Consider the following 57671-nt stretch of genomic DNA (forward strand, 5'->3'; position numbering starts at 1 on the left):
CAAGATGATTCTACTGCCACATCATTACCCGCTGCATCGGTCACCTTAATGCTGGTAGGCTTACCTGGTAGAAGCACACGCATTACGTTGGTAGTGTTCAAAGGACTCTTAGCTGTAAATGCATAAGCATTTTCCTCGAACTTCTCTTCGTATACTCTGGCCGCAGTAGCCAGAACCTGAGGTTTATCCGGGTTCTTTACGCTGCCAATATTGAATAGCAACGATTGCTCACCAGGCAGTACTTTTTTCTGATCTAGAACGGGTATCTCAGGATCAAAAAGATCTATTAGCTTACCAGAAATAGTATACGGCGTTTGATCCTTATTCTCATCCAGCACAGATATAATCTCATAAGGACCTCTTGTTAAGGCAAAATTGTTTTTAAATTCTAATGCCTTGCCGGTTTCGTCCTTGTACAGTTTTTCAATGGTAGATACATATTGAGCATCATTATTTTCATTTAAAACGAACTCCTTAGGGTCATTGCGAATAATTTGAATCTTTCCTTTTCCATAGCTATATTCTCCTGCTGCGTATTGCGCTTCGAGACCTAACTTCTGGAATAAATGCTCTGATGGAGCTTTAAAGCTGTTTCCATCCTGATTCCACCAGTCTTGTACTCCCTGGAAAGCATCATCATCACGCCCACTGTACACTAATACTCCACCTTTTTTCACCCAATCAGCTATGTAATCATGGGCTGTTTTATCCAGAGGTTTCATATTAGAATATGACATCACCAAAATTTTAACATCCTTCCAGGTATTGGCAACAGGCGCATTTTCGATATGTACAGTTTTCACCGGTACACCGCGCTTCAATAAAGGCAGAGCCTGCCCATAAAAGTTAGATAACTGAGGGTCTTCATAGCCTTCGTGAGTTGGGAAGCGCTGAAACATTAAAGAGTTAGACATTAATATACCAATACCCTCAGATCCATTTACCTTATTATCAGATAAAGGCATATTATTCAGAGTGTTAATCATCACCTGCATTTGAGTAGAATAGAAGCGTGGAATATGCTTTTTCTCCTCACTATCAGCGCTGGTTCTGTATAAACCTTGATAAATACGGTTAGGCCAAGGCATTACTTCATAGTCTGCAATCATTGGGTACAGCAGCTGTGCTGTGAAAGTAGCCTGATAATTCTTTTTGTAATCCGCCCAATCACGTGGCCAATCTTCAATTGGGTCGGTAAGGAAGTATACTTTTCTGCCGGTAGGGGCTGTCATAGACTCCATAGAGCCATACTCCAAAAAGGCCGTTTCGAATACTCTTTCCTTTTTGTTTCCATTATAAAAATTCGGCTCTCTGGAAGTTCCGGTCCAAACCTGAGCGATATATCCATCTACGCAAGGCAATGAAGCCAGGCTAGCTTCAGGACTTACTATTTTCCACTGCGAATAGTTGACTAATGAATGGGTGGGAACGTAACACCTGATGTTCATTCCTTTACTTTTACCATATTCTTTGGCGTAAGTAAAACATTCATTTAATGCTCTATAATAGAGATGATATTTTAATTTACTAGAGAGGTAAGTGTTTTCTGCTGACTCATGCTGGGGTCTCCACTCGAAGCCATAGTATTTCTCCCACTCCTTTTTAAAGGCCGTACTATATCCAGATCTGGCCCAAAATTCAGGTTCTTCAAGGTAGATAGCGTCTATTCCTGCATCTATCACTCTTTTAATAACTTTCTCCTTCATGTACCTGATAAAATTCAGTGAAGGAACAATGTAAGGCACCATATGACCGTGCCATATGGTATCTCCTTTTTGAGTTACCTGGCCTTCATCTAAATGCCATTCTCCATCCCACTCGCCAGTGAAGTAGTCCTGATATTCTCCCCAGGCTATTCCAGTCATAAAATGAGTGGTGTATCCTTTGTCTCTCCAGGTCTGTACGCGCTCCTCGAAGCTCATACCTCCTTTTTCATGATGATCTTTTACACTGTAAACTATGGCTACATCAGCCCTCACATCTATTACCGGCTTCCATGGATTTGACGTTTGAAAGGCAGTTTTTTCTCTTGGCTGGTCATCTTGTTTATCACTCTTATCCTGCTGAGGTACTGAACAAGCCTGAAAAATAAATGCCGAAACCAAACTGAATAGTATTGTTCTTTTCATTGGTCTAGGTTATGGAGTAATGAAATGACATCCATTACTCAGAAATGATAAAATCGTAAGTTTTAAAAAATAAAAGAGGTTATACCAAAAGTAGCTGCAAGCCTCATTAAGCCCCTGAAAGATTCCATGATTTAACAGGGAATACATTTCAAGTATCTCAATATGACATTAGCCGGTGAAATCACCAATTTTGATATAACCTCCAATAATTTAATATTAAGGCACCATTACCTGGGCTGCCTCATTGTAGTTCCATCTTCTTACACCGCTACCTCTTGGCGTATCATAGTTGATACGAGCAGCAGCTCTAATAAATACTACTCTACCAGAAGGTATAGTACCTGTAGACTCAATCTCTACCTCTTCTCCAAGCATGGATTCAAATCCTGAACCAGAGAACTCCATGGCGCTAGACCAACGAGTATCTCTTGCTCTGTAACCTACAGATGAAGAGTAGCTCACAAATAGCTGAATATCAGTTACATTCAAGAAACTATCGCTGTAACCGCCCATAGGCTCAATTTTACTGCGAAATTCATCCTCAGAAACACCTCTGGTTACTCTAACTTTTGCTCTGATTTTACCATTAACCACTGTTGGTTCACCTACCCATTCGATGTTTAGAAAAGGCTCTACTTCAAATTTCATCTCGGTAGTACCATCTATCTCAGTAGTTTGGCTATTATCAGCCAAAGGAACACCACGGTCATCTTCTCTCACCAAAGGAATAAAAGGCCCATCAACCCTTACATTATACGTGCCTTTAAATACCTTGGTGTTCTGAAATTTTCCATCTGGCATGCAGTAGAAATCAGGATTATGCTGAACGTTATCACCCCAGCTTAGCTCCGTTAATCTAACACGAATACCCTCACTACCCTGATCAGTAAGTATAGGTGCTCCTGTTTCTGCATCTACCACCTCACCCTTAATTGTTTCCGACGGCGCTTCATAATTGTCCATTTCGAACATGTTACATGAAGAGAGTGAAAACAACGAGAACGATAAAATATAAAATGCTATTTTTTTCATGTTCTTTATATTCTTAATTAATGTCTTATCTGTTTGGTTGCTGATCGATCACTGAGCTCTTAGCCACCTCATTACCCGGTATAGCGAAATAGTAATCCACTACGTTATACTCAAAAGTTTTTAAGCTAACCCACTGGAAACGAGCATCGAAGAAGTATTTTCCGCTTTCGGTAGATAAGAATGGGTATAAACCTCTGAATCTATATCTAGAGTTACTACTGAAGTTATCAGCATCTCTGGTTTCACCCCAGAAACCATCTCTACCTTCATAATGGTTAACTCTCCATCTTCTAAGATCCCACTTGGTTTTACGCTCAAAAGCAAGTTCTTTACGACGTTCTTTACGAACTAAATTTCGACTCACTTCATCAGCTGCAAGGTTGCCAATTAATTGACTAGCTCCAGCTCTTTCGCGAATATCGTTGATTGCAGTGGTAGCCACCTGAAGCATGTTAGAACCATCAGGTGAAGGCTCACCTGCTAATGAAAGTTCTACTGCAGCTTCGGCTGCATTTAACAACACTTCAGCATATCTCATTAAAATAAAAGGTTGATCAGATCTTCCTTCACCTGCATCAAAAGATGGATCATCATTTAACCACTTTCTTCCATAAAGACCTGTTAAACAGCTCTCTCCATTATCGAAGAAAGGTCCGTTAGCACCTGCTGCATTTATCTCTGATCCATTGTAGTCAAGAGTTTCCTGACCATTTCCCTCTCTTGGGCTAAGGTATAATGATTTAGGCTCCTGAGTATATTCAGCCAGTTGCTGATAACGAGTTTCAGCGCTAGAGAATGAATAATCGTTAAAGAAAGGATCTATTGGCTCAGCTCCAGTATATACACCGCCTCTGATCTCAATATTCTTACCTTTAAAGACATCACCAGGAAAAATTACGTATGCTCTTAGCCTAGGCTCTGCATTTTCGAAAAAGTCCATTGGTGAATCATACATTAAATAATCTCCTTGAGAGTTAGTAGAACCGTTGGTTACTCTAATAGATCCATCAGGATAACGATCGAAACCTTCATACATTTCAAGAAAATCTAATGTAGGGCATGTACCTGATGCCAATGGTGCTTTAAAGATAAATGGAGCACTGTAAGCATCATAACCATGTGTGGAAGTAGGGTAGGTATATTCTTTAACAAAAATATTCTCCATACTAGCAGGGTCAGTAAACATGTCTACCATATTTCTGTATTGCGCATCAGGATCATTGGCAGCCCATTTATTCATATAAAGAGCATATGGACCTTCATTAATTACTTCCTGAGCAGCCAGATAAGCTTCTTTGAAATATTTTTTAGAAGCTGCCTGCCATGAATCTTCAGCAAAACCTATTACACGAACGCCTGTTTTTTGACCAAATCCAGTTAAACGTCCTGACACGGTTTCATTATATTTAGCAACACTACCTGCATAGAGCATTGCCTCCGATTTGTAGGATAGCGCAACATATTTATTGGAAAGACCTCTTTCAGGACTAGTAGGCTGCAACAAGTCAGCTGCCATGTCAAAATCAGCTAAAACCTGATCCCATGTTTCCTCTTCAGAAGATCTTGGCACCTCCATGTCATCACTTGGATAATTAATCACTCTAGTTACCAAAGGAATACCTCCAAATCTTTTCGCCATAGCCGAGAAAACCATAGCTCTTGCAAAATATGCCTCACCCAGATAATGGTTATAAGTAATATCTGCAAAGGAGCCCTGATACTCAGGCAATGTTTCTATGAGGTAGTTAGCATCTCTTAATAATGTAAATGCCTGTCCCCAATATGGTGTATCCTCACCTGTAAAAGCTCTACAGATTCCGTCTCTGTTTAGAGCCTCACCTGTACCAGAAATACCTGTTGCATTTAACCATCCATTGTAGTTAAAACCCCACTGAGCCGTATATTTAAAATCCTCCAGGGGCATTCGGCTATACATTCTAGCCAAATAGATTTTCATTCCAGATTCACTTGTCAAAAGCGTTTCATCACCTACTACGTTTGGTGGTGGAACGTCCAACTCTGCACATGAAGAGAGGGCAAGTAAACCGACAAGAAATAATATATATATCTTTTTCATACTATCTTTCATTTTTGATTGTGTGATCCTCAGAGTTAGAATGTGGCTGATACACCTAGAGTATATGTTTTACTTAGAGGATATAGTCTTCCCTGGTCACTATCAGGATGTTCCGGATCTACGAATTTTACTCCTGTGATTGTGAAAACATTGTAAGCATTGGCAAAAACTCTAAACTTCATAGAAGCTGATTTTTTTGGCACAATGTTATATCCTAACTCTACACTTTTAAGACGTAAGTACGCAGTACTCACTCTATTAAATTCTGAATTACCGAAAGGATAATTGCCTGTATATCCGTAATAACCTTCCACCCATTCTGTTTCTGGGTTATATGGATCTGCTTGCGGATCTACCGGATGCCAACGATCAAGATACTGCTCTAGAGTACCACCACCATTGGTTCCCCAAATTCCGTAAAGTGGCTCCTGATACTGCATCGACCCCATGGCAGTTCCCTGGAAAAGAATGCTCAAATCGAAGTTTTTATAAGAAGCATCATATGCTAAACTGAAGTTTAACCACGGTGTCTGATCAAAAGCATAAGGGTGCTCATCTTGACCATTGATTTCGCCATCACCATTCCAGTCAACATATTTGTAGTCACCAGGAAGAATTGTTCTCTCTTTGTAAATAGGGTAATTCCAGATATCTTCCCAATCCTGGTAGCGACCAGCGCTTTCATAACCAAACTGAATTCCCTGATAACGGTTGTTCAGATTGTCAGATCTCCACCTGTCATATGAATTGGAGTATGGACCATTCTGTATTCCCACTTGCCATTCTCTTCTTGTAATGGTACCAATAGCTTTAACACTATAATTAAGGTCTCCAATTTTATTACGATGAGAAAGTTGTAGGTCAATACCGAATTGTCTATCACTGTTAGCATTCTCTAAAGGCGCCCCTGTACCTACTACAGTAGGAACTTCACCCTGTCTTCTGGCAAACAATCCTGTTCTTCTTCTATCAAAATAGTCTACAGAGAATCCGAATAATCCATTCCAACCTTCGAAATCAACACCAAAGTTGAACATGTGAGCTTCCCACCAGGTAAGGTTTTCGTTAGGTACGTTTCTATCAACACCGTTTACAAACTCACCACCAATCACATACCCTGGTGCATATTGATTGTAGTATCCATTTTCTGCATTACCTCCAGAGGCCGGATACTGATATCCTGCATACCATTCGTATTGCAAAGTGGCGTCATTTGCTGTTGTTCCATAACTTGCTCTGAATTTCAATTGATCTACAAATGATAGAGCCGAGATTGATTTAAAGAAAGATTCTTCAGATAGTCTCCAGCCTATTGATCCTGAAGGGAAAAACCCCCACTGATTATCTTCAACAAACTTTGAAGATCCATCATATCTAAACTGAAATTCTGCGATATACTTATCAGCATAATTATAATTTAACCTACCTAGCGCAGCTGAATTGGCTATGGTATAAAGGTTATCAGTATCATAAGCCATACCTGTAACCTGGTTAGCATTTGTGCCTGCTAACAAGTAATCCATAGCGAAGGCCAAGTCATTTTGCGCGTAGAAATTATCACCTTCTTTCTTCTGGCTTTCCCAACCTAATAGCGCTGATACATTATGATTAGATGCAAAAGTTCGTTTATAGTTTAATAAGAACTGTCCTAAAATCTGGTTTCTGCTACGTACGGATCTTTGCAATCTATTAGGTGAGCTAGGGTTGTACAGTTTAGATATATAAGAGTCTGATGTTTCATCATACATGTATTGATAATACTCTCTTCTAAAAACTGTATTATCATTATTTCGATAATCATAACTCAACATTGCTTTGGCAGATAGGCCTTTCAATGCAGATGATATCGTTCCTAAATCATAATCCAATGAAAAAGATGATTGAAAAGTTTTCTCATTGTATTGTCTATAACCAGAAACATCAGAAGTCATCATAGCTACTGTATTCTGCTCTAAATCAAGGCCTTGATAATTTAACATGGTGCCCTCAGGGTCTGCATAAGCAGGAAATAAAACCCCTTGTCTCCAATAATTTCTAATAATATCTACAGGACTTGAGTAGGGTGAGTTACGCTGATCCGACATACCTGCCAGATTTAAATTAAATTTTAATCCTTCAGTTAACTCAGTAGTAATATTACTTCTCAGGTTGAATTTATCGTAATTCAAATCTCCTGACTTGAAAAATCCTTCCTGATAAAGGTATCCTCCACCAATAAAATACTGTGTTTTTTCTGAACCTCCGGTTATACTCAGGTTGTGCTGTGTTTGAGGTGAGTAGTCAGCAAAGATTAAAGAGTTCCAATCTGCTGCTCTACGATCTCCATTACGGAAATCCTCAAAAGCCTGCTCATCATATATAATGCTTCCTCCATTGATATTATTCATGGATTTTTCATTATAAATAGTCATAGTTTGGTAAGGATCAGCTAGCATCGGCATCTTAGAAGGACGCTGCATGGTATAAGATCCACTATAAGATATTTGGGTTTTTCCTGCTTTACCTTTTTTAGTGGTTACAAGTAAAACTCCACTGGCTGCTCTTACACCGTAGATAGCTGCTGCTGCATCTTTAAGTACTGATACATCATCGATATCGTTAGGGTTAAGTCTCTGGAAATCTTCCATAGTACGTGGCACACCATCGATAACTACTAATGGTGTTCCTTCAAAACCTCTAATATCGAAACTGTTACTATAAGTACCAGGCTCAGCACTTCTCTGCCAAACTCTAACCCCAGCCACTCTACCTGTAAGCATGTTTTGAGGGTTTTCATTTCTGGTTTGAAGCATAGTTTCACCCTTAAGGCTGGCTACAGAACCAGTAACAGTAACTTTTTCCTGAGTACCATAACCCACTACTACAACTTCGCTAAGCTGCTGTGTATCAGGGATCATGCTAACATTTATCACTGATCTGGCACCTACAGTTATCTCTTGTGCGGAATAGCCAATAAAAGTAAAAACCAATACTGCACTTTCATCTGGCACCTCAAGAGTGAAGTTACCGTCCAGGTCCGTGGTGGTTCCTTTATTAGTTCCCTTTAGTATAATATTTACACCTGGTAAAGCTGCCCCATCTTCAGAGGTCACTGTACCTTTTACCGTAATAGCTTGCTTGTATAGCTCTACGGTAGTTACGTTCTTTTCAATGTTTGCTTCCGAAGCAAAAGCGGAGGCAAAGACAGCAGATTGAGCAAGTACGCCACATAAGGAGTACTTGATCAGTCTTTTTGACAATTGCTTGTATTTATTCTGCATATGCTAAGTAATTTCTTTATTTCTCCAGTTCGTATTTGGCTAATACTGCGTACTCAGCTGCAAAAGCAAAATTGAACATACCTTCAGTATTATTATTGGCAGTGGTTCTACTCCACCCTACTAGTAAATTAGTAGGTAAAAATCCTTCGTAAAGGAAGTTTTCATAACCGAAATCCAGGTTTTGTTGGAAAGAATCTATGTAATCTGCATTAGCAGCATATGAAGGATATACATCTACATACCCTCTCATCATCACGCCATTAAACCAGTTATTGAAACCACTGATATCATAGGTATAATACCCCTCTTTGGTTTGTCCCAAATCAGCAAAGTATTCAAAGCTGGCATCAGATAATGAGCTGGCATCCGTTAAATACATACCTTCGCCAGTAGACTCATATAAATCGGCAGCAGCAGATAGCATACTTCCGCTGTTATAACTTATAGATGGGCCTACTCTGTCTCTACAAGCTATTCCCTTACGGTAAGTTTGTCCATCTACTGTGATAGTTTCAGGATTACCAGGAGAACAGCCACCCATTAAGTCATCATAAACTCCATTAGGACGAATTAGACTGGCTTTTTGCCATGCATAAATCTTCTTAGCAAAGTCTAGATAGTAATCGGCTTTCTTTACTTGCTCTGTTTTTCTTGTTTCTTTATCAGCAGCATCTATGAATCTATGAGTGATTTCATCATTCTTATCTTTATAGATTTCGTGCAACCATACTAATGGGCTGATCAGAGGACCGTTACTACAAGAGTGCTTGGTTACATAACCAGGACCCCACGTGATACCACCAATTTCATTACCGTTAGCATCTCTGGAACAATCCCAACCATCTAATACATACTCAGTTAGGTATTCTGCTTTTTCAAGATAGCTATCATTACCTGTAAGCTTGTAGCTTTCTATAAGCTCACGGATAAACCACATTTGGTCATCATACACATTCATAATTCCGGCTACGCTAGCGCTACCTTTTCCGGCACCTCTATTTACACCGTAGATAGACCACTCATGAGTCTGAGTATAAGAAACCAATTCAAATGTACCTTTGTAGAAATCTGCATTATCATACAGCTTAGCAAGCGTTTCAGTGTACTTGCTAAAGTTTTCATCATAAAGCTTGGAGTTACCGTGCTCTTTCTGAGCCTGCAGTCCGTGAAGGATAGCATTTACAGCCTCAACAGCACTGGTGTACATCCATATACTTCCTGTTTCATCAGAGCGAACATCAGTATAAGGATTATAATACCTGGCCATTTTCATACCTGCTCCGTCAAAGTGAGCTTCTATAGCATGGTCTGCCAGGTTCATGGCGCGAAGAAGGTTTTGCTCTGAAAGACTAACCTCCTCTTCCGGTGGATTATCCGGTCCCGGGTCAGAACCCGAGTCACCACATGCAACCAGTGACATAAGGAACACGAAGCTGCATGTAGTAAATAGTTTACTAAATTTTATCATAGGGTTATTCATGTAATTAATTCAAGTCGATTGTGTGGAAAACAAGCTTGTTCTCTCCAGAATTGGCCACACCGTTATACACACCAAATACTAGCGTTACTTCCTCACCGTTAAACTGAGACAGGTCATAGTTAAATAGTGCATAACCTTCAGGGTTTCCTGCTCCACCATCACCATGCTTAAACTTCCAACAACCATCTTCTGCTGCACTTGCCTCTTGAGCAGTGTTAGAAGAAGGCTCTATGTGAGTTACAGTACCATCATTTTGGATAGCGGTAAGTTTGAAGTAGGTTAAATTATCTCCGAAATTACGAGTGCTTAGTGTTAACTGGTTAGTACCAGCAGCAATAGGGAATTTCGCATATATATAAGCCTCAGGAACTACCGTGTTCACTTCAGGAGTACCTCTGGTTTTAAGAATAAAGCCCTCAGTTTTATCTACTTCCGGATCTTTCTTTAATGGTGCAAAGAACCATTCTGCACCTATGTGACTATCTTCCTTCCATGCCTGGTAAGCAGCAGGATAACCATCAGTCATACTTACATTTCTAGAAGGCGTGATAGAGTTCATGCCTGTAAATGAAGTCTTAGTCTGAGCCATGGTAGATCTCACTGTCTCTTGGGTAAGCTTCCAACCGCTAACCACCTCTGTGCCAGGTAGCCAATCCCAGTTTCTTACTTCCTGATCAGCAAACCTCATAGCTCTTAGCACTAGCTGTTTCCAATAGTCACCAGTACTCTGACGGTAAATACCCACCGCTATAATCACTTCTTTGCCTACATAATCGCTTAGATCGAAAAAGAAATCAGTGTAATCACCTGATCCGTAAGTTTGGTTTTCTCCAATTTTAACAGCTTGTGGTTCAGCCTCAGAAAGATCTACCACCTGAACTCCAAATACTGCAGGAGCACCAGCATCTGCATTGTGAGTACGTAGTCTAATAGAGAAGATTTTATTGTCCTCGGTTATTTTCTTGCTTCCATAAGTATATGAATCAAATACATTCAGGTCAGCTGGATTACTTCTATCGCCTTCATCATTACGGATACGTAGTGTGGTACCTTCCCACTGTTCTTCCCAGTTACCCCAGAAAGTAAGTGTACTCATATAATCACATGCCCAGTCCCAATGTGGGTAAGCATCTGCATTACCACCACCTCTGTATTCATTATAATACCATTTGTCAGCATCCTGAAGATCTTCAGCAGTAAGACCACGAAGAATTTCTGAAGCACCCATTTGAATTGATATAGTAGCTACACCATCAATAAATGATGCCGATGTTACAGACTTAGTAACAGATACATAATTAGCTTTACTAAATTGAAGGCTATAATCTCCTTCCACTAAGTTTTCAATAAGGAATTTACCATCAGCGTCTGTGGTAAGTGTCTCCATATCAGCTATGCCAGTGTTAATAGTTACTCCAGCAAGTGGGGCTCCACCGTTTTTAGCATCTATTACGGTACCCATAATTTTAGCAGAGGCGTTAATCATACTCACATCCGCTATGGCTACTCCTTCAGCACTGAATTTATCAGCATTTACAGTAACACTAATGGTTAACCAGCCTTCTTTCGCGAATTTAACCGCGTGAGTTTTCATAGAAACTCCGTCCACACTATACTTTCCATTAGCATCAGTGGTAGTCATGATATCATCTTCATTGATACCAGTAATAGTTACTTCCACATCAGAGATGCCAGCACCTTCCTCATCAGAAACAGTACCGGTAACAGTTCCGAACTGTGTGTTCTCAGGAGCATCGTCATCTCCACATGAACTTAAAAACATAGTACATACACCAAGTAGTGTGGCGTACATAAAACATCGTAGAATTTTACTCATTTTATAATAGCGTTTAAGTTTGAATATTACCGACCCGGCTTTTCCTTTTTAGATTGATAAGTGTTGCTGATGAAAGCATAAAACTCAATCGTTTGCGGTTGTTATCATGTCGATTTTAGAAAGTCGAACTTCAAACGATTGATTCTAAAAAATTCATGAGAGCCAAATCGATTTAGCAATTTTAAAATCGATTGCAGAGAGTACAATATTATGTGCAGGTGATTAAATTTTGGGTTAAAACAGGGTTAATAACCCGAAAAAATGACTAATCTTTTACTGTAAAATGCTCCTTCTTCACTCGATTTTATACTAAAAGCATAATTTTTATAATTATCTATTCCTCTGGCATTTACAGATATTTTTATGATTTCATTTAGAAGTGCTACTAATTAACCCCCCATTTTCGGTCCATCATTGATGATGATTAACATCAAAATTTGGGGCGAAAAAAAATTTAAAGATTTTTTCCTGTAGTCAGATTTCTATACAAAATCAGATGTAAGAATAATTTTCAAAAAACTTAAGACTAATTAGAAATCCATAAGTCTTAATAAAGGTATAGGTAGGTGGTTCAGAAGAACAGTGCGATAATTAAATACTTATTCTCCAAAAAGCAAAAAAGCCTTTCAGATCGGTCTGAAAGGCTTTTTTAAGGTAGTGATCCCGCTGGGGCTCGAACCCAGGACCCTCTCCTTAAAAGGGAGATGCTCTACCAACTGAGCTACGGAATCTTATGTTTTTTCCATCGTTTTGGTAACTTTCTGTTACCCTTTTCGTTAATGGAGATGCAAAAGTAATGTATCAGATTTAAAATGCAAAACTTGGAGCAAAAAAAAACTTAAAAAATTTTCACCCACCTCTGAAATCTGCCTTTAATGTAATCTTAGGCTAATTATCTCGTTAAAAATTTTTGTTCCCTTATATTTGCTGCCGTGAAGAACAACAGAAGTATGCGCATAATATTAGTCATTGTATTCTCATTTATAGGTTCACATTTATTAATAGCCCAAAGTCAGGTAGAACAAGCACTTGTAGATGCCGACTCTTTGTTTCAGGCGCAGAAGTTCACTGAGTCTTTTAAGCTATATGATCATCTACTTCATACTGAAAAGAAGAGTAGCCCATCTATGCTTCTGAGAATGGCTTATATAAAAGAAGGCTTAGGAGATTATAGCCTGGCTTTATATTATCTTAACCTATATTACTTACAGACATCCGATAAGAGTGCTTTGAGAAAAATGGAAGAACTGGCTGAAAAGAAAAACCTTGAAGGCTACACTTTCAATGACTTTGAATTTATTAAATCAGTTTTCTTTAAGTATTTCGATTACATAGTCTATTCATTGATGGCTATTTCTCTCCTGCTAATGGCAGTGATTTATCGCTATAAAATAAAGATGGAATTTAGGCCTGTAGTACCAGCCATTTTAAATGTATTGGTTTTAGCTCTTTTATTTTACACGTTAAACTATGGCAGAGAATACCATAAGGCCATTATCATAAAATCTAACACCTACATTATGGATGGACCATCGGCAGGCGCTGAGGTAGTAGATATTGTTACCAAAGGACACAGATTACCGACCTACAAAAAGACTGATGTATGGACAGAAACAGAATGGAACGGTAAAAAGGCTTTTATAAAAACAGATAAGATAAAGGATATCAGCCTTTTGTAAGCGTTTAATCAACGAAGCAAGGTGATGGCTCCACGGAATCGCATCTGTGAGTATTGGATATAGTAGAAGTAAACACCTCCCGGAGATCCTTTGCCATCCCATTTAAACTCTCTGTCGTTACTTTCAAAAACTACATTTCCCCAGCGGTTTACTATCACTATTTTGTCAAACACACCGGCACAATTATCTAACGGTAAGATATTCTCCAACTCTTCCGAACCTTCTACGTGCCGGTACATTCCAAAATAATCATTTTTATCATCTCCATTATCCGGTGTGAATACGTTTGGTGGTAAAAACTGATCTTCCTTATTATCAATATCGTCGATAGTGACATAGAGATCGAGTGTATCTTTTTTAGGGTAGTAACAATGATCGTCAGACAGCACAAACTGCAATAGGTACTCCTGACTACTCTCTCCTTTCAAGTCAGAACATTGAGGAATCCAGCTAAAAACAGAGCTTACGGTTGATTGCCCTTGCGCATTTTCAAACTGATAACTCAACTCTTCATCGCGATCTATTAATTCTAAAGACAGATAATCACCTTCAAAATCAGAACCTGTAAGGTTCACAGCCATTTTTTCACCCATCATCATATGCACTCTGTTATTATTTATTGAAGTACCCTGAATGCCACGCATAGTGAATAAAAATTCAGAATTTGCCGGTGGGCTTAATATAAAATCTACAGTAAGCGTATCTCTATTGGTAATTTCACACTTATCATCATCTTCAATAAAAAAATAAGCTCTTAAAGAATCTTGCTCCTCCAGATTAAATAACTTACAATCCAGATACCAGTTAAGCTGAGTGTTAAGCACAGTTCCCTGACCGCTCGTTCCGGTGTAGAAAATATTGTATCTGGGGAAATCAAAATTAGCCCCTTGACCATTTAAAACTATCCTATCACCATCCAAATCTCTACCTTTTACATCAAAGCTGATTGATTCATTCAAAGGTGTTTCAATTCGAACATATTCATTCGAGCTACCCAGATTGTTACTAAAAACTTCAGGATTAGTATTTGGTGGGAGATTAATCTTCAGATACAAAGTCATGATAACCGGCTCGTCATAATCGCAATCATCCTCATCCTCCAGACTCACTAGAATTTCAAATTCCGTTTTACCATCAAAACTTATCTGCTGGCAGTCATAATTCCATTCCAGCCAACTCTGGACTTCGCCTGCTGTATTTCGCTTGTCGATCACCGACATGCCGTATTCTGACAGGTCAAAATCTTTGCCTGTTATGGTAAATTCCATGAAATCATTGTTAGCATCACTTCCCAGCAGGTCTACTATTTTTAGGCCTCCCGCGGCTTCCTGAACCTCAATATATCTAAAATTGGAGCCAGAATAAGCTCCCACAGCATCCTCTCTATGCTCTAATTCAGGTAAATCATTATCTGGCGGGGTGATGAGCACCGTCATGCGCACTGTATCCTGCAACGGCTGAGGACAAGTATGATCCAGACCGATGAAATCAACCTGAAACGGCAAATCTTTTTCCGGAGGGCAATCAGTAAAGCAAACTCTGGCATAAAGACTGTCACGACTTGCCGATGTACCCAGAATATCTATGGAAAAATTCTCATCATCATACCCAACAGGATCGATATTGAGATTAACTGCACCGCCTTTTTCATCCTTCACATAAAACTCAACACACTTATCATCATCTGCCAGAAACTTAAGTACATCACCTTCCTGATATGTAGAACCGTCGGCCAATTTAATGCCCAGATCAGGTGGATCTCCAGGGTCAGGGCAGTCCACTACCACCATTTGAAAATCCCGGCGTACTTCTCCTATCTTTTCACCATCACGAAATTCTTCGCACTTAACAGCAAAAACAAAGAGACCTGTTTCTGTAGGTGTAACTTTTAAAAGCCCTTTTCTACTGATATATAAGTCGGGCTCTCCGTGCATGATATTATCAAGATTATAAGAGGTTATCCAATTAATTCTTGGGTAAGGTGCCCTTGATGGCGGTTGAGGATGTGGCTCAGCCGAAGGCGTGTTCAATGGTTCCACCAAACTATATACTAAAGAATCTCCATCTATATCCGTACCTGTAAAGTCAGCATAAAAGCTTCTCCCCACACAAGCATAATCACTTAAAGGAGGAAAAAGCTGAGGTGAGGAATTGATAAATCTCTCTCCATTTCTAATTAAAGGGGGTATTTCAAGATAAAAAGTCTGCCCTGCACCAACACCGCCAGTATCAGGGTCTTCTGAAATAATATTTCTGATTGTATAATTTCTACAGCACCTCTGCCAGGCAATATAATACCCTCCAGGATCAGCAAAATCTTCAGGATTCATACTTATAACATCCGAAAACACCATTCTGGTAGTATTCACCACATTATCATTCTGACAGTCAGGTAAACTATAAATCACCTTGGTCTCGCTTCTAAACGGCAATGTAACCTGCCTCATGGGCGTATTGTCAGACTTTCTATATATCCATGCTATGGGTGTAGGCTCATATTTGGCTCCTGGATTTCCGTTGATCTCATCGAAATAGATAATGAGGTTTAACCGATAGGAATTTCCAGATAGATAGACTAATTCAAATTCTCCCCCTACGATATGCGAAGCAAATGAACTAACTTTGCAGGCCAGTATGAAAATGAGTAGAAGAAGACTTTTTTTCATGAGAACGAAAAATTAAACTTTGCTCTTAAAAGAGTGAAGAATATTAGCATACAAGATAATCAAGTGAGTTCAGGAATATAAGCATTCATGAAATTAAAAAATAAAATTTTAAAAGACCTAACCATAGAAGGTATCGCAGCTGAAGGAAAATGCATAACCCGCTATGAAGGCCAAGTAATATTTGTTACCGATGTAGCTCCTGGCGATGTTGCCGACATCAAGGTGATCAGAAAGAAGAAAACCTTCCTGGAGGCTATTCCAGTGAAGATCCATCAATATTCTGACCTAAGGAAAGATCCTTTTTGCGAGCATTTTGGCACCTGTGGTGGTTGTAAGTGGCAGCATATCAATTACGAAACTCAGCTAGATTACAAGCATCAGCAAGTGATTGATAGCCTGGAAAGAATTGCCAAGGTTCCTATGCCAGAGCCAAAGAGAATATTAGGATCTGAGGAAACGCGCTATTATCGAAATAAGCTGGAGTTCACTTTTTCCAACAAAAGGTGGCTTACCAGAGAAGAAATAGATCAGGAAGATGACCTTGATAGAGATGCTTTAGGTTTTCACATTCCGAAGAGATTCGATAAAATTCTGGATATCAACCATTGTTACTTGCAGCCAGATCCTTCTAACAATATACGCCTGACTGTAAGACAAATAGCTAAAGAAAATAACATTCCGTTTTTTGACCTAATCACACAAGAAGGTTATTTAAGAAATCTAATCATCAGAAATACCATAACTGGTGAAGTAATGGTGATTTTACAAGTAGCCGGAGATAATGAGCAATACCTTACTACCATACTTGACGGGCTGAAAGACAAGTTTCCACAGATCACTTCATTAAACTATGTGATCAACACCAAGAGAAACGAAACTTTTAATGACCTGGAGGTGGTAAATTATAACGGCAAGGCATACATCACTGAAGAAATGCGACTTCCTGACAATGCTGATAAATCTGTAAGTTTTCAAATTGGGCCTAAATCCTTTTTCCAAACCAACGCCAAGCAAGCAGAAGTTTTATATAAAAAAGCCTGGGAAATGGCTCAACTCACTGGCAACGAACTGGTTTACGATCTTTACACAGGTACTGGAACCATCGCCAACTACGTAGCTGGTAATGCCAAAGAAGTGATAGGTATTGAATATGTAGAGGCTGCCATAGAAGATGCAAAGGTGAACTCTGAGATCAATGGCATTACTAATACTAAGTTCTTTGCAGGTGACATGAAAGACCTGCTCACGGATGACTTTGTGAATGAACACGGAAGACCTGATGTAATCATTACTGATCCGCCAAGAGCGGGAATGCACCAGGATGTTTGTGAGGTAATTTTGAACACCAGACCACAAAGGATCGTATATGTAAGCTGTAACCCTGCTACACAAGCCCGAGATATTGCCATTTTGGATAAGTATTATAAGATCACTGATGTGCAGCCAGTTGATATGTTTCCACATACTCATCATGTGGAGAATATTGTGGCTTTGGAGCTAAAAGATTAACCCTTGAAACAAAAAGTTAAAAATATACCGTGGGAGGCAATTATCTGGATAGTTGCCCTCATTGGTTTGGCTTTTATTTCACCACATCAGGAGCATTTTTCCATCTGTCCCATTAAGAATCTGGGATACTCTTTCTGTCCTGGTTGCGGGCTGGGAACATCAGTATCTCTGGCTTTTCATGGACACTTCAAAGAATCATTAGCAACTCATCCTTTAGGAATTTTTGCAATTTTAGTATTATCTTTCAGGATTATAAAGCTTTTTAAAACTCAATATTTAACAACAAACAACACTAATAATTATGGCGAACGCAATGGAAATACTGCCTGAATTAGAAGGCGAGGAAGCGGCATATGTTCAAATGATTTTATCTAATATGTCTCCTGAGCAAGCACATCAATTTGCAAATGTTTACAGAGCCAGACGCAGAAAACCTCAAGAAATTCTTCTTTTGACGGTTTTAGGTCTGTTCTTTATTGCCGGAGTACACAGATTTGTACTTAACCAAATAGGTATGGGATTACTATATTTCTTTACAGGTGGCCTTTGCTATGTTGGTACAATCATAGATCTTATTAATTATCAGACACTTACTTTTGAGTATAACCGAAAAGTGGCCGATGATATCAGAATAACAATGGGCTTTTAAGTTAAGTCTCTATAAAAAAAATGGCCTCGGGAACCACCCCGAGGCCTTTGTTCAACCTAAACCCAATTACCAACTTCACATTCTTAAACCCTGACTTCGTCGAGGTTAATGAACTCAATTGTATTGGCTTCATTAAGATTAACGCCTACAATAGCATCTTTATTGATCTTACCAGCCAATATTTCTTTAGATAACTCATTTAGTATCTCTCTTTGTATCACTCGCTTAAGTGGTCTCGCCCCAAATTGAGGGTCAAAACCAGCCTCTGCCAGGTGATCAAGCACTTTATCAGATACTTCAAGTTTCACACCAGATTCCTCCAGACGCTTTTTGATGATCTTAAATTGTATATCTACAATCTTTCTAATATCAGTTCTAGACAATGGTCTGAACATGATGGTTTCATCTACCCTGTTCAGGAACTCCGGTCTAACTGACTTCTTCAGAAGCTCAAACACCTGATGTTTGGTGGTATCAATTACTTCTTCAAGGTTATCATCATCCAGCCTTTCAAAATTATCCTGGATTATACCTGAGCCTATGTTAGTAGTCATGATAATGATCGTATTCTTAAAATTGGCCACACGACCTTTATTATCAGTAAGTCTACCATCATCTAACACCTGCAACAGAATGTTAAACACGTCAGGGTGGGCTTTCTCAATCTCATCCAGCAATATTACTGAGTAAGGCTTTCTCCTTACAGCCTCAGTAAGCTGGCCACCTTCATCATACCCTACATAGCCCGGAGGCGCTCCTACCAATCTACTCACTGCGTGCCTCTCTTGATACTCTGACATATCTATCCTTACCATGGCGTTTTCATCGTTGAATAAATATTCAGCTAACGCCTTGCTAAGTTCTGTTTTCCCTACACCAGTGGTGCCTAAGAATATAAACGAACCAATCGGCCTCTTTGGATCTTGCAGACCCGCTCTACTTCTTCTCACAGCATCAGAAAGTGCTTGGATAGCCTCCTCCTGGCCCGCAACACGCCTACCAAGTTCTTGCTCCAGGTGAAGCAGCTTCTCTCTTTCACTTTGCAGCATTTTAGAGACTGGGATACCTGTCCATCTGGCTACGACCTCTGCAATATCCTCACTATCAACCTCCTCCTTCATCAAGCCATCTCCGCTCATCTCAGCCATTGCCTGCTGATTTTCCTCCAACGTCTTTTGGGCTTCTACCAACTTGCCATATCTGATCTCGGCAACAAGACCAAAATCACCTGACTTCTCAGCCTGTTCGGCTTCAAACTTCAATCGATCAATAGCTTCTTTTTGATCTCTAATACCCTGAACCACTGCCTTCTCATTTTCCCAACGGGCTTTCAAGTCGTTTCTGGTTTCAGTAAGATCGGCTATGTCCTTAGTTAAAAGGCGCTCCTTATCTTTATCCTTCTCTCTTCTAATCGCTTCACGCTCAATTTCAAGCTGCATAATCTTTCTATTCAACTCATCGAGCTCTTCAGGCAAAGAATCCATCTCTAATCTTAGCTTCGAAGCGGCCTCATCCATTAAGTCAATAGCCTTATCTGGCAAGTGCCTATCTGAAATATACCTGCTGGAAAGCTCCACTGCGGCAATTACTGCATCGTCTTTTATGCGCACCCCGTGGTGGATCTCGTACTTATCTTTGATCCCACGCAAAATTGAAATAGCATCTTGAGCTGATGGTTCATTCACCATTACTGACTGAAACCTGCGCTCTAGTGCTTTATCTTTTTCCACATACTTTTGGTACTCCTTCAAAGTAGTGGCTCCAATAGCATGAAGTTCGCCTCTGGCCAAGGCTGGCTTCAGTAAGTTAGCAGCATCCATAGCTCCTTCACCACCTCCAGCACCTATCAAGGTATGTATCTCATCTATAAACAGTATAATCTGCCCGTTAGAGTCAGTCACTTCCTTAATTACGGCTTTTAAACGCTCTTCAAACTCACCTTTATATTTAGCTCCTGCCACCAGCAGCCCCATATCCAGCGAGATCAATATTTTATCTTTAAGGTTTTCCGGCACGTCACCGTCTACAATTCTCTGGGCCATGCCTTCTACTATGGCTGTTTTACCCACACCCGGCTCACCTAATAGAATAGGGTTATTTTTGGTCCTTCTGGAAAGGATTTGCAACACCCTTCTAATCTCTTCATCTCTACCAATAACCGGATCTATTTTACCGGCCTTAGCCTGCTCTATCAGATTTATAGAATACCTTTCTAATGATCTGTATTTTGATTCTGCATTTGGATCTTTCACTGAATCTCCTCCTCTTAATTCTTTAATACCTGCTACCAAAGATTTATGCTCAAAGCCCACATCTTTTAATAAAGTAGCCACTTTATCCTTACCCGCAAGCAACCCTAAAAGCACATGCTCTACAGCAATGTATTCATCTTTAAATTCTTTCAGCTCTTTTTCTGCCTTTTGTAATGCCGTGGCTGAATCATTAGATAAATAAGGTTGCTGACCGCTTACTTTTGGGTAGCCATTTATAATTTCATCCAACTTATTATCAAGGTGCAGTTGGTTGACATTTAACTTCTTTATCAAAAAAGAAATAACGTTTTCATCCGTCATAAGAATAGCCTTCATGAGGTGACCAGGCTCTATGGCCTGCTGGCCACCACCAGTGGCTATCTCTGCTGCTTTTTGCAGTACTTCTTGAGATTTTATGGTGTATTTATCAAAATTCATTTCTTATAATTTAAGTCTCTTTTTCACGTTGTCGATTGTGATAATATCAAAATTATGGCCAACCTGGTTGCTGGAAAAAATCCAGAAATAATGGCAGCATTATCAAGAAATAATATTATTTTGATGACAAAATGGCTTTAAAAACTATGAAAAACCTTCTCCTAACCGGACTATTTTTCCTCTTATTAGGGAATTACTCCTACGCCCAACTTAACCTTCCTGCTGATGAAGCATTAAGTAAGGAAGCCCAAAGTATGTACGCCCTATTTTCAGACAACTTTAAAACCAACAACTTTAAAGCTGCCAGAAAACCACTATCCTGGATGCTCAGCAATACACCCGACATTCATGAAAGTATTTACATTAATGGTATAAAGCTTTATCAGGAGCTAGCTGAGAAAAAGCAGCCTGCTACGGTTTTTGAAGACTCTGTTCTTACCATTTATGACTTAAGAATAGATCATTATGACAATGACAAAGAACTGGTGGACAGAAAGGCTTCTGCGGCCTATAAATATTACAGAGAGCGCTCAGGAAAAGAAAAAGAGCTGTTTAATATTTTTGAAAAAACCTATGAACTAAACGGCCCCGAAGTAGGAGTAAATAACTTGGCCTCTTACATGGATGTAGTAAGAAGATACCACAAAATAACTCCTTTGTCAGATGATGAGGTGCTGGAGAGATATTATAGAGTAATGGATGCCATTGATGCCAAGAAGGGGGATGTCAATGAAGAAACACTTGAAAAGATAAGATCGATAGCCACGAAAATATTACTTCAGATTGTACCTGTAGACTGCGCGTTTATCAAAGAAAAGTTAGTACCAAGAATACAGAACGATCAGAATATGATGAAGAGGGTTTTTAGCCTATCGGTTTCTGAGGGCTGCACTAAAGAACCATTCTTTTTTGAAGTAGCAAAAAAATACATTGAAGTAGATCCTAACCCACTTATTTTCAAAATCTTAGGTGATAATGAATGGACTCAAGGCAACAAAGATGAGGCATTAAAATACTATGACAAGGCGCTTGCCAACAGTGAGACTGAAGAAAAGAAAGCAGACATACTCTTTCACATAGCCGCCAGACAAATGCAGAATGGCAATAAAGCTGCTGCCAAAAATTATGCGGAGAAAGCTCTGGCACAGTCTGCCGGTTATAGCAAAGCTTATAAACTCATAGGAGACCTTTACTACAGCAGTTTTAATGACTGCAAGAAAGGTGAAAGTAAAGTAGCAGACAGATCTATTTACTGGGCGGCGTACGACTACTATGAGAAGGCTGGCGACTCAGAGGCTATGAAGAGTGCAGCTCAGCAATTCCCAACCATAGAAGACATTTTTAATGAAAATTTAAAAGAGGGAGGAACGTATCAGGTAGGCTGCTGGATTAACAAGAGCACGGTTATTAGAAGAAATCCTAACTAAACATTATTATGTGACTTCTAAAATGTAGCTATTCTTTATTTTCGCGGCATGTCGAGAATAAAAATATCATTACCTGAAGTTAGCGTTTTCCAAACTGAGATATCCATTAGAATAACTGACCTTAATTATGGCGGTCATGTAGGCAACGACAATATTCTATCACTTATGCATGAGTGTAGAATGCGTTTTTTAGCTAACCTAGGCTACACCTCAGAGGTAAACCTGGAAGAGAAGGTTGGTATTATCATCTCAGATGTGGCTATTAGCTATAAATCAGAAGGCTTTTATGGAGATCAACTTTTGGTGAACATAAGTGTAGATGATTTCAATAAATACGGTTTTGACATGTACTACGAGCTGGTGAACAAAGCAACAGGTAAGCAGGTAGCTATAGGTAAAACCGGCATAGTGTGCATGAATTATGAGACGAGGAAAGTGAGCACAGTTCCAGCATCGCTACTACAGAAGCTACAAAGCTGAAACCATATGGCCTTATCTGATGTTTGCTTATCTTTGCAATAATTATGATAGCACAAGAGGAGAAAAAGGACATCAGGCAGCTAAATCTGGATCAGATTAAAGAATACTTCGTAAGCATTGGCGATAAGCCATTTCGTGCCAAGCAAGTTTACGAATGGTTATGGAAAAAGTCTGCCAAGGACTTTGACCAGATGACCAATATTTCTCTTCAAACACGTGAGAAGCTCAAGGAGGCTTTTGTCATTAATCATATCGCCGTTGACCAAATGCAACGCAGCAACGACGGCACCATCAAAAATGCTGTAAAGCTCTATGATGGAATGATCGTAGAATCAGTGCTCATTCCTACTGACACCAGAATAACCGCTTGTATTTCATCTCAGGTGGGTTGTAGTCTGGATTGTAACTTCTGTGCCACCGCACGCCTGAAGCGCATGAGAAATCTTAATGCTGATGAGATTTATGACCAGGTAGTGGCTATCAAAGAGCAGAGTGAAAGGTTCATGGATAGACCGTTGACTAACATCGTTTTCATGGGCATGGGCGAACCGCTGCTTAATTATGCTAATGTTATTGAATCTATTGAAAAGATCACTAAGCCAGAAGGCCTGGGCATGTCACCCAAGAGAATCACATTATCTACGGTAGGCATTCCTAAAATGATCAAAAAAATGGCCGATGATGAGGTCAAGTTCAACCTGGCAGTATCGTTACATTCTGCCATTGATGAGGTAAGAACCAAGCTGATGCCCATCAATGAAAAGAACGACCTCGACGATCTAAAGGACGCACTAAAGCACTGGTATTATAAAACCAAAAAGAAAGTCACTTACGAATATGTAGTTTGGGGTGGCATTAACGATACAGAAAAAGACGCTGACGCCCTGGTGAAGTTTTGCAAGGTTATCCCCTCAAAAGTGAATCTTATAGAGTACAATCCAATCGATGATGGCGAGTATCAGCAAGCCTCTGAAGAATCTCTAAACATCTATATAGAAAAACTCAAAGCCGCTGACATAGTAGTGAATGTAAGAAGAAGCCGTGGTAAAGATATAGATGCCGCTTGTGGGCAGTTGGCGAATAAGAGTTAAAGCTATACTCCACACCATTTCATTCTATGTATCAACTACTGCAAGTTATTACCCTCATTTTGATCTATCAAAACAGTAATTTCACAGGCAAAGTAACCTATGACATTTCTGGATCAGACATATTGACCAAAGAAGAATACGTTTTAGGGGAAGATTTTATTCTAAAAAGAACAGAAGGCAAAATAACACAAGTTCTAGGCATACAGAATGTGCTTTATGATATAAAAAACAGAAAGCAATATAACATATTAGAGCACGGCAAAAGGATTGAGATTGACACACTGCATATAGGGGGTGTCACCAAGTTTCATGACTTTAAAATAGCAGACACCACTACTTACCATGGCAGAAAGTGTAAAATCATAACTTTCAATCAATATGGCTCCTATAATCAGAAATCTTATTATAAATATTATTACGATCTTGATCAGACATGCTTAGCCATGAATTATCAGAAAGTTGGTGATATTTTTAATGGTCAAAACACCATATTTCGACCATTTGAAGAGTGTTCGCTTCCTTATAGAATTGAAATTAACTATGAAGACGATAAGAAGAAGCCTCTTATCATTCAGCAAGTTGATTTTGAGTATCAAAACACAGACAGGACTGCCATTTTCCAAAACCTAGGTATTTGATGAATGAAAGGATACTCTCCTACCAAATTAGACTTTAGTGAGAAAGCGTATGGCTTGGTCACGCACTAGAAGGATTAAAAGTTAGTAAATCTAATTTTTAACAAAATCCTTCGCTCACCATGATTCTGTCAGTTTATTGAGCTGCTGCTACCAATTCTACTATACTGCACCACCATGCTAAGCATGGCGTGAACGGAGATCCGCGGTTTTAATTGCCATAGCCATCTAAAACCGTCATGTCGGAATTCTGTAGCGTAGCGAAAGAATATCCGACATCTTACCGCCGGGAAGCCATGGTCATCGGCAAGACTCCGGCTCTCCGCTGCGCTACGGCCGGAGTGACGGAAGCGTGGTAGAGGCTGTGGTCTGAACGGAAGGAATATAAATTAAGATTCAAGCGACAGAAAATGCAGAATCTGGGAATAAAGATTTGATGTTTGATACCGTGTCGGAGACACTGGTGATCAATGGAAAGCTCGATGTCGCAGACTACGAAAAACTAGGGGTAGTTGGCCAATCGGAGTTAAGCCATCCGTTTACTACCTATTACTCGCATTAAACAACTTCTGTTTTTCCTCCTTAGATAAACTCTCGTAACCTTTTTCAGAGATTTTATCCAAGATAGCATCTATTTCCTCCTGATTGTGTGAGCTGGTGGGTGCTGCTGTAGTACTTGATGAACCCTTACTGCTTGATTTAGACTTTTTGGTCTTTTTGTAACTCACTTTTATGTTCCTGGAGGGCACAAAGAAGCTTTTTATAAAATTGAGAAAACGAGTAAACCAACCTCCCCAATCATTTCCTTTCTGAAGCTGCTTAATGTAAAGAAAACCAAAAAATGCACCTCCTAAATGAGCGATGTTACCACCTTCATTAACACCTCTTACCTGCAAGAATGAAAGAACCACTGCAAAAAGGGCGATGTACATAATTTTGACCGGCCCTATAAACATTAAATGAATAGTATATTGGGGCAACAATGTGGCCGTGGCCACTATAATAGCTAAAACACCAGCGGATGCACCCACCATAAAAGCAACATGCTCATTCAAGTAGGGAAATATGTTATATGCCGCCAGGTAAAAAAGTCCCCCAAAAATTCCACCTAATACATATACAGCCACCAGTTTATCACTACCCAGATATTCTACGAATATTCTCCCAAACCAATACAACATCAGCATATTAGATAATATGTGAAATAGTCCTTCATGAGAAAACATATATGTGATTAAGGTCCAGGGCTTATGCAGAAAAGCCTCCGGAACGGAAGGCATAGCTACATTGGCGTAGACATAAATTTTGTAGTAGGCCTCATTCAGAAAAACGTGAAGTATTCCTATGAGCACAAATACAATTACATTAATAATAATTAACTGCACATGTGCATTATTCGGCCTATTGAAGGCACTTTTAAAATCCTCTAAAAAACCGCCTCTACTGTACATTTCTATCTATAATTAGTTCCTTGCTTTTGCCAGATTTTGATCATTATAAAAGCAAATATAATTCCTCCTAAATGGGCCAGGTGCGCCACTCCATCACCTGATTTATTCATAAATTGTGAGTAAATTTCTATGGCGCCTAATCCAAATACCAGATATTTCACCTTAATTGGAATAGGTGGAAACAACAGCCGCACTGTCATTTCAGGAAACAAGATTCCCAAGGCTAATAAAAGACCATAGACAGCACCAGATGCTCCTACCATAGAGCCTACAGGCAGGTAGTCATAAGCTGCTTTTGCATACTGAACACTTTTGGTTATATAGCTCTGGTCATCAGGATGCTTTGAAAATTCATTTAAAAAATCATATATAGTCGAATTAAAAATCTTACCATTATCATCCAGAAAAAGAGCAAAATTATCAGGGTTTGGCGCTTCTATGTAAGCATTAACGTCGTTTTCAAGACTAGCAGATTTATACAGGCCCACACCATTATACAGAATACCTGCTCCTATTCCAGTAACCATATAAAAGATAAGGAATTTCTTCGGCCCCCAGGTAGTCTCTAAAATAGGACCTATAAACACCAACATTAGCATATTGAAGAAAATATGCATAAAGCCATCATGCACAAACATGTAGGTGAGAAATTGATAGGGCCTAAAAGCTGGCGAATGCCAAGACCACAATGCTAAAAGTTCATGTAATTGAATATTTTGGAATACATACTGAAGTATATAAACCAATATATTTATCAGCAACAGGTTTTTAACAACCGGTGTGAGTCTCTGCATCATATATCTTCTTACTTATTAAAGTAGTTTTCTATTCTATTTAAATCTAAAATATGAAAAGTTGTTTGTCCATTTGCTGCATAATTTGGATTAGAGCAGGCAAATAGTTGATCTATTAACCCAGTCATTTCCTCTTCACTTAGCCTGGCGCCTCTCTTTATAGCCGTTCTTCTGGCTAGTGCTCTGGCCAAATTTTCGTTTCTTGGAATAGATAGTTCTGATTTATTTCTCTTAAACTGATCTATTAGTCCTTCAAAGATCTCCTTTTCATTGGCATTACCGATGTCAGCCGGCAAACCCTTTATTATAATATCATTTTTACCAAAAGGTTCTATCTTAAAACCTAAAGCTGACATTTCTTCCTGCATTTCCATTACGAGAGAAAAGTCTCCAGGGTTTAGAGATACTGTTTGTGGGAACAGCGTTTGCTGAGAAGCCCCCGTGTTATTCTTGAGGTGATTGATATACTTTTCGAACAAAATTCGTTCATGCGCCGCCTGCTGATCTACCATCATTAACCCAGATTTAACCTGGATTAGAATGTACTGATTATGCAATTGAAACATAGCCTTACCCCTTTCTTCTGCTTCCGGCTCCACTGGAGTTTCGGCATTCACCTTACTTCCGAAAGTAAGCGTTAAGTTCTCCTGAGTCTCTCTTATATCTGCTTGCCTGTCAGGTATTCGTTGAGAAGGCGATTTACCAATATGCTCCTGATCAAACAGCTTTTCCCAATTGTCTTTATTGGATTTCTGCTGTGGTGTTTCAGTGGTTCTAAACTGAGCATAGTTTTTATCTTTAATAGTCTCCCTTAAAGAATTCATACCAGACAATTTACTACTCAGATTAATATCTGCCTGAAAATCTATGGTTGGTGTAATATTATGCGTGGCCAACGCCTGCTTCACCGCTGCTCTTACCAGGGCGTAGATCGTCCGTTCATCATCAAACTTAATCTCAGTCTTGGTTGGGTGAACGTTTATATCCACATGTACAGGATCGATCTCTATGAAAAGTACATAAAAAGGAAAGCTTCCATCAGGCAACAGACCTTCATAAGCATTCATCACTGAGTGATTCAGGTAGTTGCTCTTAATGAACCTATTATTTACAAAGAAAAACTGCTCTCCTCTGGTTTTTTTGGCAAACTCCGGCTTACCGATGTAGCCATATATCTTTATCTCGGCCATCTCCTCAGAGCATGAGGCCAATTGTTCTCTATAGTTCTTACCAAAAAGGCCAACAATTCTTTGACTTAGCTTGCCAGCTGCCAGGCTGTAGGTTTCCAGGTCATTTTGGTAAAGCATGAATTTCACTTCAGGGTTAGCTAGTGCCACACGCTGAAACTCCTCCACTATATGCTTCATTTCCACACCATTAGACTTCAGAAAGTTTCTTCTGGCGGGTACATTATAAAACAGATTTTTTATACAAATAGAAGTTCCCTTCTCACAGGCCACAGGCTCCTGACGCTTTATTTCAGATGCCTCTACGGCTATTAGCGTTCCTAGCTCCTCACCTTCCTGGCGGGTTTTAATCTCCATTTGTGCCACCGCAGCCATAGAAGCCAAAGCCTCACCTCTAAAGCCCATAGTTCTGATGGAGAAAAGGTCTTCTGACTTGGTAATCTTAGAAGTAGCATGACGCTCCAGACTCATTCGAGCGTCTGTTTCGGACATACCTTTCCCATTATCCATGATTTGCATCATGGTTTTACCTGCATCTTTAATGATCACAGTGATTTCATCCGCACCAGCATCTATGGAGTTTTCCAGAAGCTCTTTTATGGCCGATGCCGGACGTTGTACTACCTCCCCTGCTGCTATCTGGTTAGCTAAAGAATCAGGGAGTAAACGAATAATGTCTGGCATGAAGTAATTTCGGCTTTAGATAATTCTTTTGATTTTAAGGTACAATAATACAGAAGATATCAATCCGAAAGTATACAATGCTATATTTCCGAAGTACCAGTACCCTACAAGTAAACCTACCAACAACAGGATAATTACAGGCTGAGTCATATTTATGCCCTTTCTCTTCTTGGTAACAAAAGATCCTGATATTCTTGACTGAGGCATATCACCCGAATCTAAAACATCCTTATCCGCATCCACTATACTCTTTATCCTGGATGTACGCGCTTCAATCTCTTCCTTCACCGGATCATAATAGCGAGGAGTAACATGAAAACGTTGGTATCTTGGGGTCTTAAATAACGAAGGAAGTTTCATAATAAAATATTTTTTAGCCGTGATATGAAATTAGTATTCAATCAATTACCTACTCTTAAAGACATGGTAAGCTCATTTGAACTTCATTTCAAATATCTTTTTTAATACATAATCCATTCATATAAATATGGACACATGTTCGGCAATTATTTCTATCTTAGTAGGATACAAAATTAATTTTTTAAACGTTTAATTCATAAAGGAAACGGCTGCATGTTTAAAAAAGTTTTTCGCGCCACTTTATTGATTTTTTGCGCTTCCATCACTTGCTACTCCCAAAATCAAAAACAAGAACAATGGGTTGATAGCGTTTACAATAAGCTCACTAATGACCAACGTATTGGTCAGCTTTTCATGGTTTCTGCCTATTCTAATGGCAATGATGAGCATCTTCAGCAAATAGAAGAGCTGGTAAAGAAAAGGCAAATTGGAGGCCTCATTTTCATGCAGGGCTATCCCGTAAAGCAAATCAAAATCACCAATAGGCTACAATGCTTATCCAAAACTCCTTTACTTATAGGTATGGATATGGAATGGGGAGCCGGCATGCGCCTGGATAGCACCTTGAGCTTTCCACACCAGATGGCGCTGGGAGCCATGCAAAATGACAGCCTCATCTATGAAATGGGTAAAGAGATAGCCCGTGAAATGAAACTGTTAGGGGTGCACCTCAATTTTGCTCCGGTGGTAGATATAAATAATAATCCGCTCAACCCGGTCATAGGCATACGCTCATTTGGCAGCGATAAAAACCTGGTATCCAACAAAGGTATTGCCTATTTGAAAGGGCTTCAGGAAAATGGTGTGCTCGCTTGTGCTAAACACTTCCCTGGCCATGGAGATACGCAGAAAGATTCACACCTCACCTTGCCAACCATTAACATAAGTAAGGAAAGACTGGATACGCTGGAGCTATACCCATTTAAGAAAATGATGAATGCGGGCATAGCCAGTATAATGACAGGGCATATTGAAGTACCTGCATTAGACTCTAAAAAACACACTCCTGTATCATTATCTGAAAAGGCTATTAATGGATTTCTGAGGAAAGAATTTAAATATGAAGGTCTTATTGTAACTGATGCCTTGAACATGAAAGCTGTTTCAGGCAAGTTTAAAGAAAAGGGAGAGGTAGAAATGACAGCACTGAAGGCTGGAAATGACATGCTTTTATTTCCGGAAGATATTCCTGCCGCCACAGAAAAAATAAAAACAGCCCTCAGGAAAAAGCAAATACCTAATGAGCAGTTTGAGGCTAGCGTAAAACGAATTCTAAGAGCAAAATATAAGGCTGGTCTTTCTCAGAAATGGAAATCTTTAAGCACTGACAATATTTACAGAAGGCTTAACCGCCCTCAGGCTAAATCACTGCAGGAAACACTATTTGCAAAGTCTATCACTACTTTAATAAGTCAGGATAGCCTTCTCCCTATTATTAATCTCGATAACAGAGATTTCGCATCCTTAACCATAGGTGGAACAGGCGAATTTAATAGCTATCTGGATAAGTATGCACCATTTGCACATTATGACTTTGAAAGCTCAAGCCCAAAAATTTTAAGCAAGGAATTAAAAGCCTACAATACGGTGATAGTAGCAGTAGCGGACATATCACCATCCAAAGCCAATTTTGGCATACCAAAGCCAGCCATAGAACTTATTAACGCCTTAGAGGATGAAACCGACATTGTGCTTTGTGTGCTGGGCACGCCTTATGCCATTTCATTATTCAGAAAACCATCTGGCCTGCTTTGTACTTACGAAAACAATGCGCTTACCCAGAAATTAGCAGCGGAAGCCATCTTCGGTAGCATAGGCACCTCGGCTCAGCTACCCGTTTCAATGAAGGGTTATCCAGCAGGTAGTGGAGTAAATACTGCAGACCTGAAACGGCTTGGGTTTTCTGTACCAGAAACGGTAGGCATGGATGCCGATGTGTTAAAAAAGATTGACGTTATTATTAGAGAGGCCATTATAGATCATGCCACACCAGGGTGCCAGGTGTTAGTAGCTAAAAACGGAAAAGTAGTCTATCAGAAGTCCTTTGGTTATTATACCTATGATAGCCTGAAGCCAGTATCTAACGAAACCATCTATGATATTGCTTCTGTGACTAAGGTGATGGCCAGTATGCAAACCTTCATGTTTTTAGAAGAAAGAGGCATGGTGGATCTTGATAAAAAGGCCTCTGTTTATTTACCTGAACTGAAGGGGTCTAATAAAGAAAATATGATCTGGAGAGATATATTAACTCACCAGGCAGGTCTTTGGCCATATGTACCCTTTTGGAAGCAAAGCATAGAAGATTCTACTGTAGTAAAAAACTACTACCACTCTGAGCCAAGCCCTGAATACTCCTTTAAAGTGTCTGATAACATCTATGCCTCACAGGTAATGCAAGACAGCATCTGGAGCTGGGTGATTAATGCTAAAATAAGAGATAAAGAACCTCACGTGCCCTTTGATTATAAGTATAGTGACATGGGCTATTATCTATTAAAACAAATGGCTGAAAAAATCCTTAATCAACCAATGAATGAGTTTCTTCAGCAAAACTTCTATGATCCTATGGGGCTTTCCACCATGGGCTATCTTCCGCTTTGCAAGTACCCATTATCCAGGATAGCACCTACTGAGCAGGATACATATTTCAGAAACACATTAGTATATGGTCTGGTGCATGATCAGGGAGCTGCCATGAGCGGTGGTGTGGCTGGCCATGCAGGTTTATTTAGCAACTCATTAGATCTAGCCAAGATGCTGCAAATGCATCTACAAGATGGTTTTTATGGTGGCACTCGATATTACCAGCCTGGAACCTTAGAAAAATTCACCTCTCAACAGTATAAAACTAACCGAAGAGGTATAGGATGGGATAAACCAGCCAAAGGCGTTTGGTGGGGCCCTACATCCAGATATGCTTCAGGAAAAACCTTCGGACACACAGGATTTACCGGTACAGCCATATGGGCAGATCCCGAGTTTGACCTGATTTATATATTTTTGTCGAACAGAGTTTATCCGGAAGCAGAAAATTCAAAACTTATTAAAAATAATATCCGTACAAGAGTTCAGGACGTGATCTATGAGTCAATGTGGGAGTATAACCAATACATTGATTCATACTAATAAAAGAAACATGAAAATAGGAATTGTATGCTACCCTACGTTTGGAGGTAGTGGAGTGGTAGCCACAGAGTTGGGAAAGGCGTTAGCGAAGGCTGGGCATCAGGTACATTTCATCACATACTCACAGCCTACCAGGCTAGACTTTTTTAACGCTAACCTGTACTATCATGAAGTTGACATACGCTCTTATCCTCTTTTTCAATATCCGCCTTATGAACTTGCTCTTGCCAGCAAACTGGTAGATGTAGTGAAATACGAAAAGCTGGACATTCTTCATGTTCACTATGCCATACCTCATGCATCTTCTGCATATATGGCTAAGCAAATACTTAAAACGGAAGGAATAGAAATACCAGTAATTACCACCTTACACGGTACAGATATTACACTGGTAGGTAAAGATGCCTCTTATGCTCCGGTAGTTACTTTTAGTATAAATGCTTCTGACGGCGTTAGTGCCGTTTCTGAAGACTTAAGAAAAGATACTTATCAGCACTTTAAAATCACCAATGACATTGAGGTTATCCCTAACTTCATAGATTTGGATAGGTTTAAAAAGCAGAAGAAAGAACACTTCAAAACAGCCATCTGCCCTAATGATGAGCGACTAATCGTTCACACCTCTAATTTCCGCAAGGTAAAAAGAGTAGATGATGTGGTCAGAATATTTAAGAATATCAGAAAAGAAATTCCTGCTAAGCTGCTATTAGTAGGTGATGGACCGGAGAGAAATAACATCGAGGCCCTTTGCAGAAAGTTTGGCATTTGCGAGGACATCAGATTCCTGGGCAAGCTGGAGGCTGTAGAGGAAGTATTGTCGGTGGCTGATTTATTCATCATGCCTTCTGAAAAGGAAAGTTTTGGATTAGCTGCACTGGAAGCGATGGCCTGTGAAGTGCCAGTAATCTCTACCAACGCAGGAGGATTACCTGAATTAAACATCCATGGTAAAACAGGATATTTAAGCAAGGTGGGAGACATAAAAGACATGACCGAAAAGGCGCTAGACATCCTGGATGAGAAGAACTTACCTACTTTTAAAAAGAACGCATTGGCCCGAGCCAAAGAATTTGACATCACTAATATAATGCCGCTCTATGTGGCTCTTTATGAAAAAGTTTTAACAAATACGGGTAAAACTGAAACATTTTCTAACAAAGTACTGTAGTATACAGAACATAAAAAATGTCCTGATTTTAGTAAAAAAACCTTTTCATAAATTATTTTTGTGGAAAACACACAAGACGAGGAATGGCACACGTAGACAATAAAGACTCAAAAATACTATTTAATAATCCTATCATTGAAAAGCTTTCAAGAACGCATATATCTATTCCTATTGGGCTTTTCTTTATTTACTCAGGAGGACTATTGTACTGGAGCGTAGCCAATACTGACCTAGCTCCCAGCACCACCGTTCTATTGTTTTTTACTGGATTATTTGTATTCACATTAGTAGAATATATGATGCACAGATATGTATTCCACATGGCTACATATACCAAGCTAAGAGAAAAAATACAATACAATTTCCATGGTGTACACCATGACTACCCAAAAGATAAGGATAGACTAGCCATGCCTCCTTTAGTGAGTCTCACGCTGGCTACCACTTTATTATTCTTATTCAGACTATTCATGGGCGATTTTGTATTCGGCTTTCTTCCTGGATTTTTGATAGGATATGCCGGCTACTTATTTGTGCACTACATAGTACACGCATATCAGCCTCCTAAGAACATGTTTAAAACATTATGGGTGCATCATGCTATCCATCACTATAAAGATCACGAAAGAGCATTTGGAGTTTCTTCTCCATTATGGGATTATATATTCAGAACTATGCCTAAGAGAGGCCGATAGTTTAGCATACAAATTAAAACAAGAAGGGCTGCTTTGAATCAAAGCAGCCCTTCTTGTTTTATAGCACATCGCTAATAAAAAAAGGCTGTATCAAAATCAATCGATACAGCCCTAGCAATAATTAGTATTTCAAGCAATTACCCGTTTAACTTATCAAGTACTGCCATAACTTCTTTCACATGCTCTCTAGAAGTTTCAAGTAATGCTTTTTCTTCCTCGTTAAGATCTAATTCAATGATCTTCTCGATTCCGTTTTTACCTAGCACTACAGGTACTCCTAAGTAGCAATCATCTATACCGTACTCACCATCTAGCTTCACGCATACTGGGAATACTCTTTTTTGATCTTTTACAATAGCTTCAGCCATCTGAGCAGCAGCCGAACCAGGAGCATACCATGCAGAAGTACCCATTAACTTCACTAGCTCACCACCACCAGTTTTTGTTCTTTCAATGATAGCATCTAATTTATCAGCATCGATAAGCTCAGTTACAGGAATACCACCTACAGTAGTATATCTTGGAAGTGGCACCATAGTATCACCATGACCACCCATAAGTACTGCCTGAATATCTTTAGGAGATACATCTAAAGCTTCAGCTAAGAAAGCTCTGTAACGTGCAGTATCCAAAATACCAGCCATACCCATAACTTTAGTACGTGGTAATTTAGAGCTTAAATGAGCTTGGTAAGTCATTACATCTAATGGATTAGATACAATGATAATGATAGCCTCTGGCGAATGCTTAATTACATTCTCAGTAACTGACTTTACTATGCCCGCGTTAGTTTCGATAAGGTCGTCACGGGTCATACCTGGTTTTCTTGGTAAACCAGAAGTAATTACAACTACGTCAGAACCAGCAGTTTTTGAATAATCGTTTGTAGAACCAATAGTTCTGGTATCATATAAGTTGATAGGTGCTTTTTGGAAAATATCTAAAGCTTTACCTTCAGCTACACCTTCTTTTATATCTACAAGAACTACCTCGTTAGCTATTTCTCTATAGGCTAGGACATCAGCACAGGTAGCGCCTACATTACCTGCTCCTACTACGGTTATTTTCATAATTTTCTATATGTAATTGATTGAATTAATTGTTATTATCTGCTAACAAATCTAACCAATAGAAAGGACTTAGGTAAGCTTATAATCAATTAAATTAGGCCATTAACCGCGATATACCTGACTTAAATTGAAGAATCCTAAACTAGACTTATAGGCTTTAAAAAGATTGGAATTATAATCGTTATAAATCTCCGCCAGCATCTCTACCATCCGCACCTTTATCTTCATATTGTTTTCGAATATATCGAAGATATTGTCTTGGGGAATCACATAGAACTCAGCCTTTTCCGAGGTTACAAAGGCATTTAATAACCGATTAGTGTTTTTTAACAGGCAGCTTTCGCCCAGCGCAACGCCAGGTCCTACTTTGGTCAGGTCCTCAAACTCTTCATTTACATCTATGGTAAGAGCTACTTCTCCTTTCTTAATGATGTAAAGTGCGTGGCTCGGATCATTCCTAAAAAACACTACCTCATCCTGCACATACTTTCTCTCATGCATAAAAGGCAAAAAGAGAGACATCTGCTTGTAGTTTAAAGTAGAGAACAACTTTATTTTAGATAAAAACAAAAAAGTATCGTGTTCCTGTGGAGTAAAAGTCTTCTTAAAGGGATTAATCATGGCTTTCTGTTACAATATTGTATATCCTCCGGGTAGCTGGTGTGATTTTAAAACGGTCATCTACTCTATAACCCACCACCCAGACTATTTCATCATCAGAGGTAAGCACATAGACGCGATTTTTCAAGTTTAACGGAATTTTCTCATCTATCATAAAATCGCTGAGCTTTTTTTTACCCCGCATTCCCAAGGGCTGAAAAACATCTCCCTGCTTCCATTTCCTCATTTTTAAAGGAAACTTCAGCTTATCATAATCCACACTAATCCTATCCCTACTCTTAAAAATTTGCTCTACATCATCAGAGGTAAAACAGCTAAGGTTCCACCCTGCTTCAGAGATTTTATCATCATTTTCTTCAATATAAAAATCCACGCCACCCTGTTCTGATGGACTAACGATAATAGCTTCTCTATCAACATTAAGCTGGTAGCCATCAGAAAGAAATATTTTGCCTGGATTTGCACTTAGAATAGCCTCATGAATTTGAATGGCCTGCTCATAATTAAACCCGAATGGCTTGAAAAGCTCTTCTACCAGCACTGTCTTATTTGCCTTTTGAAAAGGAGCTATTTCAAAATAGTGATCCACGCCCTCCTGCCGATAATGATCAACCTTGTATTTATCTATCAGCTCATGCAGGATCTCTTCCATCTCCTGGAGCCGCTTTTGGGTATTGCTAAAGGTACTTTCTAAAGAAGGGTTAATCTTTTTCAACTCAGGAATAATGTTATTCCTAATCTTATTTCGCATATAATCATCTTCGGCATTGCTGGCATCTTCCCTCCAGGTTAGGTCATTTTCCTCTGCATACTGCACCAACTCTGCCTTTGTAGCCCATAGCAAAGGCCTAATTATATTTCCATTTTTATTCTTAATACCGCGAACGCCACTAATACCTGTACCCTTCGCTAAATTATATAGAGTAGTTTCTAAACTATCATTCAAATGATGGGCCGTAACCAAGTGCCAAAGATGCTTCTCCTCTATTAACTTATTAAAACATTCATACCTTAACTCACGCGCGGCCATTTCTATGGAAACACCGTTTTCTCTGGCATATTTTTTGGTCTCGAAAGACACTGTAACACATTCAGCACCTAAACCAGAAGCCAATGATTTTACGAACTGCTCATCTTTATCAGACTCAACCCCTCTTAAGTTAAAGTTACAGTGAGCTATTACCATAGAATACTGAGCCTGAGCCAGCAAATGAGCCAGAACCACGGAGTCCACACCACCGCTTACCGCTACCAGCAAAGGATCATTTTCAGCACATAAATTATTTGAGTGTATATAATCTAAAAACTTTTTAAGCATGGTTGTACCCCATTTTTTTGGTTATTTTGCAAACCTAGAATTATCATGATCAAATTTATCCTAAAAATAACATATATCCTGCTCCTTGTTGGTGTGAGCTCTATAAGTGTTTTTGCCCAGAAGGAACAGATACAGTTAAAGCAGGCTGATGTACTCAAAGGTGGCAACCGAAATGGTGAGTCACTTAACCGAGTAATTGGAAACGTTATCTTCCAACAGAAAGAAACCACCATTTATAGTGACTCTGCTTATTTTTTTAACAGCAGAAACTACATAGAAGCTTACGGCCACGTTAAAATTGTAGAAGGAGATTCCGTAACCATCACCGCTAAAAAGCTGGTCTATGACGGTAACTTAAAAGAAGCCAAGCTAAGAGAAAACGTGGTATTCGTAAAAAAGGGGGAACTCACCTTATATACTGACTACCTGGATTATTTCCGCATGCAGCAAGAAGCTCGTTATTATAATGGTGGTAAAATTGTAGATAGCACCAACGTACTCACCAGTAAAAAAGGCTACTATCAGGTAAACACTAGCATGGCCTCTTTCAAATCTGATGTGAAAGCCGTGAACCCCGATTACACACTTACCTCAGACACCTTACAGTATAACACTTCTACCAACATCATCTACTTCCGGGCCCATACCGAAATTGTAGATTCTGAAAACAACAGATTCAACTACGAAACTGGTCAGTACGATACTAAAATTAAAAAGTCAGACCTAAACATAGGTAAGGTTGAAACCCCTGAGTACACGCTCAAAGGGGATAATCTCAACTTAGATGATCTTCAAAAACGTTATAAAGCAAAAGGAAATGTAATCTTAATATCGAAAGAAAATGATGTGATCATTACCGGAGATGATGGCTTTTATAAAAAGCGGGATGGCATATCAAAAGTATATGGCAATGCCCTCATGAAGAAAGTCATGAAAAATGACACCCTTTACCTAACTGCAGATACACTGGTTGCCATAGAAAGTGAAATTGCTTCAAAGAAAAGGTTGCTGGCTTACAACAATGTGAAAATCTTCAAATCAGATCTTCAGGGAGTAGCAGATTCTCTGGCCTATTTCACCAGCGACTCTACTATATTCTTCTATGATGATCCTGTTTTATGGAGTAGCGATACCCAAATGGAAGCAGATTCCATAAATGCTGAAATATCCAACGGCACCATTAACAGATTAAACTTGAACCTTAATTCCTTTGTGATTTCGGAAGATAGTATCTCTAACTACAACCAGATAAAAGGTCGCAGCATGGTAGCCTACTTTGATAGTGGAAACATAAAAAAGGTAGATGTGAATGGCAATGCAGAAAGCTTATTCTTTGCCCTTAATGATAACAGCACCGCCCTTATGGGTATGAATAAAATCATCTGCAGCTTTATGATCATAAATTTTAAGCTGAATAAGGTAGATAACCTATCTTCTTATGTAAACCCTGAAGCATCGTTCATACCACCTCATGAGCTGGAAGAACCGGAAAAAAAATTAAAGGATTTCAGATGGCGAATAGAAGAAAAACCAGAGAAGGAAGCCATGCTTGAAGGGACATCTGCAGCGAAAAAAAATACTCCTGTGACTAAACCAGATGTTATTGAACAAAAGCCAGAAAAACCTGTTAGAAATAAAAATCTGAGAAAGATAGATAGTCAATAAACAAAAACTCGAATTTTAGCTTTCAAAAAGAAAACTGAAACAATATATTTGGCCCTTGAATGCTAGATTTATTTTTTGTAAATTATTGAATTCACCTATACCTAAATCCAGTTACTAGTTTTTTAACGATGCTTTTACCATGAGATTGTGTCTGTCATTCATATTAAGTTTTGCCATAATGTGCGTAGCGCAGGCGCAAAGCTTTGAGATTACAGAAAGCAAGGTTAACTACAAAGGCAACGTAGGCGATGAAATAAGCGCCATTATCCCTATAAAGAACACCTCCGATAAGCCGATACAGCTATACATTAAAAGACTGGATAAAGTAATAGGCACAAGCCAAAACAATTACTTCTGCTGGGGTGCAGAGTGCTTTGAGCCGTCCATAGATCAGATTCCATTATCTAAAAAAATCAATCCGGGAGAGACATCTCTAAAATTTAAAAGCGTGCTAGAAACAGGCTTAGTACCAGGCTTTAGCACAGTAAAGTACCTTATTTACGACAGGGACAATCCCGCTAACGCCATAGAATACGAAATCACTTACACGGTGGAAGATGAAGCCTACAGCAATAGCCTCTTCACCAACAGAGATATAAACATTCATGATGTATACCCTAATCCTGCAGAAGACTTTGCGGTGGTAGAATATAACATCATCAATAGTAATGTAGATGTAAAACTAGTTCTTCACAATGTTCTGGGTAGCATAGTTTCAGAATATAAGCTGCCTCTTTTGCAGAAAAAGATAAAGATCAGAACGGAAGACCTTAACCCTGGCGTTTATTTTTACACCTTGTACATAGATAATGACGGCGTAATGACACGCAAGCTCGTTGTGAAAAAATAATTCTTCCACAAACTAAGTTTCTGATTCTTTCGTTATTAACTCCGGCTTAGCGACATAAGCCCATTGTTTATTATCAAATACTAACCTATATTTGCACCCTTATGTTGAAACGGGTATTTTTCAAGCACTTTCTGATTGCAATCACCATTATTTCTTTAGCTTCTTGTAGCAAGTTTCGCAAAATTGAAAAAAGCGAAGACTGGAGGGTAAAGTATGATGCAGCTCTTAAATACTATGAAGAAGAGGATTATTATCGTTCAGGTATCTTATTTGAACAGATTCTTCCTATAGTAAGAGGACTTCCGGAAGGCGAAGCGGTACAGTTTAAATTTGCTTACTGTCAGTTTTACCAGGACTTTTTCCTTTTAGCTGCGCATCATTTCAAAGTGTTTTACGAAACATACGCCAGAAGTGAATTTGCCAGAGAAGCACAGTATATGCATGCATATTCATTATACGCTAACTCTCCGGTTTACAATCTGGACCAAAGCAGCAGTATGGAAGCTCTTGTAGCTATGCAGACCTTTATTAACAGGTATCCATCTACTAAATTTAGAGATGATGCTACTAAGGTAATTGATGACATACAGCAGAAGCTAGAGAAAAAGGCATATGAAAATGCTAAACAATATTATAAGGTATATAAATATAAAGCTGCAGTAGTAGCTTTTGATAGCTTTAAGAACGATTTCCCTGATTCACAGTTTAATGAAGAAGCGGCTTTCTTAAAGTTCATGGCTCAGTACGAGCTTGCTGAAAAGAGTATTTACTCTAAGCAACTAGAACGCTACCAGGAAGCTAACCAGTTTTATCTGGAATTTGTAGATAGCTACCCTGCAAGCGAATATTTAAAAGAGGCAGAAAAGAAGTATGCTGACAGCTTAGAAAAAAGCACTAAGCTGGCTAAAAAATAATTTAATTAAATAGAAATAAGTTATGGCTATTCAAGCATCAATTGTTACCAGAGATATGGATAAACTTGCCGAAGTAACTGGCAACGTATACGAAAGTGTAGCAATCATTTCAAAAAGAGCAAGACAAATTGCTGTGAATGTAAAAGAAGAGCTAAACAATAAGTTAGCTGAATTTGCATCTACTGTAGATAATCTTGAGGAGATTTTTGAAAACAGAGAGCAAATTGAAATCTCTAAATTCTACGAAAGAATGCCTAAGTCTACTAACGTAGCTATCGAGGAATTCGCCGAAGGTACTGTTACATTCCGTAGAAGAGAAGAAGAAACAGGTGGCATAAACCTATAAGCATTTTCTATGCTCCAGGATAAGAAAATCATTATCGGAATATCCGGAAGCATAGCCGCTTACAAAGCAGCCACTTTAACAAGGCTTTTAGTAAAATCAGGAGCAGAGGTAAAGATCGTAATGACTACCTCTGCTTCTGAGTTTATAACACCCCTTACTTTATCTACCCTTTCCAAGAATCCGGTACTGAGTAAATTCTCTAAAAATGACGCCGGCGAATGGAATAATCATGTAGATCTGGGCCTATGGGCTGATGCCATGATCATAGCCCCTGCCAGCGCCAACACCATCGCCAAAATGGCTAAAGGCCACTGCGATAATCTATTGCTAGCCACCTATTTATCTGCCAAATGCCCTGTATTCTTAGCTCCTGCTATGGACCTGGATATGTACAAGCATCCTGCTGTTCAGGAAAACCTGAGCCGGCTGAAAACATTTGGACATGAAGTGATAGAGGCTCAGCATGGTGAACTAGCCAGCGGACTAGTAGGTACCGGCCGCATGGAAGAACCAGAAAATATAGTAGAAGTTTTAGCGAACTTCTTCAGTAAGGATAAGCCATTAGCAGGTAAAAGAGCATTAGTAACAGCAGGCCCTACTTATGAAGCCATAGACCCTGTACGTTTTATAGGCAATCATTCTAGCGGCAAAATGGGTTATGCCATAGCTGAAAAACTTCAGCAGGCCGGAGCGGAAGTTACCCTGGTAAGTGGACCAACTAACCAGCCAATACCGCACCCAGACATCCATCTAGTACCAGTAAAGTCAGCTGAAGAAATGCATGATGCCTGCACAAAGGTTTATTCAGAGACTGACATTACCGTGCTTGCCGCAGCCGTAGCAGACTACCGCCCGGCACAGCAGGCCGATCAGAAAATAAAAAAATCATCTGACAACCTTTCCATTGAGCTGGTAAAAACTCATGATATCGCTCAAGCTCTGGGAAAATTGAAAAAAAATGGTCAGTTTACGGTAGGCTTTGCGCTAGAAACACAAAACGAACTTTCTAACGCACAAGAAAAGCTTACTCGAAAGAATTTTGACCTGATAGTGCTTAACTCTTTACAAGATAAAGGTGCCGGCTTTGGTCATGACACAAATAAAATATCTATCATAGATAGACAAAATAAAGTGACGGATTTCGAGTTAAAAGATAAGAAAAGCGTAGCCCAGGATATAGTCAATACCATTATTGAATGTATAAAATAATCACCATAATCCTTATTTTCATTACTACTGCAGCTTTTAGCCAGGAGCTAAACTGCAAAGTAACTGTAAACTCAGATCAGGTACAGTCTTCAGATAAAAGGGTGTTTACTGATATGGAGAATGCCTTCTCTCAGTTCTTAAACTCAAGAAAGTGGACTAATGACACCTATGAGTCCTTTGAAAGGATAAAATGCAATATCATAATTACCTTACAAAATCCTACCAGCATAGGCAGCTACCAGGCTACGGTACAGGTTCAGTCTGCCAGACCGGTATATAATTCAAACTATGAAACCATAGTATTAAACTTTGCTGATAGAGACTGGACTTTCGAATATGTAGAATCACAGCCTTTACAGTTTAACGAAAACACCTTCACCTCTAACCTTACCTCTCTCCTGGCTTTTTATGCTAATATAATTATAGGCATGGATTATGACACTTTCAGCCCGATGGGTGGAAACTTATATTTTCAAAAGGCCTTAGAGATTGCCACAAATGCACAGCAGTCTAACCGACCAGGATGGAACTCTCTTGGTAGCAATAGAAATCGCTATTTCCTAATAGAAAATCTAAACAATCCTCAGCTGGCTCCGGTAAGAGAAGGCACCTACAAATACCACAGACTAGCCCTTGACACATTCGATCAGGACAAAGAAAATAGCCGCAAAGAAATAAGCGAAGTATTAAAAACATTAGAAAAAACCCGTACTAACTACCCCAATTCTATACTCATCATCAGCTTTTTAGATGCTAAGGGAGATGAGTTAGTAAACATGTTTTCTGAAGGGAACATACAGGTGCGTAGGCAAGCCTATGACATTCTCACCAAAATAGATCCGTCGCAAAGCACATCATACGAAAAAATCATCAAATAAATGGCTAAGCGACAAATCCGCCTTACTCCGGACGTCATCTCTAACAAATGGCCGGAAATTTCTGGTAAAAAAGCTAATATTGTACTAAACAATAGAAGTGTCATCTTTGTGAAACTACTACAGCATAATAACGGTACGCTGGAAGTAGAAAACATGCGATTCAAAAAACAAAAAGTTGACATTGCAGAGATATCAGAAATAATATTAGACATTAAAGCTTAATGCTAAAACATCTATTAATTAAGAATTACGCTCTTATCCAACATCTGGAGATTAGCCCTTCTAAAAACCTGAACATCATCACTGGTGAAACAGGTGCAGGAAAGTCCATTATGCTGGGCGCCGTGGGCCTATTACTCGGAAAGCGGGCCGACACTAAATCTTTATTAGATGAAAACAGCAAGTGCGTAATAGAAGGCCAGTTTGATGTGAGCGGATATCAGCTGGAAAAAGTTTTTGATGAAGAAGACCTTGATTATGAGTCTACCTCTGTCTTCAGAAGAGAGATAAGTCCTTCTGGCAAATCAAGAGCTTTTATAAATGATACTCCCGTTACGCTGGATGTGATAAAAAAAATAGCATCGCGGCTGATGGATGTACATTCGCAGCATGAAACACTACACCTGGGCCAGCATAATTATCAGCTTGCCTTTGTAGATGCTTATGCCGGCACTACCACCCTAAGACAAACTTATAGGAGTAAATTTTCAGCCTATAAAAATGCTTTGAAAAAGCTGGATGCCCTGAAAAAGGAAAATGCTGAAGTAGGCAAAGAGGCTGATTTCAATAACTTCTTATTAGAAGAACTAGTAAAAGCAAAGCTTAAAGCTGGTGAACAAGAAGAGCTTGAGGCCTCTATGGAGGTGATGGAGCATGCCGAAGAGATAAAGACCAAGCTGAATGAATCTATCTCAGCCTTATCTGACAGTGAATTTGCAGCCATCAGTAATTTGCAACAAGCTAAAGTACTCATTGGCCAGCTAAAGAAATACTCCAAAAACTATGATGCACTATCCGAAAGGTTAGAAAGCACGTTCATAGAACTACAGGATATTATTGGCGAACTGGAAAAAGAAGAAGGTGCCGTAGAGTTTGATCCGGAGCAAACCCAACTTACTCAGGAAAGGCTCAGCCTTATCTACCAACTACAGCAGAAACATCAGGTAGATAATGTGGATGAACTACTTAAAATACAAGCTGATTTAGAAAGCAAAGCTGATCGTTTCAATAACCTGGATGAAGAAATACAGGAAGCTGAAGATCAGGTAAATACCTTAAAAGAAGCCGCTCAAAAAGAGGCGGAATCTCTGAGCAGCAAACGACAAAAGGTATTCAATAATCTGGAGAAAGAGCTGATGCAGCTGTTAGCGCAAGTAGGTATTCCAGATGCTAGCATTAGCATTACTAATGAAACCATTGCCTTATCAGATCATGGCATTGACCAGATCAACATATTATTCAGTGCTAACAAAGGAATAGCACCCCAAGAGCTATCTAAATCCGCCTCAGGTGGTGAATTTTCCAGACTTATGTTCTGTGTAAAATACATCCTGGCAGACAAAATTTCTATGCCTACTATCATATTTGATGAAATAGACACGGGAGTTTCTGGCGAAATAGCTCTGAAGCTTGGTAACATGATGAAGAAGATGGCAGAAAACCACCAGGTGATCACCATCAGTCATTTACCTCAGGTAGCAGCCAAAGGCAATAAGCACTACTTCGTTTACAAAGACAGCAGCTCTGACAAAGCCATCAGTAAGATTAAGGCCCTGGAAGAAAGCGAACGTGTAGAAGCCATTGCTAAAATGATAGGTGGAGATAAACCTTCAGAAATTGCCTTTGAAAGCGCTAAAGAGCTACTATACTCTAAGGCTTAATAACATTTTAACCGACGTAGTTTTCTTAATTAGTATTAGATTACATATTTTAATACTGTGAAATGAGCATGACTTTGGCCTCCCAAATTATTATTGGGATAAATAAGTTTATTGTGAATTCCATGTGGCGATTGAAAAAACCATCTAATACACATGAAAAAACTACGTCTGCTGTTCCTTGCCCTGGGACCTCTCCTATTTTTAATCACTCTACAACTTCAACACTCTTCTTACCTCTCACCTGATATATGGAAAGTACTGGCCGTAGCAGTATGGATGGTGGTATGGTGGATAACTGAAGCCGCGCCCATAGCCGTTACTGCGCTGCTACCTATGGTACTGCTTCCTATGCTGGAAATTTTCAAGGTAAGTGAAGCCACCACGCCTTATGCAAGCCCAATCATATTTCTTTTCATGGGCGGTTTTATGATTGCCCTGGGGCTGGAAAAACACAACCTTCACTTGCGAATAGCCCTTAACCTGATCAAGGTAACAGGCACTAGCGGCAATGGAATTATCCTGGGTTTTATGCTAGCAACAGCATTACTCAGCATGTGGATTAGCAACACGGCCACCGCCGTAATGATGCTTCCGGTAGCTTCCTCTGTAGTAAGCTTACTCAGCGAAGGCAGTCACGAACTGAAGAAGTCACAGAAACGCTTTGCCCTGGGGCTCATGCTTATCATTGCCTACTCTGCTAACATAGGCGGCACTATCACCCTGATAGGCACCCCACCTAACGTGGTAATGACAGGCTATTTAAATGAAATGCTTAACTATGAAATGCTTTTTAGCAGATGGTTAATCATTGGTGCTCCCACAGGGATATTTCTTCTTTTTATTACATACCTGCTCATTACCAGAGTATTATATCCAAACAACCTCAAAAAGATAGAAGGCTCGGAAGTTCTCATTTATAATAAGCTTAAAGAAATTGGCTCCATTTCCAAACAAGAAAAACTGGTCCTGGCCATTTTCACACTCACAGCTGTGTGCTGGATTTTCAAAAGTCAAATCAACGCTCTTATTGGCAAAGACTTACTTTCTGATACCACTACCGCCATGACCGGTGGAATACTCATGTTCATCACCCCCGTAAGTATTACAAAGGTCACTTTCCTATTAAAATGGGAAGATACCAAAAAGCTACCATGGGGTATCCTTATCCTGTTTGGCGGCGGCATGTGCTTGGCCAGAAGCCTGGAGCAAGTAGGTATAATACAAGCCATTGGAGCTTATGTAGCAGATTACAAAGGCATCAGTGTACTTATGCTGATAGGCATTATCACTACCATGGTACTTTTCCTCACAGAAATTATGAGCAATGTAGCCCTGGTCACTATTTTCATTCCTGTAGCCATAGGCATGGCTCAGGGGCTTGGCATCGATCCGTTGCTATTAGTAATTCCATCTACTTTAGCTTCCAGCTGCGCCTTTATGATGCCTATATCTACCCCGCCTAATGCCATAGTTTTTGCCAGCGGCCATATAAAAATGAAAGAAATGATGAAGGCCGGATTACTACTTAACTTGCTGGCCATCATATTTCTAACCCTAATCACATATTTGATGGTGGAAAAATTTTTCTAAATCTACGAGTCACTATATTTAGTAATTACTAAAATAATTAGTAATATTGTATTATGGTTTCACGATCAATATTACACCTGGATTTAGACACCTTTTTTGTGTCTTGCGAGCGACTCCTAGATAGCAGGCTCAATAACAAACCCATACTGATAGGTGGAGTAACAGATCGTGGAGTGGTTGCATCTTGTAGTTATGAGGCACGGCAGTTTGGCATTCATTCTGCCATGCCCATGAAACTAGCCCGCGAGTTATGTCCCGAGGCCATTATCATCAAAGGAAACTCAGGCACCTATAGCTCTAAGTCTAACGACGTTACGGAAATTATAAGAGAAGAAGTTCCTCTCTTCGAGAAAACATCTATCGATGAGTTTTATGTAGATATGTCCGGTATGGACAGGTTTTTTGGTAACTATAAAGTAGCCAGCGAACTGCGCACCAAAATCATTAAAGAAACGGGTTTACCCATTTCATTTGGCTTATCAGAAAACAAAACCGTTTCAAAAATAGCCACAGGAGAAGCCAAGCCAAACAATCAGTTAAAGATAGATTATGGCCTGGAGAAAAGCTTTTTAGCCCCACTTTCTGTAAAGAAAATCCCCATGATTGGCGATAAAACCTATATCGCTTTATGCAATCTGGGTATAAAACATATACAGACTATCCAGGAAACCCCTATTGAACTGATGGAAAAGGCCTTCGGCAAAAATGGTGCAACCATGTGGAAAAAGGCCAATGGCATAGATCCTTCTCCGGTGATTCCTTACTCTGAAAGAAAATCTATATCTACCGAGCGCACTTTTGATAGAGACACGATCGATATTGTAAAGCTCAAAGCCATTATTCTGGCTATGGCCGAAAACCTGGCTTTTCAGCTACGAAGAGGTCAAAAGCTTACTGCCTGTGTATCTGTTAAAATCAGATATTCAGATTTTAACACCTATACTTTACAGTCAAGAATTTCTTACAGCTCTGCCGATCATGTGCTCATACCCAAAGTGTTAGAGCTCTTTGACAGAGTGTATGATAAGCGCCTATTAGTGAGACTTATAGGTGTGAAATTCAGCCACTTGGTCAATGGAAATTACCAAATCAACCTTTTTGAAGATTCCCTGGAAATGATCAGCCTGTACCAGGCTATGGACAAGATCAGAGATAAACACGGTGACCGAACTGTAATACGAGCAGCCGGTATAGAAGCCAAAACCATTAGCAGATTCAATCCATTTAAAGGAGATGCTCCGCCTTTGTTGGCTAATAGGAGAGCTTGATGGTTGATGGTTGATGGTTGATGGTTGATGGTTGATGGTTGATGGTTGGTGGTTATTGGGTTATTGGTTATTGGTTATTGGTTATTGGTTATTGGTTATTGGTTATTGGTTATTGGTTATTGGTTATTGGTTATTGGGTTATTGGTTATTATCTCAATACTCTAGACTATTTACTCACTACTCTAGACTATCTACTATTTTGCTAAACAACCATACATATTACAGTTTTAAATACGGCACTATGTCGTGTGAGGAGTTGCTGGAGGACGCTGGTAGTAAGGGTATGGATGCGGTGGTACTTACTGATATTAACTCTACGGCGGCTTGCCTTAATTTTGTGCGTCTGGCGCCGAAATATAATATTAAGCCAGTATTGGGAATTGATTTCAGGAATGGTGTAGAGCAGCTATTTATCGGCATTGCGAAGAACAACCAGGGCTACTATGAGCTGAATCGCTACCTTTCTCAATTTTTACATTCTGGTGAAAGTATTCCAGAAAAGGCTCCAGTATTTCAACATGCTTTTGTTATTTACCCTTTTTCAGAATATAAAGGACAGCGTCTTCGAAAAAACGAATACCTGGGCGTCACTCCTCAATATATAAACAGGCTTAGGTTTTCATCATATTATCCAGCCCTGAAAGACAAGCTGGTTATTTTACAAACTGCCACGTTTAGAAATAAAAAAGACTTCAATGCCCACAGGCTGTTACGGGCCATTTACAATAACACCCTGCTTAGCAAGCTACCCAAATCAGAGGAAGGCGATCCAAACCACCAGATGCTTTCAAAAGATCAGCTCATTGAGACCTATTCGCCTCATCCTGAAATCTTTAGCAACACCCTAAAACTGATTAGTCAGTGTAGTATTTACTTTGAATTTGGCGACGAGCAAGATCACAAGAACCAGAAAAACTATACTCACTCAGAATATGAAGATTATAAAAAGCTATGTAAGCTATGTTATAAAGGGTTGAGCTATAGATATAAAGAGATCAACGATGCTATCAAAAAAAGGCTTAAAACAGAACTTCAGGTCATTAGAGAGAAGCAATTTATTGCCTATTTTTTGATTAACTGGGACATAGTAACTTACGCCAGAAGAAAGGGGTACTTTTATGTAGGTCGCGGCAGTGGTGCCAACAGTATAATCGCTTACCTTCTCAGAATTACTGATGTAGACCCCATAGATTTGGATCTGTATTTTGAAAGGTTCATCAATCTTTACAGGAAAAATCCGCCTGATTTTGATATTGACTTCTCATGGACTGACCGTGAAGATATTACTTCCTACATTTTCAAGCGGTTTAAGAATGTGGCACTACTGGCTACATACAGCACTTTTCAACTAAGGGCAGTGATCAGGGAGCTGGGGAAAGTATTTGGTTTACCGGCCCATGAAATTGAGAAAATTGCCGAAGGTCAACCCAGGCAAGACTATTATTCTCATTTAGTATTAAAATATGGTCATCTTATTCAGGGTTTCCCTAGTCATTTAAGCATTCATGCTGGTGGTATACTTATATCTCAAAAGCATATCCATTATTTTTCAGCCACTGACCTGCCGCCAAAAGGCTATCCTACCACTCATTTTGATATGGTGATCGCCGAAGATGTGGGACTCTATAAGTTTGACATATTAAGTCAGAGAGGCTTAGGGAAAATAAAAGATACGCTGGCCATAGTAAAAGAAAATAAGCCTCAGGATCCAGCTATTGACATCCATGACCTGGACAGATTCAAGAAAGATGGACTGGTAAAATCACTACTGAAGCAAGGTAAAGCTATTGGCTGTTTTTATGTGGAGTCACCTGCTATGCGCATGCTTTTGAAAAAACTAGAAGCTGATGATTATCTTGGCCTGGTAGCTGCCAGCTCTATTATTCGACCTGGAGTAGCCAAATCAGGGATGATGCGTGAGTATATCCTTAGGTTTAGGCATCCGGAAAGAAGAAAAGAGGCACATCCTATACTTATGAATATTATGCCGGAGACCTTTGGAGTAATGGTATATCAGGAAGATGTGATTAAAGTGGCGCATTATTATGCAGGTCTTACTTTAGCAGAAGCTGATGTACTGCGCCGAGGCATGTCTGGCAAGTTCCGCTCAAGAGATGAGTTTCAAAAAGCACAGGATAAATACTTCACTAACTGCAAAGCCAAAGGCTACTCTCATGCAGAAAGCGCTGAAATATGGAGGCAAATAGAAAGCTTTGCCGGCTACGCCTTCTCTAAAGGACACTCGGCCTCTTATGCCGTAGAAAGCTACCAAAGCTTGTTTTTAAAAGCCTATTATCCAATGGAATATATGGTGGCCACCATCAATAACTTCGGCGGATTTTACAGAACTGAGCTCTATGTACATGAAGCGCGCATGCATGGAGCCAAAATATTTCCTCCCTGCGCTAATATGAGCGATGCCCTCACAAAAATATATGGCAATAGAATATATCTGGGACTTGGGTTCATTAAAGACCTGGATCACAGAACTATAGAGCAGCTGTTAATAGCCAGAGGCAAGTATGGTGATTATCTTTCTTTAACTGATTTTGTGAAGAAAGTGCCTGTTTCATTGGATCAGGCTTCCCTCCTTATAAAAGCTGGGGTATTTCAGTTTACAGGAAAAAACAAAAAAGAACTACTATGGGAAGCTCACTTCCTTTTAGCCAATACAAAAAAGGCTTCAAATATGCCCAAGCTATTTGAAGTAGATATTAAACGATTGACCATACCTAACATTTCAGTTCCCCATCCATTAGAAAATGCTTTTGATGAAATGGAGCTTCTAGGTTTTCCTCTTTGCAATCCGTTTGACTTACTTAGAAACAGGCCGGATTACCATTTCAGAACCATAGACTTTCCGAACAACCTTCATCAAACCATTACTATTTATGGCTATCTGGTAGCGATTAAGAATACTAGCACCACAAAAAAAGCCAGAATGAATTTCGGGACATTCCTGGATGTAGAGGGGCATTTTATAGATACCGTACATTTTCCCCAGTCGGCAGCAAAGTGGCCATTTAGAGGGCGCGGTATTTATGCTATTACTGGCAAAGTGGTAGAAGAATTTGGATTCTACAGCCTGGAAGTAACTGAAATGACCAAAGAGCCATTTATAGATGACCCACGGTATAGTGAGGATAACGGGAAACTTGGCGTAAAGCGAAAAACTATGAAGATGACCTTTGATTCTACTTCTTCAGTGAGTTATGGTCGGGGTTAGTTCCTCAGAGTCCTCTGCTAGTGGCTGTGAGGGGTTACAATATTTATTCTATCGTTAATTCGATAAACTTCTTTTCACTATTATCAGAAGATGTAAATACGATATAGAACATTTCACCATCTCTGTAGCAAGACTTTAACGAATAATTAAACGTGTCAAAGCCCATACTTTTCCCACTGGCCATATCCCAATACTTAAATTGCCCTTCTGCATAATAATTACCATAAGAATAAATGCGGTTGCAGTCTATAAATAATGGTGCATTGGGTAATATAAAGTAGTTAGCATTATTTACCACCACGTATCTCCACCATTCATATCCTTCATTTTGGATTATCACATTCTCACATTTATAATCTAATACCCTAAACAGTTCATTATTGCGTTCATCAGACTCATTTTTTCTGTTACAAAGCTTTAGATCATTCCCTCGGTGAGTAATAATTATGCAGCTGTCCGAAATAGAAGCATTACTCAACTTACTAAGCCACTTATCATTAGAATTATCTACATCATAACGACTCTTCTCTTGAACCAAGTCCGATATACTGGCTTCAAATTGCCTTTGGGTCAACTCTTTGATGGAATAGACAATTTCAGAAGAATCACTTATGTTAATATTAAATCTACTACCATTCTGGGCATCAACAGAAGTATGTATTAAAATAATTAAGAGTAGGATTGTTAAATTTTTCATGTGTTAATATTGACTATTTACTCTGTTTACCTTCCCTCCAATTTCTTTTTTCGATCAGCCTAAAGTTAGGTTCATCCTTTATTTCAATCAAATAGTTTAGTAGGTGGAAAAGTTCATCATCAGTATTGTCTCCGGTAAACTCAGATGGGTAAATTGCATTTCCATAATTGTACTTAGATTTTTCAGGAGTATCATCCACTATCAATATTTCTTCCATTTTCGCAATTCCCTTTTTCCTGACTTTCTTAAGGATTTTAGCATAGTTCAAATGATTGTAATAATCAGAGTAACCTTGGTCATCAATAGACTGATAATTAAACTGTTGAGTGCATTTTGTTCGCCCCCACACAAATTCTAATGGATAATCTTTTAGAAAAATATGTTGAACAACCTTATCTACGTAAGCATCAGAAGCAGAAGACCATACTGCAATTCTGAAGTGATTTTTAACCTCTGTTAAGAAACGTCCTAAAAATGGTCGTTTAAAAACTTTGTAATCTTCAATTTCGAAATCCCAATGCTCAGAAACAGGCTCTTTAGTTGCATGAATTAACGTTTCATCAAGATCTAGTATTAGGAGTTTGTTGTGAGGGATAACCATTTCTTACATACTAAGTAGTTCTCAGAAATTACGAGACGTCTTTTTGAATTATAAATTTCACAGAATTATTATTAAAAGCAAAAGATGTGGAATGAATGAACAGCAGAGACTCCGGCTCTTCGCTGCGCTACGGCCGGAGTGACATAAAAGAAAAGGTAGCTACGGTCGGAGTGATCCAAAAGGAAAGGTAGCTACGTTGGAGTGGCTTTGGCTCTCTCTCAGAGTCCTCTGCGAGTGACTCTGAAGGGGATGGAGTAACTCTGAAGAGCTTCAAGAAAATAAAACAAGCTGGTGATGACCCTGAAATTCACCAGCTGTTTTACTTGAATTATTGAAGTCTCTTTTTGTTCTTTTTCTCCTCTATAACATAAGAGGCAAATAAACCTGCTCCGCCGAAAATGAACAGCATGGAGAAGTAGCATATGGGTTCTCTAAAACCGGTAAGCTCGCGTAGCACCTCTCCCATCAGAAAGCCACATCCTATGCCAATAAAGAATAAGGCCAGGCGCAGGGCTATGCTGCTGTTGGTTTCTCCGCCCCACCATTCGCCACGGTTAATACCTTTTTCTATCATGGCCATTCTCTCTATGTTAGAGTATCTTCTTAAATAAATGATCACTAACACAATTCCTATTACAGATAAAATAGGGATGAATAAAGCTAATTCTTGCATATTATTTTGAGTTTTAATTTGCCCGTTGGACTGCAAATCAAAAGTCTAGGTTACAAGAGATTTAATATTTTTTAAGAAAATTATTTATTTAAAAAAACTGCAAGATTGCTGTAACTTGAAAAAGACCAACAGCGTCCAACCCACGTGCACGATCAGAACGATAATATACTTGTAAAGCGGATTGTTAAAGGAGAGCATCACCTTTTTAATATGCTGGTAGAAAGGCATAAAAAGTATGCTTTTAATATCGCTTTAAAGATTCTGGAAAGTGCTGAAGATGCTGAAGAGGTGGCCCATGATAGTTTTGTGAAGGCCTATCAAAACCTGAGTAGGTTTAACCATGACTCCAAATTTTCTACATGGCTTTATAGAATCACTTTTAATACAGCGATTACAGCCAAGAGAAAAAGGAAGGTGATTAAAGAAGACCTGGAAAAGGCAGAACACTATCTCCAGGCCGATGAACAGAACAGGCTGGAAGAGACGGATCAAAAAGTATACATAGAAAAGGCGTTGAGCAGACTTTCTGATAAGGACCGGACCATTATATCATTATTTTATCTCAAAGATTTTTCACTGGAAGAAATCGGAGAAATTACCGACATGAGTCCCAATACAGTGAAAGTGAGACTTCACCGATGCCGCAAGAAACTAGCGGATGAGATGAAGAATATTTTAAAAGAAGAAGCATTAAATTTATAGATATGAGCAAGCCCATAAATTTATCTGACGAAGTTTTATTAGACTACCTGGATGGTCATTTGAGTAATGAGGAAATGCTTGTGGTAGAAACTGCCTGTAAACAGCAGCCCTGGGCGGATAGGCTCAAGGAGTTAACAAAACTCCACCAGTCGCTGAGCTTTACTTTATCTGAAGATCACCTGATGGCTACTCCCATAAATTTTAGTGAATCGGTTATGGCCAGTATAAATAAAACGGCCATTGTACCAGATGCTATCATGACCAGAAGAGGATTTATCCTGCTAATCACTATGCTATTGATAGTTTTAGGAGGTGCATTTTTCATCTCAAACAGCCAATTAAAGCTATCATTACCAAATAGTTACACATCAAATCAACTCACAGAGCTGATACAATTAGATGCATTACCATCATCTTTAAATATAGGAGGGTTCATGAATGCTCTCATGTTTGCCTTGGTAATTTGTTCACTTATTTTACTTGATCGGTTAGTGCTTAAACCATACTTCAAAAAGCGCCGTGCCATTTAGTTTTATAACAGGAAATTTTTCCCAAAATTGGAAACTTTAGAACCTAATAAGACAAAAAAAAGGGAGCCGTTAAGCTCCCTCTTTTTATTCATTTATATATAACTATTAAACATCCATTAGTTAAATGTGCTGAGTCTTTTCAGTTCTCTGCTCTTTCTTTGCAGGCGCTTTAGAATACGTAGGGCAAGAATATGACGCACATGCAGAAGTAAACAACCCCGCTACCAATAAGATTAGTAAAGACTTTTTCATAGATACATTAGTTTAAAGTTTCTTTCAATTGACTAAATCGTATTTGGTAAAAGACAAAAAGAATACCAAACATGTAACTACCTGCTAAGCCATGCGTTAATCTACTTCTACTATTATTCTTTCGCAGGAGGATAATCCAAAAATCATCTGAACAGAATTTCCAGTGAATTCGTTTTGAACTTAGTCTTTACTGTTTAATTTTCACATTGGTTATGTTAGGTACAAGATTCACAAAATTTATCCCCTCCCCTGATCAGAACAAATCAGACTTTGATAAGCTCATGGATATATTCCTACAGCTTGTTACTATTACCGGTGGGGATGTAGAAGAGGCGTTGGCATGGTTAAATAACCTGGATAAGCAATATAATATCACCAACAATGATTACGGCATGGGTGATTTCATAGAAGACCTGAAGGATAAGGGCTACCTTACCGATAAAACGCCTGACGGTTCTTTTGAGATCACAGCAAAGAGCGAACAAAAGATCCGCTCAGATGCCTTGGAAGAAATATTTGGTAAGCTTAAGAAATCTGGTCGTGGTGAGCACAAAACCACATTTGGCGGGCAAGGAGACGAGCAAAGCACAGATAGAAGAGACTATCAGTTTGGTGACACGCTGGAGCAGCTTTCTATGACTGACTCACTTCGTAATGCCCAGATCAATCATGGTTTAGATAACTTCATGATGACTGAGAATGATCTCGAAGTCCTAGAAAATGAGTACAAGACCCAGACATCTACAGTCCTCATGATTGACATCTCTCACTCCATGATTCTTTATGGAGAAGACCGTATAACGCCAGCAAAAAAAGTAGCTATGGCACTGGCTGAGCTCATCACCCGAAAGTATAAAAAGGACACTTTAGATATTATAGTTTTTGGTAATGACGCCTGGCAAATAGAAATTAAAGACCTTCCGTATTTACAGGTAGGTCCATACCATACAAACACGGTGGCAGGGCTGGAACTTGCCATGGATTTATTAAGAAGAAGGAGAAATCCTAACAAGCAGATTTTCATGATTACTGATGGAAAGCCTACCTGCTTAAAAGAAGGGATAAAATACTACAAAAACAGCTTCGGCATAGACAGCAAAATCCTTACTAAAACGCTCAATATAGCCAAGCAATGTAGAAAGCTAAAAATTCCTGTTACCACTTTTATGATTGCCTCAGACCCTTATCTCAAAGAGTTTGTGAGGGAGTTTACCAAGGTAAATAATGGAAATGCTTACTACAGTAGTCTTCAGGGTTTAGGAGACCTGATTTTTGAGGACTATAGGAAAAACAGAAGGAAAAAACTTTAACAGAGACACAGTTTATGCAATCAAGAGAATTGATAGATATAAAAACCCTTGGCGAATTAAAGGCCGCGGGATACAAAAGCAAATCAGTAAAGCAGGAATTAAGAGATAATCTTATTCAAAAAATAAAAGTAAAGGAAAACGTATTTGAGGGCATTTGGGGATATGAGGACACGGTAATTCCAGATATGGAAAGAGCCATCCTTTCTATGCATGACATCAACTTATTAGGTTTAAGAGGGCAGGCTAAAACGCGTATGGCCAGAATGATGGTTCAGCTTTTAGATGAGTACATCCCGGTTATAGAAGGCTCTGAGATGAATGATGATCCTTTTAACCCTATCTCAAGATTTGGCAGAGATACTGTAGCCGAAAAAGGAGATGACACCCCCATTAGCTGGTTACCTAGAAATGATCGCTACAGCGAAAAACTAGCTACTCCAGATGTTTCTATTGCAGATTTAATTGGAGATGTAGATCCTATTAAAGCAGCTACATTGAAACTTCCATATTCTGATGAAAGAGTGATTCACTTTGGGTTAATTCCGAGATCACACAGAGGTATATTTGTTATCAACGAAATACCTGATTTACAGGCTCGTATTCAGGTGGCTCTCTTTAATATTCTGCAGGAAGGTGACATTCAGATAAGAGGTTTTAAGGTAAGAATGCCATTGGACATACAGTTTGTTTTCACAGCCAACCCGGAAGATTATACAAACAGAGGGAGTATTGTTACGCCTTTAAAGGATAGAATTGATAGTCAGATCATTACACACTATCCTAAAGATATTGCCATAGGTAGAAAAATTACTGAACAGGAAGCTCACATTAAATCAGAACAGAAAGAACTGGTATCAGTAAATGAAATCAGTAAAGATCTGATAGAGCAAATTGCTTTTGAGGCCCGTGACAGCGAATATGTAGATAGTAAAAGTGGTGTTTCAGCCCGTTTAACCATCTCTGCCTATGAAAACCTGGTGAGTGCTGCGGAAAGAAGGGCATTATATAATGATGAAAAAACACAGATCCGAGTATCTGATTTATATGGTGCTGTGCCTTCCATCACGGGAAAAGTGGAATTAGTATATGAAGGAGAACAGGAAGGTGCAGGTATTGTAGCCAGAAACCTGGTAGGCAAAGCCATAAGAACGCAATTTGTAACGTATTTCCCAGATCCTGATAAGCTCAGAAAGCAAAAAGGAGAAAACCCATATAAGACCATCACAGACTGGTTCGGAGATAGCCACCAGATAGATATTCTAAACGATTATAACAATCAGGAACATGAGCAAGCGTTAAAAAATGTACCTGGCTTAGAGAAGCTGGTAGATCAGTATCATAAAAATGAGGACTACGCCACCAAGCTGTTTTTGATGGAGTTTGCCCTACATGGCCTGGCTGAGTATAGTATGCTCAGCAGACATGAACTTACCAGAGGCTTACAGTTTAAAGATCTATTGAGCGGTATGTTTACCATGCCAGGTCCTGATGATGAAGATGAGGATAATGATCATTTTTAAATTTTAAAGATGATAAGTGATGCAACTCTCAGACGTAAAAAGGCTCATCCGGCATGGAGAAAATGCTACGATTGAGTTCAAGGCTAAGATGCGGCATCCTGAGAAGGTGGTGAAGGAACTAGTGGCCTTCGCCAATACTGCGGGAGGCCATCTTTTTATTGGTGTACATGATGATGGATCATTGGCAGGAGTGAAATATCCTGAGGATGAGATCTTTGCGCTGGATAGAGCCATTGAAAAATATTGTAAGCCAGCCTTTGAATACACTGTACATATTATAGACCTCACCGAAGACAGCTCCGTTGTGGTATACGAGGTGCCTGCTAGTGACAATAAGGCTCATTGTGTAGTTAACAATGAGCTTTTACATGGGCGTCAGGCTTTTGTGCGTGTAGCAGACAGAAGCATAAAAGCCAGCAAGCATGTAAAGGAAATATTGGAC

The 57671-nt window shown here is 39.3% G+C and carries 46 protein-coding genes and 1 tRNA gene (2 of these 47 only partly in view); 27 read left to right on the forward strand and 20 right to left on the reverse strand.

The window, feature by feature from the left end:
• The 7 genes from LVD16_RS26580 to LVD16_RS26610 form a co-directional block, all read right to left on the reverse strand.
• Window positions 1-2129, reverse strand: partial view of a hypothetical protein gene (locus tag LVD16_RS26580; protein ID WP_233771328.1) — the 5' portion only. Its footprint begins 76 nt before the window's first position; the window shows 2129 of its 2205 coding nt (coding positions 1-2129); it begins with the start codon at window positions 2127-2129; the stop codon falls past the left edge of the window.
• 216 nt (window positions 2130-2345) lie between these two features.
• Window positions 2346-3092 carry a DUF3823 domain-containing protein gene (locus LVD16_RS26585; protein WP_233771329.1) on the reverse strand — a complete coding sequence of 249 codons (747 nt, stop codon included), beginning with the start codon at window positions 3090-3092 and terminating at the stop codon, window positions 2346-2348.
• 94 nt (window positions 3093-3186) lie between these two features.
• Window positions 3187-5238 (reverse strand): RagB/SusD family nutrient uptake outer membrane protein, encoded by a 2052-nt coding sequence (locus tag LVD16_RS26590; protein WP_233771330.1) that lies wholly within the window; start codon window positions 5236-5238, stop codon window positions 3187-3189.
• Between the two features lie 35 nt (window positions 5239-5273).
• Window positions 5274-8498 carry a SusC/RagA family TonB-linked outer membrane protein gene (locus LVD16_RS26595; RefSeq protein ID WP_233771331.1) on the reverse strand — a complete coding sequence of 1075 codons (3225 nt, stop codon included), beginning with the start codon at window positions 8496-8498 and terminating at the stop codon, window positions 5274-5276.
• A gap of 16 nt (window positions 8499-8514) precedes the next feature.
• On the reverse strand, window positions 8515-9966 hold the full coding sequence (locus tag LVD16_RS26600; protein WP_233771332.1) for a glycoside hydrolase family 76 protein: 1452 nt from the start codon (window positions 9964-9966) through the stop codon (window positions 8515-8517).
• Window positions 9967-9982: 16 nt separating this feature from the next.
• Window positions 9983-11815: an MSCRAMM family protein gene (locus LVD16_RS26605; RefSeq protein ID WP_233771333.1), complete on the reverse strand. Its 1833-nt coding sequence runs from the start codon at window positions 11813-11815 to the stop codon at window positions 9983-9985.
• A 658-nt stretch (window positions 11816-12473) separates the two neighbouring features.
• Window positions 12474-12546 (reverse strand) — tRNA-Lys (locus LVD16_RS26610).
• A 219-nt stretch (window positions 12547-12765) separates the two neighbouring features.
• Between LVD16_RS26610 and LVD16_RS26615 the strand changes: the two genes are divergently transcribed.
• A complete protein-coding gene (locus LVD16_RS26615; RefSeq protein WP_233771334.1) occupies window positions 12766-13494 on the forward strand; it encodes a hypothetical protein in 729 nt (242 codons plus the stop codon).
• 8 nt (window positions 13495-13502) lie between these two features.
• Here LVD16_RS26615 and LVD16_RS26620 read toward each other — a convergent pair whose 3' ends face one another.
• The gene (locus tag LVD16_RS26620; RefSeq protein ID WP_233771335.1) at window positions 13503-16160 is read right to left on the reverse strand and encodes a T9SS type B sorting domain-containing protein; all 2658 of its coding nucleotides are present in this window, start codon (window positions 16158-16160) and stop codon (window positions 13503-13505) included.
• Between the two features lie 87 nt (window positions 16161-16247).
• Between LVD16_RS26620 and rlmD the strand changes: the two genes are divergently transcribed.
• Genes rlmD through LVD16_RS26635 form a run of 3 tightly spaced genes read left to right on the forward strand, consistent with a single transcriptional unit; the run spans window position 16248 to window position 18318 of the window.
• On the forward strand, window positions 16248-17669 hold the full coding sequence (gene rlmD, locus LVD16_RS26625) for a 23S rRNA (uracil(1939)-C(5))-methyltransferase RlmD (protein WP_233771336.1): 1422 nt from the start codon (window positions 16248-16250) through the stop codon (window positions 17667-17669).
• 3 nt (window positions 17670-17672) lie between these two features.
• Window positions 17673-17999, forward strand: coding sequence for a DUF2752 domain-containing protein (locus LVD16_RS26630; protein WP_233771337.1), 327 nt, complete (start codon window positions 17673-17675; stop codon window positions 17997-17999).
• Window positions 17971-18318: a TM2 domain-containing protein gene (locus tag LVD16_RS26635; protein ID WP_233771338.1), complete on the forward strand. Its 348-nt coding sequence runs from the start codon at window positions 17971-17973 to the stop codon at window positions 18316-18318. The genes LVD16_RS26630 and LVD16_RS26635 overlap by 29 nt, the downstream gene beginning before the upstream one ends.
• An 83-nt stretch (window positions 18319-18401) precedes the next feature.
• On the opposite strand, the gene clpB is transcribed toward LVD16_RS26635, so the two are convergent.
• Window positions 18402-21008, reverse strand: a complete 2607-nt coding sequence (gene clpB / locus LVD16_RS26640) for an ATP-dependent chaperone ClpB (RefSeq protein WP_233771339.1) — start codon at window positions 21006-21008, stop codon at window positions 18402-18404.
• A gap of 146 nt (window positions 21009-21154) precedes the next feature.
• Here clpB and LVD16_RS26645 point away from each other — a divergent pair, with 146 nt between their 5' ends.
• The 4 genes from LVD16_RS26645 to LVD16_RS26660 are packed head-to-tail and all read left to right on the forward strand — an operon-like array spanning window position 21155 to window position 24644.
• Window positions 21155-22435 (forward strand): tetratricopeptide repeat protein, encoded by a 1281-nt coding sequence (locus tag LVD16_RS26645; protein ID WP_233771340.1) that lies wholly within the window; start codon window positions 21155-21157, stop codon window positions 22433-22435.
• 48 nt (window positions 22436-22483) lie between these two features.
• Window positions 22484-22915 (forward strand): acyl-CoA thioesterase, encoded by a 432-nt coding sequence (locus tag LVD16_RS26650; RefSeq protein WP_233771341.1) that lies wholly within the window; start codon window positions 22484-22486, stop codon window positions 22913-22915.
• A 44-nt stretch (window positions 22916-22959) separates the two neighbouring features.
• A complete protein-coding gene (rlmN, locus tag LVD16_RS26655; RefSeq protein WP_233771342.1) occupies window positions 22960-24006 on the forward strand; it encodes a dual-specificity RNA methyltransferase RlmN in 1047 nt (348 codons plus the stop codon).
• A gap of 26 nt (window positions 24007-24032) precedes the next feature.
• Complete coding sequence (locus LVD16_RS26660; RefSeq protein ID WP_233771343.1) at window positions 24033-24644, forward strand: hypothetical protein; 612 nt, start codon at window positions 24033-24035, stop codon at window positions 24642-24644.
• A gap of 539 nt (window positions 24645-25183) precedes the next feature.
• Here LVD16_RS26660 and LVD16_RS26665 read toward each other — a convergent pair.
• From LVD16_RS26665 to LVD16_RS26680, 4 genes are read right to left on the reverse strand one after another with little or no spacing between them, the layout of a single operon-like run.
• Entirely contained in the window at window positions 25184-26092 is a 909-nt protein-coding gene (locus tag LVD16_RS26665; RefSeq protein ID WP_233771344.1) for a rhomboid family protein, read from the reverse strand.
• A gap of 2 nt (window positions 26093-26094) precedes the next feature.
• Window positions 26095-26889 (reverse strand): rhomboid family intramembrane serine protease, encoded by a 795-nt coding sequence (locus LVD16_RS26670; RefSeq protein ID WP_233771345.1) that lies wholly within the window; start codon window positions 26887-26889, stop codon window positions 26095-26097.
• An 8-nt stretch (window positions 26890-26897) separates the two neighbouring features.
• A complete protein-coding gene (gene mutL / locus LVD16_RS26675) occupies window positions 26898-28757 on the reverse strand; it encodes a DNA mismatch repair endonuclease MutL (RefSeq protein WP_233771346.1) in 1860 nt (619 codons plus the stop codon).
• Window positions 28758-28772: 15 nt separating this feature from the next.
• Window positions 28773-29117, reverse strand: coding sequence for a hypothetical protein (locus LVD16_RS26680; protein ID WP_233771347.1), 345 nt, complete (start codon window positions 29115-29117; stop codon window positions 28773-28775).
• A 213-nt stretch (window positions 29118-29330) separates the two neighbouring features.
• Here LVD16_RS26680 and LVD16_RS26685 point away from each other — a divergent pair, with 213 nt between their 5' ends.
• From LVD16_RS26685 to LVD16_RS26695, 3 genes are all read left to right on the forward strand, one after another.
• Window positions 29331-32246 (forward strand): serine hydrolase domain-containing protein, encoded by a 2916-nt coding sequence (locus LVD16_RS26685; protein WP_233771348.1) that lies wholly within the window; start codon window positions 29331-29333, stop codon window positions 32244-32246.
• 10 nt (window positions 32247-32256) lie between these two features.
• Window positions 32257-33414 (forward strand): N-acetyl-alpha-D-glucosaminyl L-malate synthase BshA, encoded by a 1158-nt coding sequence (bshA, locus tag LVD16_RS26690; RefSeq protein WP_233771349.1) that lies wholly within the window; start codon window positions 32257-32259, stop codon window positions 33412-33414.
• An 83-nt stretch (window positions 33415-33497) separates the two neighbouring features.
• Window positions 33498-34109, forward strand: coding sequence for a sterol desaturase family protein (locus tag LVD16_RS26695; protein ID WP_233771350.1), 612 nt, complete (start codon window positions 33498-33500; stop codon window positions 34107-34109).
• A gap of 137 nt (window positions 34110-34246) precedes the next feature.
• On the opposite strand, the gene mdh is transcribed toward LVD16_RS26695, so the two are convergent.
• The 3 genes from mdh to tilS form a co-directional block, all read right to left on the reverse strand.
• Window positions 34247-35182, reverse strand: coding sequence for a malate dehydrogenase (gene mdh, locus LVD16_RS26700; RefSeq protein ID WP_233774628.1), 936 nt, complete (start codon window positions 35180-35182; stop codon window positions 34247-34249).
• Window positions 35183-35281: 99 nt separating this feature from the next.
• On the reverse strand, window positions 35282-35701 hold the full coding sequence (locus LVD16_RS26705; protein WP_233771351.1) for a Crp/Fnr family transcriptional regulator: 420 nt from the start codon (window positions 35699-35701) through the stop codon (window positions 35282-35284).
• A 91-nt stretch (window positions 35702-35792) separates the two neighbouring features.
• Window positions 35793-37118, reverse strand: a complete 1326-nt coding sequence (tilS, locus tag LVD16_RS26710) for a tRNA lysidine(34) synthetase TilS (RefSeq protein WP_233771352.1) — start codon at window positions 37116-37118, stop codon at window positions 35793-35795.
• A gap of 45 nt (window positions 37119-37163) precedes the next feature.
• Between tilS and LVD16_RS26715 the strand changes: the two genes are divergently transcribed.
• The 11 genes from LVD16_RS26715 (at window position 37164) to LVD16_RS26765 (ending at window position 50944) form a co-directional block, all read left to right on the forward strand.
• On the forward strand, window positions 37164-38783 hold the full coding sequence (locus tag LVD16_RS26715; protein ID WP_233771353.1) for an OstA-like protein: 1620 nt from the start codon (window positions 37164-37166) through the stop codon (window positions 38781-38783).
• A gap of 178 nt (window positions 38784-38961) precedes the next feature.
• Complete coding sequence (locus LVD16_RS26720; protein ID WP_233771354.1) at window positions 38962-39633, forward strand: T9SS type A sorting domain-containing protein; 672 nt, start codon at window positions 38962-38964, stop codon at window positions 39631-39633.
• Between the two features lie 101 nt (window positions 39634-39734).
• The gene (locus LVD16_RS26725; RefSeq protein ID WP_233771355.1) at window positions 39735-40547 is read left to right on the forward strand and encodes an outer membrane protein assembly factor BamD; all 813 of its coding nucleotides are present in this window, start codon (window positions 39735-39737) and stop codon (window positions 40545-40547) included.
• Window positions 40548-40569: 22 nt separating this feature from the next.
• Window positions 40570-40893 (forward strand): DNA-directed RNA polymerase subunit omega, encoded by a 324-nt coding sequence (locus tag LVD16_RS26730; protein WP_233771356.1) that lies wholly within the window; start codon window positions 40570-40572, stop codon window positions 40891-40893.
• Between the two features lie 9 nt (window positions 40894-40902).
• Window positions 40903-42102, forward strand: coding sequence for a bifunctional phosphopantothenoylcysteine decarboxylase/phosphopantothenate--cysteine ligase CoaBC (gene coaBC / locus LVD16_RS26735; protein WP_233771357.1), 1200 nt, complete (start codon window positions 40903-40905; stop codon window positions 42100-42102).
• Window positions 42090-42980, forward strand: a complete 891-nt coding sequence (gene porD / locus LVD16_RS26740; protein ID WP_233771358.1) for a type IX secretion system protein PorD — start codon at window positions 42090-42092, stop codon at window positions 42978-42980. Before coaBC ends, porD begins: the two co-directional genes overlap by 13 nt.
• The gene (locus LVD16_RS26745; RefSeq protein WP_233771359.1) at window positions 42981-43202 is read left to right on the forward strand and encodes a hypothetical protein; all 222 of its coding nucleotides are present in this window, start codon (window positions 42981-42983) and stop codon (window positions 43200-43202) included.
• Window positions 43202-44860 (forward strand): DNA repair protein RecN, encoded by a 1659-nt coding sequence (recN, locus tag LVD16_RS26750; RefSeq protein ID WP_233771360.1) that lies wholly within the window; start codon window positions 43202-43204, stop codon window positions 44858-44860. The genes LVD16_RS26745 and recN overlap by 1 nt, the downstream gene beginning before the upstream one ends.
• 153 nt (window positions 44861-45013) lie before the next feature.
• Window positions 45014-46450, forward strand: coding sequence for an SLC13 family permease (locus LVD16_RS26755; protein WP_233771361.1), 1437 nt, complete (start codon window positions 45014-45016; stop codon window positions 46448-46450).
• A gap of 53 nt (window positions 46451-46503) precedes the next feature.
• A complete protein-coding gene (dinB, locus tag LVD16_RS26760; RefSeq protein WP_233771362.1) occupies window positions 46504-47718 on the forward strand; it encodes a DNA polymerase IV in 1215 nt (404 codons plus the stop codon).
• A gap of 199 nt (window positions 47719-47917) precedes the next feature.
• A complete protein-coding gene (locus tag LVD16_RS26765; protein ID WP_306309372.1) occupies window positions 47918-50944 on the forward strand; it encodes a DNA polymerase III subunit alpha in 3027 nt (1008 codons plus the stop codon).
• 43 nt (window positions 50945-50987) lie between these two features.
• Here the strand turns inward: LVD16_RS26765 and LVD16_RS26770 are convergent, their stop codons facing one another.
• The 3 genes from LVD16_RS26770 to LVD16_RS26780 form a co-directional block, all read right to left on the reverse strand.
• Window positions 50988-51641, reverse strand: coding sequence for a hypothetical protein (locus LVD16_RS26770; RefSeq protein WP_233771364.1), 654 nt, complete (start codon window positions 51639-51641; stop codon window positions 50988-50990).
• A 13-nt stretch (window positions 51642-51654) separates the two neighbouring features.
• The gene (locus LVD16_RS26775; protein ID WP_233771365.1) at window positions 51655-52242 is read right to left on the reverse strand and encodes an HAD family hydrolase; all 588 of its coding nucleotides are present in this window, start codon (window positions 52240-52242) and stop codon (window positions 51655-51657) included.
• Between the two features lie 328 nt (window positions 52243-52570).
• Entirely contained in the window at window positions 52571-52915 is a 345-nt protein-coding gene (locus tag LVD16_RS26780; protein WP_233771366.1) for a DUF6249 domain-containing protein, read from the reverse strand.
• A 144-nt stretch (window positions 52916-53059) separates the two neighbouring features.
• On the opposite strand from LVD16_RS26780, the gene LVD16_RS26785 reads away from it, so the two are divergent.
• Window positions 53060-53617 carry an RNA polymerase sigma factor gene (locus LVD16_RS26785; protein ID WP_233771367.1) on the forward strand — a complete coding sequence of 186 codons (558 nt, stop codon included), beginning with the start codon at window positions 53060-53062 and terminating at the stop codon, window positions 53615-53617.
• Window positions 53618-53619: 2 nt separating this feature from the next.
• A complete protein-coding gene (locus LVD16_RS26790) occupies window positions 53620-54147 on the forward strand; it encodes a hypothetical protein (protein WP_233771368.1) in 528 nt (175 codons plus the stop codon).
• Between the two features lie 120 nt (window positions 54148-54267).
• On the opposite strand, the gene LVD16_RS27800 is transcribed toward LVD16_RS26790, so the two are convergent.
• Entirely contained in the window at window positions 54268-54399 is a 132-nt protein-coding gene (locus LVD16_RS27800; RefSeq protein ID WP_255697751.1) for a hypothetical protein, read from the reverse strand.
• Between the two features lie 212 nt (window positions 54400-54611).
• Between LVD16_RS27800 and LVD16_RS26795 the strand changes: the two genes are divergently transcribed.
• The 3 genes in view from LVD16_RS26795 to LVD16_RS26805 are tightly spaced (at most 19 nt apart) and all read left to right on the forward strand, a layout consistent with a single transcriptional unit that may run on beyond the window.
• Window positions 54612-55709: a vWA domain-containing protein gene (locus tag LVD16_RS26795; protein ID WP_233771369.1), complete on the forward strand. Its 1098-nt coding sequence runs from the start codon at window positions 54612-54614 to the stop codon at window positions 55707-55709.
• A 14-nt stretch (window positions 55710-55723) separates the two neighbouring features.
• On the forward strand, window positions 55724-57229 hold the full coding sequence (locus LVD16_RS26800) for a sigma 54-interacting transcriptional regulator (protein ID WP_233771370.1): 1506 nt from the start codon (window positions 55724-55726) through the stop codon (window positions 57227-57229).
• Window positions 57230-57248: 19 nt separating this feature from the next.
• A protein-coding gene (locus tag LVD16_RS26805) for an AlbA family DNA-binding domain-containing protein (protein ID WP_233771371.1) crosses the window boundary here: on the forward strand, window positions 57249-57671 show its 5' portion. Its footprint extends 234 nt past the window's final position; the window shows 423 of its 657 coding nt (coding positions 1-423); its start codon is at window positions 57249-57251; its stop codon lies beyond the right edge, outside the window.

The sequence above is a fragment of the Fulvivirga ligni genome (assembly GCF_021389935.1).
GTDB lineage: Bacteria > Bacteroidota > Bacteroidia > Cytophagales > Cyclobacteriaceae > Fulvivirga > Fulvivirga ligni.

Excerpts from the sequence above, each read along its gene's own strand:
- LVD16_RS26800 (WP_233771370.1), top strand. The coding sequence starts at position 55,724 with ATGCAATCAAGAGAATTGATAGATATAAAAACCCTTGGCGAATTAAAG.
- LVD16_RS26725 (WP_233771355.1), top strand. The coding sequence starts at position 39,735 with ATGTTGAAACGGGTATTTTTCAAGCACTTTCTGATTGCAATCACCATT.
- rlmN (WP_233771342.1), top strand. The coding sequence starts at position 22,960 with ATGATAGCACAAGAGGAGAAAAAGGACATCAGGCAGCTAAATCTGGAT.
- LVD16_RS26660 (WP_233771343.1), top strand. The coding sequence starts at position 24,033 with ATGTATCAACTACTGCAAGTTATTACCCTCATTTTGATCTATCAAAAC.
- LVD16_RS26605 (WP_233771333.1), bottom strand. The coding sequence starts at position 11,815 with ATGAGTAAAATTCTACGATGTTTTATGTACGCCACACTACTTGGTGTA.
- LVD16_RS26780 (WP_233771366.1), bottom strand. The coding sequence starts at position 52,915 with ATGCAAGAATTAGCTTTATTCATCCCTATTTTATCTGTAATAGGAATT.
- clpB (WP_233771339.1), bottom strand. The coding sequence starts at position 21,008 with ATGAATTTTGATAAATACACCATAAAATCTCAAGAAGTACTGCAAAAA.
- LVD16_RS26585 (WP_233771329.1), bottom strand. The coding sequence starts at position 3,092 with ATGGACAATTATGAAGCGCCGTCGGAAACAATTAAGGGTGAGGTGGTA.
- rlmD (WP_233771336.1), top strand. The coding sequence starts at position 16,248 with ATGAAATTAAAAAATAAAATTTTAAAAGACCTAACCATAGAAGGTATC.
- LVD16_RS26775 (WP_233771365.1), bottom strand. The coding sequence starts at position 52,242 with ATGGTTATCCCTCACAACAAACTCCTAATACTAGATCTTGATGAAACG.
- LVD16_RS26680 (WP_233771347.1), bottom strand. The coding sequence starts at position 29,117 with ATGAAACTTCCTTCGTTATTTAAGACCCCAAGATACCAACGTTTTCAT.
- LVD16_RS26715 (WP_233771353.1), top strand. The coding sequence starts at position 37,164 with ATGATCAAATTTATCCTAAAAATAACATATATCCTGCTCCTTGTTGGT.
- tilS (WP_233771352.1), bottom strand. The coding sequence starts at position 37,118 with ATGCTTAAAAAGTTTTTAGATTATATACACTCAAATAATTTATGTGCT.
- LVD16_RS26670 (WP_233771345.1), bottom strand. The coding sequence starts at position 26,889 with ATGATGCAGAGACTCACACCGGTTGTTAAAAACCTGTTGCTGATAAAT.
- LVD16_RS26600 (WP_233771332.1), bottom strand. The coding sequence starts at position 9,966 with ATGATAAAATTTAGTAAACTATTTACTACATGCAGCTTCGTGTTCCTT.
- LVD16_RS26650 (WP_233771341.1), top strand. The coding sequence starts at position 22,484 with ATGTCGAGAATAAAAATATCATTACCTGAAGTTAGCGTTTTCCAAACT.
- LVD16_RS26745 (WP_233771359.1), top strand. The coding sequence starts at position 42,981 with ATGGCTAAGCGACAAATCCGCCTTACTCCGGACGTCATCTCTAACAAA.
- LVD16_RS26720 (WP_233771354.1), top strand. The coding sequence starts at position 38,962 with ATGTGCGTAGCGCAGGCGCAAAGCTTTGAGATTACAGAAAGCAAGGTT.
- LVD16_RS26790 (WP_233771368.1), top strand. The coding sequence starts at position 53,620 with ATGAGCAAGCCCATAAATTTATCTGACGAAGTTTTATTAGACTACCTG.
- LVD16_RS26615 (WP_233771334.1), top strand. The coding sequence starts at position 12,766 with ATGCGCATAATATTAGTCATTGTATTCTCATTTATAGGTTCACATTTA.
- LVD16_RS27800 (WP_255697751.1), bottom strand. The coding sequence starts at position 54,399 with ATGAAAAAGTCTTTACTAATCTTATTGGTAGCGGGGTTGTTTACTTCT.
- LVD16_RS26695 (WP_233771350.1), top strand. The coding sequence starts at position 33,498 with ATGGCACACGTAGACAATAAAGACTCAAAAATACTATTTAATAATCCT.
- LVD16_RS26755 (WP_233771361.1), top strand. The coding sequence starts at position 45,014 with ATGAAAAAACTACGTCTGCTGTTCCTTGCCCTGGGACCTCTCCTATTT.
- LVD16_RS26795 (WP_233771369.1), top strand. The coding sequence starts at position 54,612 with ATGTTAGGTACAAGATTCACAAAATTTATCCCCTCCCCTGATCAGAAC.
- LVD16_RS26645 (WP_233771340.1), top strand. The coding sequence starts at position 21,155 with ATGAAAAACCTTCTCCTAACCGGACTATTTTTCCTCTTATTAGGGAAT.
- LVD16_RS26635 (WP_233771338.1), top strand. The coding sequence starts at position 17,971 with ATGGCGAACGCAATGGAAATACTGCCTGAATTAGAAGGCGAGGAAGCG.
- LVD16_RS26590 (WP_233771330.1), bottom strand. The coding sequence starts at position 5,238 with ATGAAAAAGATATATATATTATTTCTTGTCGGTTTACTTGCCCTCTCT.
- mutL (WP_233771346.1), bottom strand. The coding sequence starts at position 28,757 with ATGCCAGACATTATTCGTTTACTCCCTGATTCTTTAGCTAACCAGATA.
- LVD16_RS26665 (WP_233771344.1), bottom strand. The coding sequence starts at position 26,092 with ATGTACAGTAGAGGCGGTTTTTTAGAGGATTTTAAAAGTGCCTTCAAT.
- LVD16_RS26730 (WP_233771356.1), top strand. The coding sequence starts at position 40,570 with ATGGCTATTCAAGCATCAATTGTTACCAGAGATATGGATAAACTTGCC.
- dinB (WP_233771362.1), top strand. The coding sequence starts at position 46,504 with ATGGTTTCACGATCAATATTACACCTGGATTTAGACACCTTTTTTGTG.
- bshA (WP_233771349.1), top strand. The coding sequence starts at position 32,257 with ATGAAAATAGGAATTGTATGCTACCCTACGTTTGGAGGTAGTGGAGTG.
- porD (WP_233771358.1), top strand. The coding sequence starts at position 42,090 with ATGTATAAAATAATCACCATAATCCTTATTTTCATTACTACTGCAGCT.
- recN (WP_233771360.1), top strand. The coding sequence starts at position 43,202 with ATGCTAAAACATCTATTAATTAAGAATTACGCTCTTATCCAACATCTG.
- coaBC (WP_233771357.1), top strand. The coding sequence starts at position 40,903 with ATGCTCCAGGATAAGAAAATCATTATCGGAATATCCGGAAGCATAGCC.
- LVD16_RS26620 (WP_233771335.1), bottom strand. The coding sequence starts at position 16,160 with ATGAAAAAAAGTCTTCTTCTACTCATTTTCATACTGGCCTGCAAAGTT.
- LVD16_RS26705 (WP_233771351.1), bottom strand. The coding sequence starts at position 35,701 with ATGTCTCTCTTTTTGCCTTTTATGCATGAGAGAAAGTATGTGCAGGAT.
- LVD16_RS26770 (WP_233771364.1), bottom strand. The coding sequence starts at position 51,641 with ATGAAAAATTTAACAATCCTACTCTTAATTATTTTAATACATACTTCT.
- LVD16_RS26685 (WP_233771348.1), top strand. The coding sequence starts at position 29,331 with ATGTTTAAAAAAGTTTTTCGCGCCACTTTATTGATTTTTTGCGCTTCC.
- LVD16_RS26595 (WP_233771331.1), bottom strand. The coding sequence starts at position 8,498 with ATGCAGAATAAATACAAGCAATTGTCAAAAAGACTGATCAAGTACTCC.